The following is a 48,238-nucleotide window of genomic DNA, read 5'->3' as shown; positions in this document are numbered from 1 at the left end:
GTTTCCGACCTCCCCGCCCCTCAACAACGCACCGCCGCCCCCCCCACCCCCCCCCCCCCCCCCCCCCCCCCCCCCCCCCCCCCCCTTCTCCCCCCCCTCCTCCCCCCCCCCCCCCCTCCCCCCCCCCCCCCCCCCCCCCCCCGGGCCCCCGCCGCCCGGCACGGGCAACGGCCCCGCCCCCCAGCCGCCGCCCGGCACCCGCACTCGCACTTCCGCCTTCTGGAGGCACCGATGACCGCAGGCCCCGTCCTGCCCCGCAGCCCGCTCCCCGGCGACCCGCCGCCCGCCGGGCACCCGCGCCGGGACACCGGACTCTCCCGCCGTGACGTCCTGCGCCGCGGCACAGGACTGCTCTCCGGCGCCGCCGCGGGCGCGCTGCTCGCGGGCTGCGGCACCGGCGAGAGCGACGGCGTGGGCGCGGACGGCCGGGTCACCGTCGAGCTGTGGCACGGCCAGACCGACACCGGCCGCGCCGCGATCCAGCAACTGGTGGCCGAGTTCAACCGCACCCACCCGAAGATCAGGGTCGACCCCGGCGGCGGCGTCCTGTCCGACGCCATGCTCCAGAAGGTCACCGCCGCGCTCGCCTCCGGCTCGTACCCCGACATCGCCTACATCTTCGGCTCGGACCTGGCCAGCATCGCCCGCAGCCCCAAGGTCGTGGACCTCACGGCGACGATGGCCCACGGCCCCACCCCCTGGAACGACTTCTGGACCCCGGCCCGCGAGGCCGTCACCGTCAACAAGCGGGTACGCGCCGCGCCCGCGCTCATCGACTCGCTCGCCGTCGTCTGCAACAAGAAGCTCTTCGCCCGCGCCGGAGTGCCGCTGCCCGAGCCCGGCTGGACCTGGGACGAGTTCACGGCCACCGCGAAGAAGCTCACCAGCCACGCCGACGGCACCTTCGGCACCGGCTGGCCGGGCGTCGGCGACGAGGACACCGTCTGGCGGATCTGGCCGATGATCTGGGACCTCGGCGGCGAGGTCATCTCCGCCGACGGCCACGGCATCGGCTTCGAGGACACCGGCGTCCGCGCCCTGGAGACCATCGCCACCCTCGCCTCCGACAAGAGCGTCTACATCGACCCCAAGCCCGGCAGCGAGCAGATGTACCAGGTCTTCCTCTCCGGCCGGATGGGCATGGTCCCCACCGGCCCCTGGCAACTGCCCGACGTCATCCAGGCCAAGATCGACTACCACGTCGTCCCGCTGCCCAGCTACAGCGGGAAAGAGGTCACCATCTCCGGGCCCGACACCTGGACGGTCTTCGACAACGGCTCGGCGCGCGTCGCCGCCGCCCGCACCTTCGTCGAATGGCTGATCCAGCCGCCGCAGGACGTGCGATGGGACATCCAGGCCGGCAGCCTCCCGCTCAGCCGCAGCACCCAGGCGCTGCCCGCGTGGCAGGACCGCAGTTCCCGCACGGAGGGTCTGTCGGTCTTCACCAAGGCCCTGGAGACCGCGCGGGTACGCCCCGCCCACCCCGCCTACCCGCAGATCTCCGAGGCGCTCGGCCAGGCGATCACCGCGGTGCTGCTCGGCCGCAGCACCCCCGCCAAGGCACTGCGCGACTGTGCGCACGAAGCCAACGCCGCACTGCTCATCCCGCGTTGAGGAGACCCATGTCGAGAACCACGCCGCGGCTGCTGCCCCGGCACAGGCCGGGCCCCGCGCAGCGCCGCCCCGCCCCGCTCACCCTGTCCGACCAGGACCGCGACCGCGAGCACGCACAGCAACTGCGCGCCCGGCGCCGCAGGCTGCGCGGCGAGTCCGCGACCGCGTGGACCTTCATCGCGCCCTCGATCGTGGTCATCCTCGGCCTCAGCGTCGTCCCCGTGGTCTGGTCGCTGCTGCTGTCCTTCCGCGCGGACGACCTGGTCACCCCCAGCCGCTGGGTGGGCCTGGCCAACTACCGGGCCCTGTCCAAGGACCCGCACTTCAGCCAGGCGGTGCGCAACACCCTGGAGTACACCGCGCTGTACGTCCCGCTGAGCATGCTGCTGGGCCTGGCGCTCGCCCTCGCGCTCAACCGGCGCATCCGGCTCGTCGGCGTCTACCGCACCCTGATCTTCGTACCGTTCGTCATCTCGGCCACCGCGCAGGGCGTGCTGTTCTCCTTCATCCTCGACCCGCAGTTCGGCGCCGCCAACTCCGTACTGCACTCCATCGGCGTCTCCCCGCAGGGGTTCCTCACCGATCCGTCGCAGGCCCTCCTCGTCCTCGTCGCGATCTCCCTGTGGAGCGGCACCGGCTTCTGCGTCGTGGTCTACCTCGCCGCGCTCCAGGACGTGCCGCAGTCCCTCATCGAGGCCGCCAGACTCGACGGGGCGGGACGCCGCCAACTGCTGCGCCACGTCGTGCTGCCGACGCTCACCCCGGTCAACGTCTTCCTGCTGCTGTGGCAGACCATCAACTCCCTCCAGGTCTTCGACCTCGTCTACGTCACCACCAAGGGCGGACCGCTCGGCTCCACCACCGTGATCGTCTACTTCATCTGGGAGCAGGCGTTCAAGAACTTCACCGCCGGTTACGGGGCAGCCGCCGCCTACGTGCTCGCGCTCGCCCTGCTGGTGATCGCCGTCGGCACGCGGGCCCTGCGCCGCCGCGAGCCCGTACGCCTCGAAGGAGCCCCGCGATGACCGTCACCTCAGCCCTGCCCGACGCGGCGCCGCCCGGCGCCGAGAACGCCGACGCCCCGCGGCCGAGCGCGCCCCGCCCCCGGCGGTCGCGGCTGCCCTTCAGCGGCTGGCACCTGCTGCTCGCCCCGCTCGCCCTGCTCTTCGCGGTCCCGCTGATCTGGCTGCTGGTCAGCTCGGTGATGAGCAACGCCGAGATCAACCGCTTCCCGCCCGCGCTGTGGCCCTCCCACATCGACCTCGGCGGCTACCGCTACGTGCTCGGCAACGCGCTGTTCCCGCGCTGGTTCGCCAACTCGCTGATCGTCTCCGTCGTCGCGGTCGTCTCCAACCTCGTCTTCGGCGCGCTCGGCGGATACGCCTTCGCCCGGATGCGGTTCGCCGGCTCGCGCACCCTGCTGGTGCTGATGCTGGCCACCATGGCGATCCCGTTCCAGCTCACCATGATCCCGACCTTCCTGGTGATGAAGCGGCTCGGCCTGATCGACACCCTCGGCGCGCTCATCGTGCCGTCGCTGGTCACGCCCTTCGCGGTCTTCCTGCTGCGGCAGTTCTTCCTCTCGCTGCCCAGGGAGCTGGAGGAGGCCGCGTGGATCGACGGCTGCTCACGGCTGCGCGTGCTGCTGCTCATCGTGCTGCCGCTGTCGCGGCCCGCGCTGAGCACGGTCGCGGTGCTGACCTTCCTCAGCACCTGGAACGACCTGACCTGGCCGCTGATCGCCATCAACCACGACACGCAGTACACGCTGCAACTCGGCCTGACCACCTTCCAGGGCCTGCACCACACCCGCTGGTCCGCGGTGATGGCGGGCAACGTCCTGACCGTCCTGCCGGTGCTGCTCGCCTTCCTCGCGGCGCAGAAGCAGTTCATCCAGTCGATCACCTCCAGCGGCCTGAAGGGCTGACGGGACACCGCCCCGTCGCCCGAGGACGGACGGACCCGCTCCGTCGCCCGAAGGGCTGACGGGACACCGCCCGGACTTCCGCCGCCGGACTTCCGCCCCACCACCACAGAAAGCCAGCTCATGCCGGACACGTTCGACCTGCTCGTCATCGGGGACGCCAATCCCGACATCGTCCTGGGGCCGCTGGACGCCCCGCTCGCCTTCGGCCAGCGCGAACAGCTCGTCCCCACCGGCCTGCTGACCCTCGGCGGCTCCGCCGCGATCATGGCGTGCGGCGCCGCCCGGCTCGGCCTGAAGGTCGCCATCGCCGGCCGGATCGGCGACGACGACACCGGCCGGTACGTCCGTACCGCCCTGGCCGAGCGCGGCGTCGACACCGCGGCGCTGCGGGTGGACCCGGACCTGCCGACGCCGCTGACCACCGTGCTCACCCGCGGCGACGACCGCGCCATCCTCACCGCGCCCGGCACCCTCACGGCCACCGTCGGCGCCGACGTGCCCCAGGCGCTGCTCGCGCACAGCCGCCATGTGCACGCCGCCTCGTACTTCCTGCTGCCGGGACTCGCGACCGCGCTGCCCGACCTCTTCCGCACCGCCCGCGCGCACGGCGCCACCACCTCGCTCGACACCAACGACGACCCGGCGGGCGACTGGGACCCGGCCGGAATCGCCGCGCTGCTCCCCGTCACCGACATCCTGCTGCCGAACGCCAGGGAGGCGTGCGCCCTGGCGGCCGTCGGGGAGGCCGTGTCCGGTGACCCCGAGGCGCACGGGAAGATCCCGGCGGGGGACCCCGAGCCCGCCGACGTCGAGCGGGCCGCGGCCCTGCTCGCCGCGCGCGGTCCGCTGGTGGTGGTGAAGAACGGCGCGGACGGCGCCCTGGCCCACGACGGCCGCGGCCCGCTGCGCGCCCCCGCCGTCCCCGTACGGCCGCTCGACACCGTCGGCGCGGGCGACAGCTTCGACGCCGGCTTCGTCGCCGCCACCTTGGCGGGCCTGCCCCTGGCAGCCGCCCTCGCCCTGGCCGCCGCCTGCGGCGCCCTGTCCACCCGAGCGCACGGCGGCACCACCGCCCAACCCACCTGGGACGAGGCGCTCGGCGCCTCCCGCGCCGCCACCACCCGCAACGGAAAGAACCCGTCATGAGCACAGCCAGCACCACACCCCGCACGACGACCAGCGGCGCCACCCGTACGACCAAGATCGCCTTCATCGGTGCCGGAAGCGTCGTCTTCACCCAGGGCCTGCTCGCCGACCTCTTCGCCTTCCCCGAGCTCAAGGACGTGCACATCGCGCTGCACGACATCGACGCCGAGCGGCTGGCCACCGCCGACGGGGCCGCACGGCACATCGCGGCCGAGCGCGGCGCGGCGCCGCTGATCACCGCGCACGCCGAGCGCCGCGCGGCCCTGGAAGGCGCCGACTTCGTCATCAACATCATCCAGGTCGGCATGGGCGAGGCGACCCGTACCGACTTCGACGTCCCCGCCCGCCATGGCCTGCGCCAGACCATCGGCGACACCCTCGGCGTCGGCGGCATCTTCCGCGCGCTGCGCACCTTCCCCGTCCTGCGGGAACTCGGCCGGGACATCGCGGAGGTCTGCCCCGACGCCTGGCTGCTCAACTACACCAACCCGATGGCGATGAACGTGCAGTACCTCGCCGAGGCCACCGGACTGACCCGGGTCGTCGGCCTGTGCCACTCGGTGTACTGGACGATGCACGACCTGGCGGAACTGCTGCGCATCCCGCTGGAAGAGGTCACCTACCACGCGGCGGGCGTCAACCACCAGGCGTGGGTGCTGCGCTTCGAGTACCAGGGCGAGGACGTCTACCCGCGGCTCGACGCGCTCATCGCGCAGGACCCGCAACTGCGCCGCAGGGTCCGCGTCGACATGTACCGGCGGCTCGGCTACTACCCGACCGAGACCAGCGAGCACTCCTCCGAGTACGTGCCCTGGTACCTGCACCACGACAGCGAGATCGAGCGGCTGCGGCTGCCCGTCGGCGCGTACCTCGGCATCGTGGACGAGAACGTCGCCGCGTACGAGAAGACCCGCGCCGCGCTCGCCGCCGGACTCCCGCTGCCGGTCGAGGGCACGATGGAGTACGCGCCGCAGGTGATCCACAGCATCACCACCGGCACCCCGCGCACCATCTACGGCAATGTGCCCAACCACGGCCTCATCGACGACCTCCCGGCCGCCGGTACGGTCGAAGTGCCGTGCCTGGTCGACGCGTTGGGCGTCCAGCCCACCCGGATCGGCGCGCTGCCGCCGCAGTGCGCCGCGCTGAACCGCACCTACCTCAGCACCACCGACCTCGTCGTCCGCGCCGCGATCGAGGGCGACCCCCGCCATATCCGGCACGCCGCCATGACCGACCCGGCGACGGCCGCCTCGCTCCCCGTCGAACGGATCTGGGAGCTGTGCGACGACATGGTGCGCGCCCACGGTGACGCGCTCCAGCCGGAGTTGCGGGCCGTCCTGGGTACGTGAGGCGGCGGGCCGCGCGCCGGGCCGGTGGGCTGAGTCGGCCCGGCTCGGCTCGGCTCCACGCGGCTCGGCTCCACTCGGCCCGGCTCGGCCCGGCTCGGCACTCGGTTCGGTTCGACGGGGCTCGGCTCAGTGCGCGAGGGCGCTCATCAGGTGGCGCATGGCCCGGATGAGCGCCGGGCGCAGCGCGATGGTGTCGGCGGGGGTCGCCTCGATGGGGGAGCCGTCGGCGTTCAGCGGGCGGGCGGCCACGCCGTTCCACTGCTTGATGCCGTCCACGCTGAGCGAGAAGACGGCGCCGCCGTGCCGGACGGTGACGGCCTGCCGCGCGGTGCCGTAGATCGTGAACGCCTGGTCGCCGAGGCCGCGCAGCGCCTTGGTGACCTCGGGCGAGTCGGTCATGAACAGGAAGTCGCCGGAACCCGCGGTCGTGGGGTCGGGGACGATCACATGCGAGAGGTCCGCGAATTCGGCGTGGACGTCGGACTTCTTGTGCAGGTCGACGGTGACGGTGACCGTGTACGTCGTCTCCCAGTCGCCGCTCCCGGTCACCGACGTGGTCAGGGTGCAGGCGGCGTGGTCGAGGGCGGGACCCTTGGTGATCACGGGGATGCCCTGGAGGAATTCGGTGCCGAAGGCGTCGGACAGCGGCTGGAGATTGTCGCTGGTGCACGGGTTGTCCGCGAGGTGATAGCCGTGCAGGTCCGGCCGCGGGCCGCCGTAACCGGTGAACTGGAGGACCGCGAGCCAGACCGCCGACGCCGTGACGACGCCGCCGAGCGCCCACAGCACGCGGCCCCGGCGTCCCTCGGGCCGTGGCCGCCAGGGCTTGAGGGTCGGGCCCCTGTCCTCGCCGCCGTGACCGCCGCCCGTGTCGCGGACGCGGTACGGGTCCGCGGGGGAGCGCGGCGGCGGGAGGCGGGTGCGCAGCCGGGAGAGCGCGGAGCGCAGCGACGGCGGCGCGTGACCCGCGCCGCTCAGGATGTCGGGGGCGGGGCGGTCGGGCTCCGGCTCCTCGACCATCTCCGGCTCGGTGATCATGCCGAATCCCCTCGTCGCGGTGTGCCGGACACTGTACGGCGGGGCGGACGCCGCATCGGGACCCCTGCTCCCAGGCTGCCCATGGGCGGCGGCGGGTAACAGGCGGGTTCGCGCCAGGGGGGATCGGGGCCGGACGGGTGCGGTGCCGGGGGAGTGCGGGCCGGGCGTCGGGCCGCGGTCAGCCGTCGGTCTCCGCGCCGCCGTCGTCCCCGTCCTCTGGAAGATCCGCGTCGACCCCGTTCGCGCGGGCGATCCGGAGCGCGTCGTCCAACTCGTCGCAGGCCACGGCCAACGCGTACGCGTCCCCCGCCCGCCCCGCGGCGGCCACCGCCTCCCGAGCCACGCGCACCCGCTCCAGCATCGCCTCGGCGAAACCGTCCACCCGGACCTCCATCCGACGTCATCGGCCGCCCTCCGCCCTGGCCCCGATCGCACGGAGAGCCAGGGGAGATCGCGGATCTCCGGACATGCTAACGACGCCGCCGCAGCCCGGCGCCACCCGAACCCCCGTATGGCGTAGGGCGGTTCGGCCCGCTTCACCTGCTGTCCAAGGTCCGTCCACCGCCCGTCCGCGCTCAGGTCGGACGGTGGACGGACGGCGTGCGAACCGGGGCGACGGCGGACCTCCGGGCACGGCGGAAATCGGTGTCGCGCGCGCCGGTCGGTGGACATGATCGGATCAGCGGACAGCATGACAATCGCACCGACGCGCCGGTGCCCACGGCCGTCAACCGGCGCCGCGCCGGGGCGAATTGACAGAGTTAGGCATGCCTAACCTAGGCTCGTCGCGCCCCTGGTCACCGGTCGTCCCACGACCGTCGGCCCGAACGACTGCGCGCCCGGAAGTGGACCCCCATGCGGCTCTATGTGCTGGCTCTGAACCCGACCGACTCGGTCACCGAGGGATTCCTCCCGGCCGCCCGCCGCCTCGGCCTGGACGTCACGGTCCTCACCGACCAGCCCGCCGCGCACCGGGCCGCGTACGGCGACGATCCTGCGGTCGGCGTCCTGGAGTGCGACGTACGCGACTTCCGCGCCGTCATCACCCGCGTCTCCGCCTATCGGCCGCCGGACGCCGTCTTCACCAACAGCGACCACCTCCAGGTCCAAGCCGCCCTGGCCGCCGACTACTTCGGCCTGCCCGCCAAGAGCTGGCAGGCCGCGCTGCGCACCAAGGACAAGGCCGAGACGCGCCGGGTCCTGGCCGCCTCGGGCGTCGACACGGTGTGGTCGGCGCAGGTGCCCGCGGGCCAGGACCCGGCGGCCTGCCTCGCCGGACTCGACGTGCCGTACCCCTGCGTCGTCAAACCGCGCGAGGGCGTGGCGAGCGAGGACGTCGTACGCGCCGAGGACCCGGCGGACCTGGAGCGCCGCGTCCGGCGGATCCAGGCCGACCGGCCGGGCGCCGCACTGGTCGTGGAGGAGTTCCTGCCCGGCGAACTGCTCACCCTGGAAACCCTCGGCGACGGTACGACCCGCCATGTGCTGGGCGGCTTCCGCACCACGCTGTCCCCGCCGCCGTACTTCATCGAGGAGCGGCTGACCTTCGTCCCCGCGCACCCCGCGCCCGTCGTCGACCAGGTCCTCGCCCAACTCGACGCCCTCGGTGTCGGATTCGGCGCCTGCCACACCGAATTCGTGCTGCACGAAGGGCGCGCGCGCCTGATCGAGGTCAACTACCGCGCCATCGGCGACCAGTGCGACCTGCTGCTGGCCGAACTGCTCGACCTGCCGCTCTTCGAACACATCCTCCGCATCCATCTGGGCGAACCCCTCCCGGCCGACCTGCGCACCGCGACCGGCCGCGCCGCCCGGCTCGACTACCCCTACGCGCGGCAGGCGGGCACCCTCACCGCCGCCCCCGGCCCGGCCGACCTGACGGCCGACGGCGTGCGCCTGACCTACCGGCCGTTGCGGGCGGTCGGCGAACGGCATCCGCTGCACCGCACCAACCGCGACCTGCTGGGCGTCGTCCGGGCCATCGGACCCGACGAGGACGCCGTGGAGCGGGCCGTCACCGGCTTCCTCGCCGAGCACCGCTGGGAGATCACGCCGTGACGGTGACCGGCCGGGCCGCCGGAGACGAAGAACGCGCCCTGCTGCTCGACGTGTTGAGCACGCTGCTGCGCGAGGACGTCGTGCGCCTGCGCACCGGCAGCGCCCTCGTACGCCGCCCCGACGGCGACTGGCTGCGACTGCCGGTCCCCGAGGCCGATGCGGACGTGCTGCCGCTGCCGCCGCCCGTGACCGACCCGGCAGGGGAGGAGTCGGCGCTCCTGCTGCCGGTCACGGCGGACGGCTTCCAGAGCGAGTACGCCGCCCGGCTTCCGCTGCTGCTCCAGGAGCCCGGCGGGCGGGAGTTGACGACCGGCGAGGACGTCCTGGCGGCGCTGCGCGCTCTCGCGGCGCCCGAGGACCGCGCGGGCTTCACCGCCTTCGCGGACGAGTACCGGGACGCGCTGACCGCCCTGCGGCTGCGGACCGCGACCCGCGCCGACACCGTGGCCCGGCTCACCGCACGCCACGGCGGTGACCCCGCCGGGTGGACCGGACTCACCGGCGCCCTCGCGTACGACACCCTGGCCGCCCGGTACGGCCACCCGGTGCACCCGACCTCCGCCGCCCGCAGCGGACTGACGGAAAATCAACTCCTAGCTCACGCGCCCGAATTCGCGCCGCGCTTCGCCCTGCGCTGGCTCGCCCTGCCCAGGGAGGCCGTCACCGTGCAGGGCGCGGACGGCGATCGGGCACCCGACGGCCTCGGCCTCGGCGTTCTGCGGCCGTCCGCCCTCACCCTCGGCCTGCCGCAGGAGCTGGACGGCACCCATGTCGCCGTCCCCGTCCACCCCCTCACGGCGGACGGCCCGCTGCGGGACGCGCTGCGCGCCACCGGCCTCGACGGCAGGTCCGTACTGGCCGACCGGACGTACCTGGACGTGGCGCCCACACTGTCGACCCGCACCGTCGCGGTCCTCGCCGACCCCGGCACCCACCTCAAACTGCCCCTGGCCACCTCGACGTTGGGGCTGCTCAACCGGCGCACGATCAAACCGGGCAGCCTGATCGACGGCGCGGCCGGGCAGCGGCTGCTGGAGGCGGTGACCGCGCGCGAACCGCGCTTCCGCGACAGCGTGCTGCACGCCGACGAGACCCGGTTCGCGCACGCGGGCCACGAACTCCTCGCCGTGCTCGTCCGCCGCCACCCGCCCGGCCTCGACGGCTGCGCCGTCCTGCCCATGGCCGCGCTGCTCGCCGAGGCCCCCGACGGCCGGCCGGTCATCGACCACCTCGCCGACCGCTACTACGGCGGTGACCCGCTCGCCCTGCTCGACGCGGTCCTCACCCTGCTCCTCGACTGGCAGACCACGCTCTTCGGATACGGCATCGCCCTGGAGTCCCACCAGCAGAACATCTCGCTGCTGCTGGACGACCCCGAAGGCCGCACCCGGCTGCGCCTGCTCCTCAAGGACGACGACGGCCTGCGCGTCAACCGCGTGCGGCTGCGCGCGGCCCTCGGCCCCGACGCGCCGGAGCGCGCCGCCTTCGACGACCCGCGCATCCTGGTCGACGACGACGGCCCGGTGGCCGATCTGTTCACCACCATCACCGTCCATCTGTGCGCGGGCGCCTACGCGTTCGCCCTCGCGCGGCTCGGCCGCGCCCCGCTGGAAGACCTGCTCGACCGCGTACGCGACCTGCTCGACCGGGCCGCGCGGCGGCTCGGCACCCGGCCGGGCGAAGCGGGCGAGACCCTGCGCGCGCGTGTGCTCGACGCACCGCGCCTGCCCGTCAAAGCGATGGTGAGCGCGGGCACGCTGCTCACCAAGGACCGCTCAGGAGCCACCGACATCAACAAGCACTACACCACCGGACCCAACTACCTTCTGCGGAGCCGTTGATGACGCTGCCCACCATCACCGGACCCGCCGACTGCGCCCGGCACGCGGGACTGCCCGACGCGGACCGGGCCGTGGCCCACACCCTGCTGAACTGCCTGCTCCGCGAGGTGTCGGGGCCCGAGCACCAGACCGCCGTCATCGACGGCCGCCTGCTGGTACGGCTGTCCCGCACCGGAGTACGGCTGCGGGTCGCGCTGCGCCGCACCTCACTGCTCGGCGCGCACCGCTTCGCGGGACCGGTCACGGAACAGACCGGCCACGACGACTGGACCGAGATCGACTGGCGACGGCTGGCCGAACACACCCACGCCGAGCTGACCTCGCTCACCGGCGTGCCCAACGACGAATTCCTCGACCAGGTGGAGTCCAGCCACCACGGAGTCGCCACCGCGCTGCGCGCCCCGCGCCCCGTCGCGGCCGGGCTCCCGCTCGCCGGATACCTCGCCTCCGAACAGTCGCTCGTCTACGGCCACCGCTTCCACCCGGCCCCCAAGTCCCGTGGCGGCGACCCCGGTTCATGGGCCGCCTACGCACCGGAGACCTCGGCGTCCTTCCCGCTGCGGCTGCTCGCCGTGCGCGAGGATCTGACCGTCCAGGAGTGCGCCGAGCCCGGCGCCGCCGACCCGCTGGACCGGCTCGCGGCCGTGCCCACGGGCTACCGGCTGCTGCCCGCCCACCCCTGGCAGTACGACCTGCTGCGCCGCCACCCCGCGCTGCGCGCCGCCCTGGACCGCCGCGACGTGCTGGACCTGGGCCCCGGCAGGACCCGCTTCGCCGCCACCGCCTCCGTCCGCACCCTCTACGACGGCGACACCTTCCTCAAATTCAGCCTCAATGTGCGGATCACCAACTGCCTGCGCAAGAACGCCAGTTATGAACTGGCCGGGGCCGTCGCCCTGACCCGGATGCTGCGGCCCGCCTTCGCCGACCTCGCCGCCCGCTTCCCCGGCGCCGACGTCCTGCGCGAGCCCGCCTACCGCAGCCTGGCCCTGCCCGGCCGCGACGGCCGCCCCGACCAGTCGCTGCTCGAAGGCTTCGGCGTGATCGTCAGGGAAGGGCTCGACCGGCGGCTCGGGCCCGGCGGCACCGCGCTGCTGGCCGCCGCCGTCGCCGACGAGTACCCGACAGGACCGGGGCACATCTCCCGGCTGGTCGCGGACGGCGGCCCGGCGGCGGCCCTGCGCTGGTGGCGCGCCTACCTGCGGCTGCTCGTACCCCCGGTGCTTGCCGCCTACTTCGACCACGGCGTGGTGCTCGAACCCCACCTCCAGAACGTGCTGGTCTGCGTCGACACCGACGGCGACCCCGTCCAGGTGCTCTTCCGCGACCTGGAGGGCACCAAACTGGTCCCCGAACTGCTCTCGGGCCCCTGCGCCGACGCGCTCGCCGCGCTGCCGCCCGAAGTCGCGGAGCACCTGCGCTACGACGCCGACCGGGGCTGGGACCGGGTGGTCTACTGCCTGCTGGTCAACCACGTCGCCGAGATGCTGGCCGCCCTCGCAGACCTCCACCCGGACACCGAACCCGCCCTGTGGGCCGAGGTCCGCCGCGCCATCCGCGACCACGCGGACGAGCACGGCCATCACTCCCGGCTCGACGCCCTGCTCGCCGGAGCGCCGCTGCCCGCCAAGGCCAATCTCCTCACCCGCTGGGAACGCGCGGCCGACCGGTTCGCGGGATACGTACGCCTGCCGTCGCCCCTCGCCGAGGACGTCCTGCCGGCACCGCTCGCCGAGCACGTCCTGCCGGCACCGGACGGCGGACCCGGACACCCCGTGCGCGGCGCCGACCGCGATCCCGACGACGCGAGGACGCAGTCATGACCGCACCCGCACCCGCACCTGTCGCCGTCCCCGACTCGGTACGGACCACGGCTCTCGCCGTTCCGACCTCCCAACTGCCCGCCTACCTCTACGACCTGGCGGCGCTGCGCGCGCACGCGGCGGCCGTGCGGGCGGCGCTGCCCGAGCGGGCGGAGCTGTACTACGCGGCGAAGGCCAACCCGGAGCCGGAGATCCTGGCGGCGCTCGGCCCGTACGTGACCGGCTACGAGGTCTCGTCCGGCGGCGAGGCCGCCCATGTGGCGGCGGCGGTGCCGGGCCGCCCGCTGGCCTTCGGCGGACCGGGGAAGACCCCCGCCGAGATCACGGCCGCGCTCGACCTCGGCGTGGACCGCTTCCACGTGGAGAGCGCGTACGAACTGCGCGTGCTCGCGCATCTCGTGGCCGCGCGCGGGACCCGCGTCGGCGTGCTGCTGCGCTTCAACCTCGCTGTCGCACCGGGGGAGTTGGCGACGGGTGTGCTGGCTATGGGCGGCGGACCCTCGCCCTTCGGCCTCGATCCGGCGCAGGCCGACGCGGCCGTCCGCGCGCTCACCGACGGCAGCCACCCGCACCTCGAACTGCGCGGTGTGCACGCCCATTTGGCCAGCGGCCTCCCGGCGCCGCGATTGCTCGCCGTCGCCGAGGCCGTGGTCGCCTGGGCGAGTGACCTCACGGCGCGGCACGGCGTCCCGCTCCGGGAGGTCAACGTCGGCGGCGGCATGGCCGTCGACTACACCCGCCCGGCGGACCGCTTCGACTGGGCCGCGTACGGCGAGGGGCTCGCCCGGCTGCTCGACGCCCACCCCGGACCGCTGCTGCGCATCGAACCGGGCCGCGCCCTGACCGCGTACTGCGGCTGGTACGCCACCGACGTGCTGGACGTGAAGCCCAGCCACGGCGAGGAGTTCGCGGTGCTGCGCGGCGGCACCCACCATCTGCGGACCCCGGCGGCCAAGGGCCACGACCAGCCCTGCGTGCTGCTGCCGGTTGACGACTGGCCGCACCCGTGGCCGCGCTCGGCGGCCGACGGCGAACTGGTCACGCTGGCGGGCCAGTTGTGCACACCCAAGGACGTGCTCGCCCGGCGGGTCCCGGCGGCGGGACTCCGCGCGGGCGACCGGGTGCTGTTCGCGCTCGCCGGGGCGTACGCCTGGAACATCTCGCACCACGACTTCCTGATGCACCCCCGGCCGACCGTCCACTACGTCGATTCCACGGATGTCCCGGATTCCACGGCTCTCCCGGAACCCACGGCTCTCCCGGAATCCACGGCCCGTTCCTGAGACCGGCCTCTCCCGGCCCGCTCCTGAGACCGGCCGCTCCCGGCCCGGCCGAGGCGCCGGTCCGGGAGAGGGCGTGTGCGGCGGACGGTTCAGGACGCCTTGCCGGTCACCGTGATCGTGTGGCTGCCCGCCGGGATGCCGCGCAGTGTCACCCGGCCGTCCTTGAGCATGGCCTGGAAGGCGTGCGCCCCCGAGCCGTCCCAGGCGACCCGGCCGTCGACCTTGACGGTGACGCGCGTGCCCGCCGCGGGCAGGTCGACGACACCGGACGTCCCCTTGGGCGCCGTCAGGTCGAGCGTGAACTGCCGGTCACCGCCGCCGCGCTTCCAGCCGACGGTCAACGGACCGTGCAGCGTGGGAAGTTGACCGCGCGCCCAGGTGACGGAGCCCGGGTGCGGTGCGACGCTCCAAGTGGCGAAGCCGGGAGTGACGGGCGTCGCGCCGAGCAGGTCGTTGGTCAGTGCCGGGACCACCCCGGTCGACCAGCCGTGCGCCGCCGAGGTGAAGCCGCCCTCGTACATCGAACCGCCCGGGCCGATGCCCTCCCAGTCGGTGATGCCGGGCCCGTGACCTGCCATCCAGCCGTACAGCCGCTTGATCTCGTCGATGGCGGAGTCGGCCTTGCCCGCCAGGAAACGGGCCTGGATCTCGGGGTACGAGGTGAAGGCGTAGACCCGCTGGGAGCCGTCCGGGACCAGGGTGTTGTCGTCCATGAAGGCGTTGCCGTACGGCTGGGCGGTGGTCCGGGACAGGTGGTCGAGCGCCGAGGCGGCGCGCGTCGGGTCGGCGACCCCGGCGACCACGGCCAGGCCGTTGCCGTCCTGCCCGTGCCGTACCGCGCCGGTCGCCGAGTCGAGATAGGCGCCCGCGGCGCTGTCCCACAGACGGGTGTTGATCGCCGTGCTCACGGTGGCGGCGCGCTTCTGCCAGCGGTCGGCGTCCGCGCCGTGGCCCAGTGACGTCGCCAGCGCCGCAGCGTCCTTGAGCGCCTGGACGTAGAGGGTGTTGTAGTAGGTGACCTCGCCGCTGCGGGGCAGGAAGGCGTAGTCGCCGTAACCGCCGGTGCCGTTCAGGCCCTTGGACAGCAGGCCGTTGGCGTCGGTGACGCTCGGGTACCAACTGTCCAGCGTCTTGACCAGGTTGGCGTAGTAGTCGCGGGCGTAGGCCGTGTCGCCGGTGTACAGCACGTAGTCCCAGCTACTGGTCACCCACCACAGCGGGTAGTCGAACAGCGGGAGCGTGTAGGTGTTGATCGAGGCGGGCGGTATCCAGCCGTCGCCGCGCTGGTGGTCGGCGAGGTCGGCCAGCACGTTCTTGGCGGCGACCGCCGCGTCATGGGTCAGATACGTGGTGCGGCCGGAGACCGCGACATCGCCCACGTACGGGTCGCGGTCGCGCTTGGCGCCGTCGTGCAGCACGAGCTTGCCGTCCAGCGTCGGGCTGTCGGCGTTGCGCGGGTCGACGTCGTCCGACCGGAAGGTGTCGGTGACCAGTTCGTTGGTGTACGAGGCGTCGTACCAGTACTGGTTCAGCTCGGCGTCCGAGGACTCGAACCAGCCGGTGTAGGAGTCCGGCGTGCCGAGGAACGGGGTGAAGTCGAGCGAGACACCGTCGATCCGCACGGTGCCCGACGGCTGCGCGAGCGGCGCGTCGGAGGGGAGCGCGTCCAGGCTGATCCTCATGTAGCGGAAGCCGTGCAGACCGTCGGCGCACACCTTCGTACCGCTCAGGCAGCTCTTGTGGTCGGTCCAGATCCCGCCCTGCCGGGGGACCGCGTACTGATCGGTGCCGGGGCCGCCGGAGACGTCGGAGCGCGTGTAGTCGGAGCGGTCGGTGAGATAGTCGAGCGTCTCGGAGAAGGCCACCCGCACGCCGGGGCTGTTGTCCGAGGCGCCCGCGAAGCTGATCCGGGGGTAGCCGGAGACGACCTTGCCGAAGTCGAGCGTGACGCTGGGCACCGGCTCGGCGGCGACCAGCCCCGGCCACACCTCGTTGATCCTGGTGTACTCGCCCTTGCCCGAGGACTGGTCCTTGGTCACGGTGATCCGCACCCGCGCGGTGGTCACGGACGAGGAGAAGGCGACCGCGCGCCGCACGTCGGAGTTGCCGGTGACGGTGGCGCGGGTGGTCCAGGCCGAGCCGTCCCAGGTCTCGACGGTGAAGTCCTGCGGGACGCCGTCGCTGTTGGACAGCACCGTGATGCCGGGGAGCGTGACCGGGGTGGGGCTGGTGATCTCCAGCCAGGCGGGATACGTGGCCGCGTTCGCGTCGTTCCAGAACGTGTCGGTGTCGCCGTCGACCGCGTTGCCCGGCACGTAGGTACGGGGCTTGCCGTCGTTGCCGTTGTTGCCGTCGTGGTACGAGGAGGCGGCGGCCGTGGTGTCGGCCGGCCACGTCGGCTTGGGCTTGGGGGCGGGCCTGTTGAGGGTGGCGGTGCCCTTGCCGAGGACGCCCTGAGGGTGGGCGACGTCGCCGGTGGTGGCCGTCACGGCGACCGGCCGCACCTCGCGGCTCGACGGTGCCCGTACGTACTTCCGCCAGGAGGCGGAGTGGGGGGAGTTGGCGGAGGCCGGCCCCGACAGGGCCATGGTCGCGGTGAGCGCGCCGACGACGGCGACGGCCTGCGCGATGCGGACCGACCGTCGGGAGAGCGTGCCACGGAGGGGATGCGCAGAGGACAAGAGGGCTCCAGGTGTTCCACGAGCCGCGTCCCGCAGCCCGCACCACTAAGAACGATTCAATTCGGCGCCGCTGAACCTATGGCGCGATTGAGCTGGGGGTCAATACATCCTTCGGCCAAGGATTCGCATTGTCGCGGTGCGGAATTGAAACGTCATTGAAACGGTGCGGCAGGGCCGCCCCCGCGTCCGGCCCGCCGTCGGCCCCGCTCGCCGGTCTCGTCCCGTGTTCCGACATCTTTCTCGAAACTGTCGAAGCCGACACCGCGTCAGTTCGGTGGCCCGATCGGGTGTTGGGTCACGCTTTGGTAACCCGTGACGCGAGCCTTGACCCCCTCTCCGGGCGCACTTTACCGTCACAGCGCGCAGCAAATTTCGGCGATAATGCCGAATCTTTCGAAAGGCTGGACCGATGAAGAAGCGCGCATTGCTCTCCCGCGCCGCGACCGCCAGAGCCCTGGCCGGCGGCGTGGCGCTCGTGCTCGGAATGTCCCTGGCCGCCTGTGGCGGCAGCAGCGGCGGTGACTCGGGCGGCGCCGGCTCGTTCCACGTGCTGGTCTACGGGGACGCGACCAACAAGGTCGAGAAGCAGATCGTCGCGACGTTCAACAAGACGTCCAAGGTCAAGGCGGTCCTCGACACCATCCCCGGCGCGGATTACCAGCAGAAGCTGCAGACGCTCATCAGCACCAAGCAGGCGCCCGACGTCTTCTTCAACTGGGGCGGCGGCAGCATCGCCCCCTTCGTCAAAAAGGGGCTTCTGCTGCCGCTGGACGAGATGATCGCCAAGGACCCGGGGCTCAAGAACAACTTCCTGACGTCGGTGTTCGACAGCGCCAAGGTGGACGGCAAGCCCTACGGCATCCCGATGCGCGGCACCCAGCCCGTCCTGCTCTTCAACAACAAGAAGGTGCTGGCCGACGCGGGCCTGACCGAGCCCAAGACGTGGGACGACCTGCTCAACGCGGTCAAGGTCCTGAAGTCCAAGCACATCACCCCGATCGCGCTCGGCGGCGGCGACCAGTGGCCGACCCTGATGTGGTACGAGTACGTCTACGACCGCGTCGCGGGCCCCGGCCTGTTCGAGAAGGCGCTCGCGGGCGACAAGAGCGCCTGGGCCAGCGCCGACAGCAAGAAGGCGCTGTCGATGCTCAAGGAGCTGGTCGACGCCGGTGCCTTCGGCACCAACTACGACTCGGTGAAGTTCACCGACAACGGCTCCGCGGCCCTGGTCGCCACCGGCAAGGCCGGGTTCGAGCTGATGGGCTCCTGGTACTACTCCACCCAGCAGGACGCCAACGCCGACTTCGCCAAGAACGACCTCGGCTTCAGCACCTTCCCGACCGTGACCGGCGGCGTCGGCGACCCGACCGACGTGGTGGGCAACACCAACAACTTCTACTCGGTGCTGAAGAAGACCAAGTACCCGGACGCGATAGCCGAATTCCTCAAGCTCCAGTACAGCGACGAATTCGTGCAGGCACAGCTCGGCATCGGCAATCTGCCGACGACGAGGAACACCGAGAAGTTCCTCGACACCTCGGCCGATCCCGCCTACTCCAAGTACCAGTACAACCTGGTCAAGGACGCGAAGTCCTTCCAGCTCTCCTGGGACCAGGCGTACCCGCAGTCGGCGAGCACCGCGATGCACACGGCGGTCCAGCAGTTCTTCGACGGCAAGCTCGACGCCGACGGGTTCATCAAGGCCATGCAGGCCCTGCCGTCGTCCTGACCAGGGAACCCTCCACATGATCACCACATCGCCCCCTGCGGCACGGAGCGGCACGGCCCACCGGGCCGGGATGAGCCGCCGCTCCGGCTCCGCGGTGACCCGCCCAGGTCTGGCCTGGGCGGTTCCCGCCACCTTGTTCTTCGTCTGCTTCGCCGTCGTTCCGCTGCTGCTGGTCGCCGTGCTGTCCTTCACGAGCTGGGACGGACTCGGCTCACCCCAGTGGGCGGGCGTGGCCAACTGGAAGGCGCTGATCCACGACCACACCATGATCCAGAGCCTGTGGCTCAGCGCGCTGATCACGGTGCTCGGCGTCGTGATCCAGACACCGCTGAGCCTGCTGCTCGGCGTCTGGGCCGCGGGCCACCAGCGCAACCGCGCGATCCTCTCGGCGGTCTACTTCATCCCGCTGCTGCTGTCGGCCACCGCGATCTCGGTCCTGTGGCGGGCGATGCTCGACCCCAACTTCGGTGTGCCCGCACAGGCCAGATGGCTCTTCGGGGACGGAAATCTGCTCGGCATGCGGTCCGGCGCCATCGGCGTGCTCGTCTTCGTCGGCGCCTGGCAGTACACCCCGTTCCACACCCTGATCTACCAGGGCGCCGCGCGCGCCGTCCCGCCCGTGCTCTACCAGGCGGCGGCCATCGACGGCGCGGGAACCATCCGGCAGTTCTGGCACATCACCCTGCCGCAACTGCGCAACACCATGATCACCTCGATGATCCTGATGGTCGTCGGCGGCCTCACCACCTTCGACACCGTGCTGATCCTCACCCAGGGCGGCCCCGGCACCGACACCACCATCAGCGCCTACTACATGTACCAAAAGGCGTTCAAGAGCTTCGACTTCGGCGGCGGTTCCGCCATCGCCCTGGTCCTCGTCGTGATCGCCACGATCGTCTCGCTGATCGTCGTCAAGGTCTCCGGATACGACAAGATGCGCAGCTCGGCGGAGGGCCTGTGATGACACGCCGAACCAACCGCCGCCGCCCCAACTACCTGGCCGGGCTCGGCTCCCTGGTCTGGCTCTTCCTCGTGGGCCTGCCGCTGTACGTGATGCTCGCCGCGACCCTCCAGAGCCGCAGCGACTACTTCAAGAGCGGCCCGCTGGGCTTCCCCCGCCACTTCACGCTGAAGAACTACACGCAGGACTTCCACAACGGCTTCGGCCAGTACTTCCTCAACACCCTGCTGGTCACCCTCGCCGTCGTCGCCATCGTGCTGCTGCTCGTGCCGCCGCTGGCGTACGCGATCGTCCGCGGCCGAGGGCGCCTCACCACCGGCGTCTTCCGGGTCTTCCTGCTGGGCCTGGCCATCCCCGCGCAGGCCGTGATCGTGCCGATGTTCTACGTCATCACCAAGGCCGGTCTCTACGACAACCTCATCGGCGTCATCCTGCCGACCGCCGCGTTCTCCATGCCGGTGTGCGCGCTGATCCTGTCCGGCGTCATGCGCGACATCACCCCCGACCTCTACGAGGCCATGGCGATGGACGGCGCCGCGCCCTGGCGGGTCTTCTTCCAGCTCGTGCTGCCGCTGTCCAAGGGCGGCCTGTCCACCATCGTGGTCTTCTCCGCGCTCCAGTCCTGGAACGGCTTCCTGTTCCCGCTGGTCCTGACGCAGTCCGACTCGTCCAAGGTCATCACCCTCGGCCTCTACAACTTCCAGACAGAGCACGGCATCGACGTCCCCGGCCTGCTGGCCGCGGTGGTGCTGTCGATGCTGCCCATCTTCATCGTCTACCTGTTCGCCCGGCGCGCCCTGGTCCAGGGCCTCATGGGCGTCGGAGGAAAGTGACCGACACCGTGGTCGAAGAGACAGAACCCGTCACCGAACCCTGGCGCGACCCCGACCTGGCCCCCGAACTGCGGGCCGACGCGCTGATCTCCGCGATGACCTTGCGGGAGAAGGCCGCGCAACTCGTCGGCGTCTGGGTCGGAGCGTCCGACGACGGCGGCGAAGTCGCCCCGTTCCAGCACGAGATGGAAGCGCCGGTCGACCTGGAGGCGCTGCTGCCGCAAGGACTCGGGCAGCTCACCCGGTCGTTCGGGACCGCGCCGGTCGACCCCGCGCTCGGCGCGCTGTCGCTGCTGCGCACCCAGCGCGCCATCGCCGGGGCCAACCGCTTCGGCATCCCCGCGCTCGCCCACGAGGAGTGCCTGGCCGGTTTCGCCGCCTGGGGCGCCACCGCCTACCCCGTACCGCTGGCCTGGGGCGCCACCTTCGACCGCGCGCTGATCCGCCGCATGGCCCGCGCCATCGGCGACGACATGCGCTCGGTCGGCGTGCACCAGGGCCTGGCCCCGGTCCTCGACGTGGTGCGCGACGCCCGCTGGGGCCGCGTCGAGGAGACGATCGGAGAGGACCCGTACCTCGTCGGGACCCTCGGCACCGCCTACGTCCAGGGCCTGGAGTCCGCCGGAGTCGTCGCCACCCTCAAGCACTTCGCGGGCTACTCCGCCTCCACCGCGGGCCGCAATCTCGCCCCGGTCGGTATGGGCGTACGGGAGCGCGCCGACGTGATCCTGCCGCCGTTCGAGATGGCGATCCGGGAGAGCGGGGTGCGCTCGGTCATGCACGCCTACACCGACACCGACGGCGTCCCCTCCGCCGCCGACGAACTTCTGCTGACCGGACTCCTGCGGGACACCTGGGGGTTCACCGGCACCGTGGTCGCCGACTACTTCGGCATCGCCTTCCTCCAGACGCTGCACGGCGTGGCGGGCACCCTCGGCGAAGCGGCGGGCGCCGCCCTCGCGGCCGGCGTGGACGTCGAACTGCCCACCGTGAAGGCGTACGGCGAACCCCTGCTCAAGGCCGTCGCCGACGGGAAGGTGCCCGAAGCCCTCGTCGACCGCGCGGTACGCCGGGTGCTGATCCAGAAGGCACAGCTCGGACTCCTCGACGCCGACTGGGACCCGACTCCCGCCGCCCTCAAGGGCCTTGGCACGGCCTCCGTCGACGGCACAGCCTCCGTCGACGGTACGGCCGACCTCACCGACGCCGGGATCGACACCGAGGCGCTGCGCGGCCGGGTCGACCTCGACCCGCCCGCCAACCGCGCCATCGCCCGGCAGGTCGCCGAGCAGAGCGTCGTCCTGCTGCGCAACGACGGCGACACCCTGCCGCTGGACCGCCCCGCGACCATCGCCGTCATCGGCCCCAACGCCCACACCCCCACCGCCGTGCTGGGCTGCTACGCCTTCCCCGTACACGTCGGCGGACAGCACCCCGACACCCCGCTCGGCATCGAACTGCCCACCCTGCGCGAGGCGTTGGTCGCCGAATTCCCCGGCGCGCGGATCGTCTCGGCGCTCGGCGCGAGCATCGACGGCGCGGACACCGACGGCTTCGCCGAGGCGGTCCGGGTGGCACGCGGCGCGGACGCCGTCGTCCTCGCCCTCGGCGACCGGGCGGGCCTGTTCGGACGCGGCACCAGCGGCGAGGGCTGCGACGCGGAGTCGCTGACGCTGCCCGGCGTGCAGCAGCAGCTCCTCGACACCCTGCTGGACACGCTCGCGGGCACCGGCACCCCGTTGATCGTCACCCTGCTGGCCGGGCGGCCCTACGCGCTCGGCCGCGCCGCCACCGAGGCCGCCGCCGTCGTGCAGTCCTTCTTCCCCGGCGAGGAGGGCACCGCCGCTGTCGCCGGAATCCTCAGCGGCCGGGTCGAGCCCTCCGGCCGACTGCCCGTCAGCGTCCCGCGCCGCCCCGGCGTCCAGCCGTCCACGTATCTGGCGGCGCGGCTCGGCAAGGCCAGCGAGGTCTCCAGCATCGACCCCACCGCGGCCTTCGCCTTCGGTCACGGGCTGACGTACACCCGATTCCAGTGGACGGACCTGGACGTGCCGCGCCTGCACACCGGGACGGACGGGGAGATCGCGCTCGCCTTCACCGTGCGCAACACCGGTCGTCGGGACGGCACCGAGGTCGTCCAGCTCTACCTCCACGACCCGGTCGCCTCGGTCGTGCAGCCCGTGCAGCGACTGGTCGGCTACCACCGGGTCGCCCTCGCGCCCGGCGAGTCGGCCCGCGTCGAGGTCACCGTGCCCGCCGACCTGGCCGCGTTCACCGGCCGCGACGGCCGACGCGTCGTGGAACCGGGGGAGTTGGAGCTGCGGCTCGGCGCCTCCTCCACCGATCTGCGGCTCACCGTCGTCTGCGCCCTGACCGGCCCGGCCCGCACGGTGGACCACACCCGCAGGCTGCACGCCGACTTCACGACGGATCGCGAACGGGACTCCGTGTCCTGAACGCCCCTTCTGTAGCGGTGACTTGACGGACCGACAGCCGTGCCCCGCCCTGCGCGGAGGCGCGGCTGTCGGCGTTGCGGAACCGGCGCCAACGGGGGAGCGGCGGGTCCCTCCCGTAGCGCCCGCGCCTCCAGGTGCCGCCACATCGCCGACACGTTGAACCCCGCTCCCCGGCCCGCGGCTGGACGCCCTGCACGCGCTGAGCGCCGTGCTGGACCTTGGCCACGCCTTCTTCGCCCCCGCCGGGCTGCCGCGGGACCGCCTCGCGGCCCTGCGCGACGCCTTCCTCGCCTCGACGCCCGCCGCCTTGGTGAGCGTGACGCCGAAGTCGTCGGAGCAGAAGACGCCGCCGTAGCCGCCGCGCCAGATCCGGCCGCGCCGGTTCGGATCGGCCACGACGGCGCGGTAGACGTCGTCCTTGCGCAGCCCCTTCCAGTGCCCGCCGCCGTCGGTGGTGGTCCAGCCGCCGACGGAGTCCAGCCGCTGGTAGCCGACTACTGGCAGCTGTGCTGGCAGCGGGCCGCCCCGCTGAACGCCCCGGCCGAGGACCCGCCGGCCGGGGAGGACCGGCTGGTGCTGTCGCTGCTGGTCGGCGGCCCTGAAGGACGAGGCCATCGCCCGTCAGCTCGGCTGGTCCATCCGTACGATGCGCCGCCGGATGAGCGGCCTGGACGGACGTCTCGGGGTCACCAACCGCTTCCAGGCCGGGGTGGTCGCGACCCGGCGCGGCTGGATCCGACCGGCGGTCGCATGCGCCGGGAGCGGAGGCCGGGCTCACGGCCGGGTGCGGGCTCGGGTACGGGGTCGGATGCCGCCTGGATACGAGGCCGGACGCGTGCCCGCGCGGACTCACCCATTCGGCGATCCGAGTGACGGAGCGTCGGGCGGAGCCGCGATACCACGCTGACCTGTGGAATTGCCGCATGTCGAGCGCGACACGCTGCCGGATGCCGCCAGAAGTGACGGGTTGTCAGCAGGCGCGGTGCCCGGCCGCCGGGTTGCCTCGGAAGGGCGAGCACGGATTTCCCCCGTTGCGGTGCACCGGCATCCGCGTCCGGACTCGCTGGAGGATCACTCATGCGTTCGATCAACACGCTTCTGGGCACCGCCGTTCTCGGTGCGAGCATCGCGCTGGCCGCTCCTGCCGCTCACGCCGCCGCGCTGCCGCAGACCACGGCCGAGTGCACCAAGGCGGTGGCCGCCGCCGACAAGGCGCAGGCCGACTACGACGCCGCGCTGGCGGACTACAAGAAGCAGGTCGCGGCGGGCGGCCACCCCGGCACCGCCGAGCAGGACAACCTCTCCGCGCTGGAGAACCAGGTCAACGTCACGGCCTCCGACGCCTCGCGCGTCTGCCCGGACGCCAAGGTCCCGTCCGGCACCGTGCACACCGGCATCGGCAGCACGAGCGAGGGCGGCAACACCACCGAGATCGCGCTCGGCGCCGGTCTGCTCGGTGTCGTCGGCGCGGGCACCCTCGTACTGCGCCGCCGCCGCGCCGGTGGCCAGGTCTGACGAAGGTCCAACGCGAGGTCGCCGACGCGGGGCGCGCAGCCCTGACGCAGCCCTGACGCGGTCCTGGTCACCGGCCGTCACGGCCTCGCCGGCCCGCCGCGGTCGCACCCGTGCCCCGTACCCCGTGGTCGTACCGCGCGGTGCGGGGCCGCGCCCCGGCGCCTTCTCGCCGCGTCATCCGATTGGCCGCTTCCCCCGGCAGGCCGCGTCTTTCGGCAGCCCGAGCCGCCTCACCCGTACGTGACGTCAGACAGGCAGACCCCGTGGACCACAACGCCCCCGCAGGCAGCGGCCTGCTCCGCCGTATCGCGCTGACCGTGCTGACGACGGTCGCGGTGTCCGTTGGGATCACCCTGATCAGCAACGGTGCCCAGTCGCAGACGCCCCCGCCGCAGCCGGGCGCAGCCCAGGCGTTCGCGGCGCAGGACGACACGCCGAGCCCCGCGCCGACGCGGCCCGGCGTCCCGGCGATCACGGTGCTGCCGCCCTCGGTGCCGACCGAGGTCCGGATTCCCTCCATCCGCCTCGACGCCCCGGTGACCGGCCTCGACCTGCGACAGGACGGCCACCTCGACGCGCCGCCGGACGACAACCGGAATCTGGCGGGCTGGTACCGGGGCGGTACGGCGCCCGGAGCCGTCGGCACCGCGATCCTCGCCGGTCACGTCGACACCCGGCAGGGCTCCGCCGTCTTCTACAACCTCGGCGCGCTCAAGAAGGGCGCCGCCGTCGAGGTGGACCGCCAGGACGGCCGTACCGCCCTGTTCACGATCGACGCCATCGAGGTCTACGCGGCCAAGGACTTCCCGAACAACAAGGTCTACGGCCCCGCCTCCCGGCCGGAGCTGCGCCTGATCACCTGCGGCGGCGGATTCGACAAGAAGCGGCAGCAGTACCTGGGCAATGTCGTCGTCTACGCCCACCTGACCGGGGCCCGCCTCTGAGGCCGTGACGTGCCCGGCGTACCTGCTCCGACGTACCTGCGCGACGCACCGACCAACACCGACGCACTGACCAACACCGACGCACCGAACGTTCCGACGTAACGAACGACACCGATCGAGGAGTGGCTGTGGCCAAGGCATATCTGGTGGGAAGCGGAATCGCGTCGCTCTCGGCGGCGGCGTTCCTGATCCGCGAGGGCGGATTCACGGGCTCCGACATCGTGATCCTGGAGGAGCAGGACCGCGAGGGCGGCAGCCTGGACGCGGCGGGCACGCCCGAGAGCGGCTACACCATGCGCGGCGGCCGGATGTTCGAGGTGCACTTCGACTGCACCTATGACCTGCTGTCCTCCGTCCCCTCCCTCGACGACCCCACCAAGTCCGTCACCGAGGACACCTTCGCCTTCCACGAGGACTTCGCCTGGAACGACCACGCCCGGCTGGTGGACGCGGAAGGGAAGGTGATCGACGCGCACTCGATGACCTTCTCCGAGCGCGACCGGCTGGAGTTGGTGGCGTGCGTGGCGACCCCGGAGAAGCTGCTGGACGGCAAGCGCATCGCGGACTGCTTCCACGAGGAGTTCTTCCACACCAACTTCTGGGCGATGTGGTGCACCACCTTCGCCTTCGAGCCCTGGCACAGCGCGATCGAGTTCCGCCGCTATCTGAACCGCTTCGTGCACCTGTTCAAGACCTTCGACAGCATGTCGGGGATCTACCGCACGCGGTTCAACCAGTTCGACTCGATCGTGCGCCCACTGATGAAGTGGCTCGCCGACCAGGGCGTCGTCGTGCAGTTGGGCACCCGCGTCACCGATCTGCGGCTCGCGCCGGGCGACGAGCTCACCGTGGAGGCCATCACCTGGGTGCGCGGCGGCGCGACCGAGGAGACGGCGGTCGGCCCCGACGACCTGGTGATGGTCACCAACGGTTCGATGACCGCGAACTCCACCCTCGGCGACACCGACACCGTGCCCGTCCTGGACACCACGAGCACCGCCGGGTCCTGGGCGCTGTGGGAGACGCTGGCCGCCAAGCGCCGCGGGCTCGGCGACCCGAAGGTGTTCGACTCCTCCGTCAAGGACTCCACCTGGGAGTCGTTCACGGTCACGACCAAGGACCCGCTCTTCTTCGAGCTGATGGAGGAGTTCAGCGGCAGCGAGGCGGGCAAGGGCGGCCTGATCACGTTCAAGGACTCCACGTGGCTGCTGACCATCGTCCTCAACCACCAGCCGCACTTCCGTGAGCAGCCCGAGGACACGTACGTCTGGTGGGGTTACGCGCTCTTCCCCGACCGGGAGGGCGACTTCGTCGGCAAGCCGATGGCGCGGTGCACCGGCCGCGAGATCCTGGACGAGGTCCTTCAGCACCTGCGGTTCGCCGAGCGCCCGCGCATCCTGGACGACTCGATCGTGATCCCGGCGATGATGCCGTACATCACCAGCCAGTTCCTGGTCCGCTCCGCGGGCGACCGCCCCCAGGTGGTCCCCGAGGGTTCCACCAACCTGGCCTTCATCGGGCAGTACGCGGAAGTGCCCGACGACGTCGTCTTCACCGTGGAGTACTCGGTGCGCACCGCGTGGACCGCCGTGGCGGGACTGCTCGGTCTCGAGCGGCAGCCCCCGCCCGTCCACAAGGGCGGCCACGACCCGAAGGTGCTGATCGAGGCGGTGCAGACGCTCCACCGCCGCTGACGCCGCTGACGCCGCTGACGCCGCTGACGCCGGTCAGGCGGGGCCGGGCTCGCGCTGCGCGTCGTCCAGGGCGCGGAGGCGTTCGAGCGCGGGGACGGCGGCGGCCAGCGCCGCCGCCTCGTCGGGGGGCAGCCGGTCGATGAGCCGGGCGAAGACTTCGACACTCGACCGGCGGCGCTCGGCCAGAACCGGCGTGCCGTACCGAGAACGAGCGCTCAGTAGACCGCGGCGACCAGTACGAGAGCGACCCCGGTCACCGACGCGCCTATGCGTACGAGGTGGAAGCGGCCCCAGCGGTCCCGGAGCTCCTGCCAGTCGTCGGGAAGGGTGTCGACCGTCCAGCTCCCGATGCGCGTGACGATCGGGACCTCGACGGCTGCCGTCACCACCAGGGCGACGACGAACAGCGCGAGTGCCGCCAATGTGAGGAAGAACGTGCGGCGGTGCCCGTCGTAGGACAGCACCAGGACGGGAACCGCGGACAGCAGCGCCGCGGGCATGAGCACGGTCATCACCTGGGCCATGTTCCGGCTCAGCCTCCGCACGAGCGGCAGCATGAAGTCCGGCTCGAAGCGCGGCATGGACCGGGTGAGGGCGAGCCAGGGACCCCAGAACATCCCCGAGACCGCGGCCGACAGAAGGATGTTGACCAGTTGCCAGGTCTTCATGGTGATGCGCCTCCCCTTAGTTACCGTCACTGTAAATTTACAGTAGCAGAATAAATTATGCTCCCGCACTATGCTGTGCACATGAGCAGGGGCACGGTGAACTGGACGGTGCTGCGCGCGCCCGCCGCGGGGGAGCCCGAGGGTGAGGGGCTGCGCGAGCGCAAGAAGCGCCTGATGCGGCAGCAGCTCTCCGACGCGGCGACGCGGATGTTCGTGGAGCGCGGCTTCGACGCCGTACGGGTCGCCGAAATCGCCGAGGCGTGCGGGGTGTCGGAGAAGACGGTCTTCAACTACTTCCCGACCAAGGAATCGCTGATCCTGGACCTGCCGCAGGCGACCGCGGCCTCGCTGGAAGTGGCGCTCTCCGACCCCGCGCCCGGCTTCTCACCGGTCGCGGCGGCGCTGCGGGTCCTGGCCGACGAGTTGGCGAGCGTCACCTCCTGGCTCGCCGCCCAGGACGACCGGGCCGGCGCCGCCGCGGACTTCCGTCGCTTCGGCGCGCTCATCCACTCGACCCCCTCGCTGCGCGCCCAGCAACGGGAGATCCGCGACGAACTCGTCGCCGTCACCGCAGGACTGCTCGCCCGCAGGACCGGCGCGGAGCCCGGCGACCCGGAGCCGCAGATCACGGCCACCGCACTGCTCGGGCTGTGGCCCGTGCAGTTCCGCAGCCTCGGCCGCCACCTCGACGGGACCCGGACGCCCGGCCAGGTGCGGGACGCGGTCACCGTCGACGTTCACCGTGCCGCGAACCTCATCGACGCCGGACTGCGGACGTTCGGGGCGCCGGACGCCGGATAACGCCGGGTCGGCCGTACGGGACGGCGCTTCATGCGTGTCCCGCGTGCGATCTCCGTCACTCGCGCGGGCATTGTCCCCACGGCACGGGCCGGTTACCGTGATTGCTGTTTTCCGGCAGGACCGACGCGAGAGAGGGGACGGGCATGCGCGGCGCACACGACAGCGGCGGCACACCCCGCCCCGGCGGGTCCTTCCAGCTCCACGTGGCCAGGCGCCACGTCGACCTGCTGCGCGTGAGCAGCGCCCTGTGTCCGGAAACCCTCCCGGCCCGCTGACCGTCCAGGAGCCCGCAGGTCCGCACGTCCCGTCGGGACGTCGACCCCGCTTCCCGCACGGCGGCGCGTAGCCGTTCGCCGACGCGCGCCCGCACACCCCCGCACACCCCCGCGCGCTCGCCCTCCCCGCCGCCGTTTCCCGACGTCAACCCGCCCGCAGCACGGGGCCGTTGACGCCGTACGCGCGCTGCCGCGACCGCACATCCAGACGGGAAGCACCGATCATGGAGCACCAGGACACCTTCCAGCGCCTACGCGCTGTGCCCGAAGACCCCCCACCACCGGCCGAACCGGGGAAGACCCGCGCGCCGCGCGCCCTCGACCGCCGCCCCACGGACGACGAATTGCTCGCCGCCAGGCTCGTACCACTGCGCAGGCCGGGCCAATGGGTCTCCGCGCTGGTCCTGTTGGTGCTGTTCGCCATGCTGGTGCACACCCTGCTGACCAACAAGCGGTTCCAATGGGGCACCGTCGGCGACTACTTCCTGCGCGGATCGATCCTGCACGGCCTGGAACTCACGCTGTGGCTGACGGGCGCCGTCATGGCCAGCGGCTACCTCCTCGGCATCGGCATCGCCGCGATGCGCCTGTCCCGCAACCCCGTCCTGCGCGCCCTGAGCTTCGGCTACGTCTGGCTGCTGCGCTCGGTGCCGCCGCTGGTGCAACTCCTCTTCTGGTACGAACTCGCCTCGCTGTACCCGCGGATATCGCTCGGCATCCCCTTCGGCCACGAATTCGTCACCGTCAAGACCGCCCACCTGTTCAGCGGCATCCTCGCCGCCTACGTCGGCCTCACCCTCGACGTGGCCGCCTTCTCCTCCGAGATCGTCAGGGGCGGCATCCTGTCCGTCGACCCGGGACAGAGCGAGGCCGCGCAGGCGCTCGGCCTCGGCAACGGCCGGATCTTCCGCAAGATCGTGCTCCCGCAGGCCATGCCCGCGATCATCCCCGCCTCCGGCAACCTGCTGATCGGCATGCTGAAGGCGACCTCCATCGTGAGCGTCATCGCCGTCCAGGACCTGCTGTATTCGGCCCAGTTGATCTACAACCAGAACTTCCTCATCATGCCGCTGCTGCTGGTGGCCACCGTCTGGTACGTCATCCTCACCACGCTGCTGTCGATCGGCCAGTTCTACGTCGAGCGGTACTACGCGCGCGGCAGCGGTCGCGGTGGCGGCGGTGGTCCCAAGCGCGGCTTCTGGGAGGTCACCCGCGCCAACATCCCCGTGTTCGGCCGGACCAGGACCGACCTGGCGGGTCTGTCATGACCGACGACGGACGCCCGCTGGTCAGGATCCGCGGCCTGCGCAAGAGCTTCGGCACGCAACTCGTCCTCGACAGCGTCGACATGGATGTCCACGAGGGCGAGGTGACCGTCCTGCTCGGCCCCTCCGGCTCCGGGAAATCCACGCTGCTGCGCTGCGTCAACCACCTGGAGCGGCCCGACGCGGGCTTCGTCGAGGTCGGCGGCGACATCGTCGGCTACCGGCCGGGCCGCGGCCGACTGCACGAACTGCGCGCCCGCTCGATCACCCGGCAGCGCGCCCATGTCGGCATGGTCTTCCAGCAGTTCAACCTCTTTCCGCACATGACGGTGCTGGAGAACATCACGGAAGCGCCGGTCGCGGTGCGCGGCGTGCCGCGCAAACAGGCGGCGGTCCGGGCGCGCGCCCTGCTGGAACAGGTGGGGCTCGGCGGACGCGAGGACTCCTACCCCCGGCAGATGTCCGGCGGTCAGCAGCAACGCGTCGCCATCGCCCGCGCGCTCGCGATGGAGCCGAGACTGCTGCTCTTCGACGAGCCCACCAGCGCCCTCGACCCCGAACTCGTCGGCGACGTCCTCGCCGTGATGAAGGACCTCGCGGTGAGCGGGATGACGATGATCGTCGTCACCCACGAAATCGGCTTCGCCCGCGAGGTCGCCGACACCGTCGCCTTCCTCGACGGCGGCCGGATCATCGAGTCGGGGCCGCCCGCCGACGTCCTCGCCGACCCCCGCCACCCCCGGGCGCGGTCCTTCCTCGCGGCCGTCCTGTAGCGCCGGTCCCGCATCGCCCCCGCACTCCTCCAATTGACGCTCGCCGTCGCGCGGTTCACGCCAGGCCGCGCACACACCTGCCCGCACTCGTCTCGACCCCGCTGCGAAAGGCACCCCCGTGACCACCGAAAGACGCCCCGCCCGCCGTCTCCCGCGGCCGGCCGCCGCCACGCTCGCCGCCGTCATCGGCCTCGCCCTGCTGACCGCCTGCGGTGACTCGTCCGACGACTCGGGCACGCCGAAGTCCCGGGCAGCCGGCGCCACCTCGTCGTCGTCCGCGTCGGCCGGATCGACCGCCATCCCGACCGAGGACGTCGTCTCGGGCATCGCGGCCGACCCCGCGCTGACGGCGGAGCTGCCCGCCGCGGCGAAGAGCAGCGGCACGCTCACCCTGGGCACCACCCGCGCGCCGGGCGTCACCGGCCTCCCGCACGGCGGCGAGAGCGAGGACGGCACGCCCATCGGCCTCGACGTCGACCTGCGCAACGCCGTCGGCAAGGTGCTCGGCATCACGTGGAAGGTGCAGTACGGCACCTTCCCGACCGTCATCCCCGGTGTGCAGAACGGCCGGTACGACGTCGGCCAGGACAACTTCGGTGTCACCAAGGCCCGCGTGGAGGTCGTGGACTTCGCGACCTACCTCAACGACGGCCAGTCCTTCCTCGGCGCCGAGGACGTGCCCGTCGACTCGGTCACCCAGCTCACCGACCTCTGCGGGCTGACCGTGGCGACCAGCCCCGGCTCCACCTTCCAGCAGATCCTCACCGACGGCGCCTCGAAGTGCTCGGGCGCCGGGAAGAAGCCGTACAAGGTGCAGTACTTCACCGACTCCGCCCCCATCTTCCTGGGGCTGGCGAACGGCAAGGTGGACATCTACTTCGGCCCGACGCTGGCACTGAAGTACGACGCCACGCATGTGCCCCACACGAAGTACCTCGGCCAGATCAGCACCACGCCGGTCGGATTCGTGACGGCGAAGGGCTCACCGATCGGCAAGGCGCTCAGCGACGCCGTGAACAAGCTGATCGCCGACGGCACCTACACGAAGATCTTCGCGAAGTGGGACGTGCCCGGCACGGGCATCACCAAGTCCGAGGTCAACCCGGCGGCCACTTTCTGAGACCCGCCGCCCTCGACCGCGCCCGCCTCCGGCGGCGCCCGGACCCCGTGCCCGAGCGGCACGGGGTCCGGGCCGCGCGGCCCCGCACGACGATCACACCGGCTGACCTCCGCGTGCTACGGTCCCGCGAAGTCCCTTCGCCCCATGAGGATTTCCATGCCGTATCAGCCGCCTGTGTGGCCGGTGTCCGTCAAGGCCGTGGTGCTCGACGCGCGTGGCCGTGTCCTGCTGTCGAGGAACGACCGCGAGGAGTGGGAACTCCCCGGCGGGCACCTGGAGTCGGGCGCCGAGCAGACCGGACGACGGCCCGACGACAGCCCCGAATCCGCCGTCGAACGCCAGGTGCTGGAGAGGACCGGCTGGCTGGTCGAGGCCGACGGCCTCATCGACGACGGGGTGTGGATCCACGAGACCGCGCCCGGCCGTCGCGTCCTGGTCGTCACATACGGCTGTTCGCTGCTGCCGCCCGACCAGCCGCCGCCGACGGCCGAGGAGCACAAGGAGTCCGCGCTCTTCCCGCTCGACAGCATCCCCGAGCTGAACATGCCCAGCTCCTACAAGCGCGCCATCTACGCCTGGACACACGGAAGTTGAGCTGAGGCGCGAGGGAGGGACAGCTACCAGCTCGATTTGCGCACGCCCGGCAGGAACCCCGCGTGCGCCTGCTCGCGCAGCCGGACCCGTGAGATGCCGAAGGCGCGGAAGTAGCCGCGCGGGCGGCCGTCCACCGCGTCCCGGTTGCGAACCCGGGTGGCGCTCGCGTCGCGCGGCTGTCGGCCCAACTCGGCCTGCGCGGAGGCACGTTCGCCGGGCGTGGTGGCGGGGGAGGCGATGATTCGCTTCAACTCGGCCCGGCGTGCCGCGTATCGGGCGACCACCGCCTGACGCTGCTCGTTCTTCGCGATCTTGCTCTTCTTGGCCATCAGACCTTCTCCCCGCGGGCGCGCAGCCGGGCGACGGCCGCCTCGACGCCGATCCGGTCGACGGTCTTGATGCCCTTCGTGCTGAGCGTCAGCCGGACGAAGCGGCCCTCGGAGGCCAGCCAGTAGCGCTTGCGCTGGATATTGGGGTCGAAGCGGCGCGGTGTGCGCCGATGGGAGTGGGAGATGGCGTTGCCGAAACCGGGCTTGCGCCCGGTGAGCCGGCAGTGGGCGGACACGGTGCCTCCAGGGCGGTTGCGGACTCGCGAGGGCCCGCGACGGCCCGGACGACCGCCGCCGATGCCCCGGCGACCGGCCCCACCGTACCTTAATGGAAACGAATGTCATTACGTCGGGCTCCCGGCTCCCGGCTCCCGGACTGCCGCACTGCCCCCTGTCCGGGACGCGGCAGCGCCCCCCTGAAACGCGTCGCGGCCCGGCCTCCGGCGTCACCGGAGACCAGGCCACAGGGGAACGGGAGGCGATCAGGGCTTACGGGCGACCGCTCCGTACATCGCGATCTGCTCGTCCCGCACCGCGGGGTCGACGGAGTCGTCCGGCCGCCAGCGGTGCACCTGCGTGATGCCCGGCTCCACCAGCTCCAGGCCCTCGAAGTACGCCTGCGCCTCGCTGAGATTCCGCAGCCGCATCGGCATGCCGCGCGCGGTGTACTCGGCGTTCACGCGCCCGACCTCCTCCGGCGCGAAGTCGTCCGTGCCGATCGACATCGCGAGGTAGCTGCCGGACGGCAGCGGGTCCAGCAGGCGGTGGACGATGCCGAGCGGGTCGTCCTCGTCCATGATCAGGTGGACGATCGCGATGAACGTCAGGCCCACCGGCTTGCCGAGGTCGATGGTCTCGCGGAACTGCGGCGAGCCGAGGATCGCGGCGGGGTCCCGCATGTCCGCCTCGATGTACTCGGTCCGCCCCTCGGGAGTGCTGGAGGACAGGCCCGCCGAGAGCGTGAGCACGATCGGGTCGTTGTCCACGTACACCACCCGCGACTCGGGGGCGATGGACTGCGCGACCTCGTGCACGTTCGGCCGGGTCGGTATGCCGGTGCCGATGTCGACGAACTGCCGGATGCCCGCCTCCTGCGCCAGGTAGCGCGTGGCGCGGTGCATGAACTTCCGGTTCTCCAGCATGTGCGGCACGATCGACGGCCACACCTCCACCATCGCGTCGCCCGCCTCGCGGTCGGGAGGGTAGTAGTCCTTGCCGCCGAGGATGTAGTCGTACACCCGTGCCGGGTGCGGGTTCTTGGTGTCGATACGGTCGGCCGGCCAGCCGTTCTCGGGCACGCGGTCCTCCGGATTTCCTTGTCGATGTGCGGTGGTGCCGCTGGCGCGGCCTGGCGTCACTGCTGGAGCAGGAAGTCGGCGTCGCCCGCCTTGGTGCCCCGGATGAAACTCTCGATCTCCCGGCGGTTGTAGATCAGTGCGGGGCCGCCCGGATCGGTGGACTGGCGCAGCGCCACCCGGCCGTCGGGCAGCTTCATCGCCTCGACGCACGCTCCGCCGGCATCGTCGCTCCACGGCTTGTGCCAGCCGTGGGGCCCGAGGTCGGCGGCACTCATGCCGTTGCGAATGTGATCCACGTCAGAGCTCCTTGCGTAGGGCACCCAGCAGTGCCTTGGTCTTCTTCTCCTGCGCCGCCTGGGCGGCGAGCCGGTCCATGGCCTCGCGGTACGCGGCGACCTCGTCCTGCTTGTCGAGGTAGGTCGACCCGATCAGGCCGCCGAGATAGACGACATCGGGCAGTTCCGCGGCCTCGAACCGGAAGAGCTGGAAGGCCCCCGCGCGGGTCGCCGGGTGCGGCCCGTTGGTGAAGGGCATCATCTGAAGGCGTACGTTCGGCAGTTCGCCGATCTCCAGCAGATGGTCGATCTGAGCGCGCATCACCTTCGGTCCGCCGACCGGCCAGTGCAGCACCGTTTCGTCCATCACCGCCCACAGCAGCGGGGGTTGGGCACGGGTCAGGATCTGCTGCCGGGTCAGCCGCAGGGCGACCCTGCGGTCGATGTCCTCGGCCGACGCCTGCGGGTCGCCCGCGGTGAGCAGCGCGTGCGCGTACTCCTCGGTCTGGAGCAGGCCGGGGATGAACTGCGCCTCGTACGCGCGGATGTGGACCGCCGCCTGCTCCAGGCTGAGATAGGCGCCGAACCAGTCGGGCATCACGTCGCGGTAGGTGTGCCACCAGCCGTGCTTGTTGGCCTCGCGGGCGAGTTCGAGGAAGGTCTCGATTTCGGCCGTTTCCGTGATGCCGTAGGTGCGCAGCAGCTTCTCGACGTCGGACAGCCGCAGCCGTGCCACCTTGGCCTGTTCCATCCGGCGGATCGTCGAATGGCTCACCCCGATGACCTCGCCGGCCTGCTCGAATGAGACGCCGGCGCGGGATCTGAGCTCCTCCAACTGGCGTCCCAGTATCATCCGCAGCACCGTAGGAGGGCCGCCGCCCCACCCATTGTCGGTGGCCGCCATTGCTACCTCCCCGTGCGAATGTTCAGTGCTCGCCGCAGTGTGCCATGTTGCCCCGCAGTCTCCCGCCGCCCTGGCTCATTCTGCGAATTGCACTTTGTGGCTTGCGAGTTGAGGGTAGCAGCACCATAGTTGGAGTCGACGGCGTAGCCGATCACCATGATGACTACGTTGTCAGGAACCGCCACGCGCCCGGTCGTCCTCAGCCGTCGTCATCGCGGAAGCACCGACACAGGCAGTGACGCCGATGGTCGAGCCCGGCAGTGATGCCGCCGAGCGCGCAACCGCGACCCCACATACGCGGCCCCCACGAGAGGTGACGGCCATGGCAGCATTAACGGGTCTCCGAACCCCACCGATCACGTCATCGCGCCCGAGCGGCGATGTGTACGCCGTCTTCCGTCTCGCCGCCCGCCGGACCTCCGTGAGCGCCGCCCGCCACGAGGCCCGCGCGGAACTCGACCGCTGGGGCCTGCCCGAGGGCGTCCGTGACGACATCGTGCTGGTCGTCTCCGAGCTGGTCACCAACGCGATCGTGCACAGCCTCAGCGACAGCGTGACCTGCCATCTGCGCGGCGGCGGTCCCGAGGTCTACGTCGAGGTCGGCTCCGAGGGGCGCAGCGCGTCGCGGCACGACGCCCGGCCGCCGGACGAGGGGGGCCGCGGGCTGGTCGTCGTGGAGGCCCTGAGTACGACCTGGGGGATCAACGTCCCCTCGCCCGGAGCCGGTTGGACGGCCTGGGCCACCTTCACCGTGCCCGCCGCCCCGGCCGACGACGCGTCGGCCACGTACTCGGAGGACCCCCGATGAAGCGTGTCCCCCCGGCCGGCCGTCGCTCCGCCCTGCCGCCCCGGGGCACCCGCCTCGACTGGCTCGCCCCCCGCGTGGACGGGCCTCCGGCCGCCAGGGAACGGATCCATGTCCCGACCACCGCAGACTTCCCGCCGGGACTGGCCTGCGACGTGGTCGAGACGTCCGCGGAGCACGGCATGCGGATCCTCGGCTGCCTGCCCAGCTCCGGCTGCGTCCTCACCAACGGACGGCAGTGGTCGTGGATCGTGCCGACCGGCTCCGACATCGACGTGGAGTGGCCGTCCTCCACCCGCTACCTGGTCGACGCGGCCGTGCTGGTGCCCGCGTACGAGACGCTGCCCGACGTGTCCGGCGGCCACGACGTCATCCACCCGCCGGACCAGGCCGTGCCGTACACGCACCCGATCCTGCTGTACTTCGCGGCCTGCTGCATCGCCGGGGTGCAGCCCGCCATGACCGTCGAGTAGCGGCCCCGACTGGCGGCCCGGAACGGCACGGGGCCTGCCCGGAGCCGCCGCGCGGGCGGTCCGGGCAGGCCGTGGGTGACAACTCAGCGGACCGTGAAGGGGAGCTGGACGGTCTTGCCGTTCACCAGCACTTCGGCGGCCATGATGCCGACGGTCTTCGGGTCGCGCACGGTGAAGTCGAGCGCGAAGGTACCGTCGAGACCGATGACGCGCAGCACCGAGGAGTCGGAGCTCTGGGCGCCGTTGGCGCGGCGCCCGGACACGACGACCGTGGCGACGGGGGCGAAGTTCCGCCCGCTGACCAGTACGGAGGTGCCGACCGGTCCCGCGGCCGGACTGAGCGAGTAGGCGGGAGCGGGCGGGGCCGTGCTGCCGTTGACGGCGAAGGCGGCGGTCGCGGTGTGCCCGTTGATCAGCCACTCGTGCGCGTAGAGCGCCACCGTGGCCGGGTCGTTGACCGTGAAGGTCTGCGACCAGGTGCCGTCCAGGCCGATGATCTTGGTGGCGTAGCTGTCGGAGGTGCGGGAACCGTCCGCCTTGAGCCCGTCGATCTCCACCGTGGCGACCGGCGCCCAGCCCTGGCCGACGACCGTGACCTTGGTGTGCGCGGGACCGGAGGCGGGGCTGAGCGTGATGAACGTCGTGGCGACGGACAGCGGCGCGAGGACGTGGATCGAGCCCGCGGTGACCTGCACCTGGTAGGAGCCCTTGGCGACGGATTTCGCCACGGTGACCGAGCCGGAGAGCTTTCCGTCGGAGGCGATGCTCAGGCTGCTCGACGAGACGGACGCGGTCGAGCACGCGGTGCCGTCCGCGGCGCAGAGCGCGGCGGTCGGGGTGGTGCCCGCGGGCCAGCCCGATCCGGTGAGCGTCGCCGCGTGGCCGGGAAGGACGGTCGGGGTGGTGGCGCTGAGCGTCACGGCGGTGGTGGTGACGGTGAACGGTACGGTGACGCTGGTCCCGGCCGTGCCGCTCTCGTCGGCGTAGACGGCCACCAGGTCGGCGCTGTCGATGGTGAAGTCGGTGCTGAACGTGCCGTCGGGCAGGCTCTGTACGTAGACCGCGTCGTCGAGGGCGTTCCCGGCGGCGTCGAGTCCCCAAATGTTGATCCACTGGTCCTGGCGGAAGTTGTGACCCACGACGGTGATCACCGTGCCGACCACGCCGTTGTTCTGGGACAGCGTCATCGTTCTCGGACCGGTGGGCGCGAACGCCTTGACCGTCAGTGGCGCGTTCGCGTGGGTCGTGCCGTCGTCGACCTGGATCTGATACGAGCCGTCGGCCACGGTGTTGGCGTCGGCGAGCGTCGCGGTGCCGGTGAGGATGCCCGAACTGTCGATGGCGAGGGTGTTGGACGTGAAGTCGGCCGGGTTGCAGCCCGCGCCGTTGGCGTCGCACAGCGACACCGTCGGAGTGCCGCCGGCCGTCCAGCCGCCGCCCGCGAGGTCGATCGCGGTGTGCGGCCGGACCACTCCGGTGGGCCCGGACAGCGACGCGCCGCTGCCCGCTCCCTGCGCGGTGACCGTGCCGACCGGTCCGCCGCCCGCGGTGATCACGCAGGGCGTCTGGTACGTACCCCCGAGGACCACGGTGCTGGTGAGGGTACGGGTCGGCGTGAAGGTGATGGCCCCCGAGGCGTTGGCGGGCAGGTAGATGTCACCCTCGTACGGGGGAACGACGACGGGCTGCCCCGAGGGGTAGTTCATGTTCACCGTGGGGCCGGTGACCGTCACGGTACCGGTGGCGCCGCCGGACATCGCCAGGTCCATGGAGGGCGTGGTGGGCACATTGGACAGCGAGGTGCCGGGGATGGCCGGGCTGGCGCCGAGGGTGACGGTGACGTGCACCTTGCCGCCGGGGGTGACGACGGCCGGGGTCAGGGTCACCGTCATCGACTGCGGCCCGGTGGCGTCGCCCTGACCCGCCGGGAGCGTGCAGTGCACGGTCGGGTTGATGGTCGCGGCCCGGGCCGTCGTCGCGGAGGTCAGACCCGCGCCGACGAGGGCGAGCACCGCGACGGCGCCCGTGGCGATTCTTGCCCGCCAGCCCCGTCCGGGCCTGCGGTGGAAGGGTGGGAACATCTGCTGCGCCGCCTTTCGGGCATGGCAGACCCCTCCCTGAGCCTGGGCACGGGAGGGGTCCGGGAAGAGGGAGAAGGCCCGCGGGGTGGGGTCCCGGGGAATGAGTCCGCGGGGGGTGGGCCCCGGGGGAGAAGGAGCGGGGGTCGGGTCCGGGCCGTTCCTCCCCCGGGAGATGGGCCCGGGAAATGGGCCCGGGGGAGGAACGGATCAGGAGGAGGGACGTCGGAGTCGGTTGGTGCGGAACGGGGACGTGGCGCTCAGGTGAGGGTGAGTGTGAGGATCGCGCTGTAGTCGCCGGGCGCCGTCACCGCGGGGAGCCGCAGGTCCATGTCGGCGTTGACCTTCACGGTTCCGCCGACGACCTTCTCGCCGCCGGCCGCGGTGAGTTGGCACAGCGTCGCCGCGGTGCTGCCCAGCGGGCCCGGCGTGCCCGGTGCGGGCGTGCCGACGCTCTGCGAGCTTCGGACGCAGTCGGGTGTCCAACGGACGGCCGAGGCGGGGATGGTGTTCTGACCCGAGGTCAGGTCGGTGAGCGTGCCGGTCAGGGACCAGCCGAGGTCGACGCCGCGGGAGTCCACGACGGTGACGGTGTTGAGCGCGCTGGTGGCGGTCTGGGACCGTCCGGTCAGGGGGATGGTGCCGAAGTCGACGGTGTCCCCGGACTGGGTCATCTGGAGATTGCCCGCGGTGACGGTGGCGCTGATCTTCTGGGTGGCCGTCGCGCCGCCGCTGTCGCCCACGGTGAACTTCACGTTTACGTCGGAGCCGTCCGCACCGCTCTCGTCGGTGTGGATCGCGGTGGTGGCGGGGTCGTTGACGGTGAACTCGGCGGTGAAGGTGCCGTCGGGTGTGCTGACCGGGTACACGGCGTCGTCGGCGGTCTGGTTGCCGTCGGCGTCCACCCCCCAGACGTTGATGTACTCGTCCTGGTGGAAGTTGCGGCCGCTGACGGTCACCACGGTACCGAGCGGGCCGTGGTCGGGCGAGAGCGTGACGCTGCGGGCGCCCGTGGGCACGAACGCCTTGACGGTGAGGTCGGCGGTGGCGTGCTTGGCGCCGTCGCTGACCTGGACCTGGTAGGAGCCGTCGGCGATCACGGACGACGCGGCCAGCGTCGCGCTCCCCGAGAGGGCGCCGGACGAGTCGATCGCGAGGGTGTCGGAGGTGAAGCGGGACGGGTCGCAGCCCAGTCCCTGCGCGTCGCACAGCGAGACCACGGGGGTGCCCCCCGCGGTGAATCCGCTGCCGCTCAGCGCGACCGAGGTGCTGGGACGTACGGCCGAGGCCGGGGCGGTGAGCGTGGTGGCCCCACCGCCGCCGCCCTGCACGGTGACCGTGCCGATGCCGCCGCTGCCCGAGACGATGTCACAGGGCGTCTGGAAGGTGCTGCCGAGCACCACCGTCTGCGTGTTCATCTTCAACGGCGTGAACGTCACCGGTCCCGACGCGTCCGAGGGGACGAAGAAGTCCCCTCCGTAGGGCGGGATGACGATCGGCGCGGGCGCCGCCGGGATGTCCACGGGAACGGTCGGGCCCGTCACCGAGACCGTCCCGGTCGCCCCGCCCGACATGGTGAAGTAGATGCTCGGCGTGGTCGGTACGGCGGACAGCGCGAGCGGGCTGGTCGCGGGCGAGGGTCCGAGGGTGACCTCGGCGTGCACCTTGCCGCCCGGCGCGACCGTGGCCGGGGTGAGGGTCACCGAGACGGACTGCGGCCCGGTGTTCTCACCCTGTCCGGCGGGCAGCACGCAGTGCACGGTCGGGGTGACCGTGTCCGCGTGCGCCGCGGGGGCGGCCAGCGTGCAGGCCGCGGCCAGGGCCAGAGCCGGCACCGCCGCCCGCGCGAGGCGCCGTAGAGAGAACTGCCCTGCATGATGCAACGCGTGCCTCCTGACTCCGGGACGCATACGTGTATATGACGGTGCGTCAGGTGCTGGTTCCAGGGCATTGCGACAGTGCGGGACGCAGAAGTCAATGCGAACCCGCCGGTAACCTCGCGGTGTGGGGCCGCCGTTCGCACCGGGCGACGCCGGCCGCGGGTCAAGCCGCGGGTCACGTCGTCCCGTGGCGCTTGACTCTTCAAGGTCATGGGGCTTCACTCCCGACCAGCGCGCCGGGCCGGACAGCGGGTAGTCACTCGACAACGGGATGTCAAGGGTGCCTGTGCGAGGTCGTCCCCCGGCGCACCCTCACCCTGCTTGATTGGAGTGCTTTGCCATGTCCAGATCCAAGCGCATGGGGACGATCGCCGTCCTCAGCGGCGGCGCACTGTTCGCCGGTCTGACCCTCGCCCCGCACGCGGTCGCCGTCACCCCGGCCACCGCCACCGCCAGCTACAACTGCGGCACCTGGGGCAGCGGGACGGCCACGCTGACCGCCACCGACTCCGGCGGCGTCAAGAAACTGAAACTGAGCTCCTCCACGATCACGGTCCCGGCCGGCACCACGGTGCCGCCGAACAGCATCACCACGACCATCAAGGTCAAGAAGAACGGCTCGACCGAGGTCGACTTCTCCGGCACCGTGAACCCCGCGATGACCGGCGCCGTCACCCTCGGCCCGCTCCCGCAGTCCACCGGCACGCTCGCCGCCGGTGACAAGACCGACTCCTGGGTGCTGTCCGGCACGCCGAGCGCCACCAACTGGTCGGTCAAGATCGTCACCACGTCGCCCTCGGTGACCACCGTCTACTGCATCGCCACCAGCGCCCAGTCCACCGCGTTCACCTGGTAGCGGTTCACCTCGTCGTACGGGATTCGCCCGGCGCGACTCGGTACGCGGCACGCACGGCGGGACCCCGCCCCCCAAGGGAGCGGGGTCCTCGCGGCGGCCTGACCCGCTAGTGGCCGGTCTCCTCGGGGGCGCGCTTGGGCATCAGCGCGACCGCGGGCAGGCACAGCAGGCTGAGCCCCAGGACGACGGCGAGGCTGATCTTCATGGCGTGGCCGAGGCCGCCGCCCGCGGTCTGGAAGAAGACCGAGGTCACCGCGGCCGAACCGATACCGGCGGCGAGCTGCTGGATCGCCGAGAGCGAGCCGCTGGCGCTGCCCACCTCGTCGGGGCTGATGTCGCCGAGCGCGATGTCGAAGATCGTGCCGTAGCAGGCGCCCATGCCGAGCCCGGTGACGAAGATCGGCGCGGCCAGCGTCCACAGGCCCACGCCGGTGCCCGAGTGGGCGACCAGCGCGAGCAGCCAGCCGCCGCCCGCCAGCAGGATCGCGATGCCGACGAAGATCAGCGTGCGGCCGAGCTTCTTGATCAGCGCCATGCACGCGCCCGCGGCCACGATGATGCCGAGCGTCATCGGCAGCAGGGCGAGTGAAGCGGTGCGCGGCGAGGCGTGCAGGCCCTCCTGGATGAACAGGGACAGTACGTAGATCAGCCCGCTGGTGGTCGCGAAGACCACGAGCCCGACGACCAGTCCCGAGCTGAAGCCGCGGTTGCGCAGCAACGACGCCTTCAGCAGCGGGTCGGCCGCCGTGCTCTGGCGGCGGGCGAATGCCGCGAAGGCCGCCACACCCACGACGAGGGAGAGGACGGGAGTGGCCGTCCAGCCGTTGGTCGAGCCCTCGACCAGGCCGAAGAGCAGGCCGAACATGGTGACGGCGAGCAGACCCGAGCCGATCCCGTCCACGACGACCGCACGGTCTCCGTCGTCGTGCGGGAGCAGCCGGACCGCCAGGACCAGGCCGACCGCGCCGAGGACGAGGTTGATCAGGAAGATCGGCCGCCAGGACAGGCCGAAGAGGTCGGCGTCGATGATGAATCCGGCCAGGATCGGACCGCCGACCGAGGCCAGGCCGAGCAGCGGCCCGAAGAACGCGAACGCCTTGCCGAGCATGTCGCGCGAGAAGGTCTTGGTCATGATCGCCATGCCCTGCGGGATCATCAGGGCGCCGAAGGCCCCCTGCACCACACGGGCGGCGATCAGCAGTCCGGGATCGGGGGAGAGCCCGGCCACGGCGGAGGCGACGGTGAAGCCGCCCATGCCGATCAGGAACATCCGGCGCTGGCCGAATTTGTCGCCGAGCCGCCCGCCGATGACGAGCAGGACGCCCATGGCCAGCATGTAGGAGGAGCCCAGCCACTTGATCAGGCCCTGGCCGCCGTGCAGCTCGGCGCTGATGGTGGGCGCGGCGATGTTGGTGACGGTCGAGTCGATCATGTCCAGGGCGTCGGCGAGCAGCACCAGCCCCAGGATCGCCCACATCAGCCGGGCCGATGTGCTGGTGCCCGCGGGACGGGGCGCGGTCGAAGTCGTGGTCGCGGTGGTCATGGCGGGACCTCCTTCCGGGGTGACGTCGGGTGACGTCCGCTGTGACATTGCGTGATCGAACCGGTCTGTCCGGCCACACCCACCACCGTACACGAACATGTTCGTCGCGAACGCGTTCAGAGCGAACATGTTCGTTCCAGGCGGTGTGATCGCGCCATGGCCGGGCGAACGTGTTCGTTATGCTGAGGCGATGACGCCTGGGAAAGCCGCCCCCATCAGCCGCCGCGACCGGCCCGCCAAACCCGCGCTCTCCCGCGAGGGGATCGTCGGCACGGCGCTGGAGATCATGCGCGCCGAAGGGCTCGACCGCGTCACGATGCGCCGCCTCGCCCAGGAGCTGGACACCGGCCCGGCCTCGCTCTACGTCTACGTGAGCAACACCGCCGAGCTGCGCGCGTACATGCTCGACGACCTGCTCGCCGGACTCGACCTCGGCCCGGTGACCGCGCCAGGGGACTGGCGCGAGCGGCTGTTCACGCTCCTGTGGTCGTACGGCAGGGCCCTGATGGAGTACCCGGGGCTCGCCCAGTCCGCGCTGGTGACCAGGCCCGCGGGCCCCGGTTACCTACGGCTGGTCGACGGCCTGCTCGCGCTGCTGGCCGAAGGCGTCCCCGCGGAGCGGACCGCGTGGGCGGTGGACCTGCTGCTGCACTTCGCGACCTCCACCGCCACCGAACAGGGCACCCGCAGCGTGGCCGACGGCGCGGAGCAGGAGGAGAGCGACCTCGCGAACGCGATCCTCTCCGCCACGCCCGACACCTACCCCCATATCGCCGCCCTCGGCATGGACCTGCTGAGCGGCACCGGCACCGGCCGTCTGAGCTGGGGATTCGACGTCCTGCTCAACGGCATCATCCACACGCCCCGGCCGTCGGCGTAGCAGGTGTTCTCACCCGCCCGGTCACGGCTCCGGCAGCCGGTGGTCGCCGACCGCGTCGTACGTCTCCTTGAGCGCCTTGCGGGCGCTGTCCAGATGGTGCTGGGCGACGCCGATGAACAGGCAGTCGATCACGGTGAGCTGGGCGATACGGCTGGCGGTCGCGCCCGAGCGGAAGGTGGTCTCGGGGGCCACGGTCGTCAGGAGGTGATCGCTGACCGCGTGGATCGGCGAGCGCGGGAAGCTGGTCAGGGCGACGGTCGTCGCGCCGTGCTCGCGCGCCACCCGCAGCGCCTCGACGGTGTCGGCGGTCGCCCCGGTGTGGGAGAGGCCGATGGCCACGTCACCGGGGCCGAGCACCGCCGCCGAGGTGAGCATGATGTGGGTGTCGCTCCACGCGAAGCTCACCCGCCCGATCCGGTGCAGCTTCTGCTGGAGGTCGGCGGCGACCAGGGCGTTGGCGCCGACGCCGTAGATGTCGACGCGGCCCGCCGCCGCGACCGCCGCCACGACGCGGCGCAGCGTGTCGACGTCGAGCTGCCGCGCGGTCTCCTCGACGGCGCGCGCGTCGGCGAAGGCGACCTTGCCGACGACTTCCGACAGGTCGTCGGTCGGCGTGATGTCGCTGCCGAGGTGCCGGTCGTCGCGGGTCTCGGCGCGCGCGGCGTCCGCGGCCAGCGCGATCCGCAACTCCGGGTAGCCGCGCAGGCCCACGGAACGGCAGAAGCGGATGACCGTGGTCTCGCTCGTCGTCGCCGCCTCGGCCAGTTCGGTGATGCTGCTGCGCGCGGCGAGCGCCGGATTGGCCAGCACGGCCGCCGCCACGCGCCGCTCGGCCGGAGCGAGGTCCGGCAGCAGCGACCGGACGCGCGCCAAGGGACTCGCCTCGGGGGATTCGTTGTCGGAACCGGCTGACACGGGGGAAACGTATCCACCGTGATCGTTGGGGTCAACGTGGCCTCGGGCGAGCCCCGGCGCGGGTGAGCGCTCCGCGGCAGACGGACGGATCAGTGCACGGTCCGCCAGGCGCCGGCCGGGGTGAGTCCCGCGGCCCGCAGCAGGTCGTGGTGGCCCGAGGTGACCGACAGCCCCGCGAGGTCGACGCCGCGGCCCTCGTAGACCGGGTCGGTGGCGTACGTCCAGCGGATCAGCGCACCGGCCGCGCCCCGCGGAAGCTCGGCGCGCACCCGCCACCAGGCGCGGACGTCCTGCCCCGACAGCGAGGTCGGGGCGCCGGACGGCGCGCCCTTGCCGGTCACCCGCAGCGGCAGCGGCTGCCAGGTCGTGCCGCCGTCCGTGGAGGATTCGACGGTGAGCGGGTCGGTGGACTCGGTGCTGACGAACGCCGAGAAGTCGATGTCGACCGGTGCCTTCGCGGTGATCGGTCCCGTGGTGAGGGTGCTGGTGGTGCCGCCGCCCTGCCCCGAGTACCACAGCGGGCCGCCGCCGGGGGCCCGGACCGCGATCGCCTGCGCGAGCGCGGTGGCGATGGCCCGGCGCGGCGGATTGGTCGAGGGCGTGTTCCGCGTCGGGTGCACCCGGTTGCTGAGCAGGACGGCGAACGAACGCGACTGCGGGTCGATCACCAGCGAGGTGCCGGTGAAACCGGTGTGCCCGAGGGTGCGCGGACCCGACAGGCCGCCCATGTACCAGATCTGGTCCAGCTCGAAGCCCAGGCCGTGCGAGTCACCGGGGAACGCCTGGTTGAAGTTCTGCTCCATCAGCGTGACGCTGTTCCGGCTGAGGATCCGACGGCCCTTGTACGTACCGCCGTTGAGGATCGTCTGCGCCAGGACGGCCAGATCGTCCACGGTGGAGAAGACGCCCGCGTGGCCCGCGACGCCGCCCATGGCCCACGCGTTCTCGTCGTGCACCTGGCCGCGCACCATGCCGCGCGCCGGGCTGGTCTCGTACTCGGTCGCCGCGATCCTCGGCAGCTTCGCGGCCGACGGGTTGTAGCCGGTGTCGGTCAGCCGCAGCGGTCCCGTGATGCCGTCGCGCACCAGCGTGTCGAGCGGCTTGCCCGTCACCTTCTGCAACACCAGTTGCAGGCTCAGCATGTTCAGATCCGAGTACAGATACGTCGTCCCCGGCGCGTTGATCGGCTTCGCGTCGAGAATCGCCTTCTCGCGGGACGGCAGATCCGGGTAGCCCTGCCACAGGGAGGGGACCGGATCGGCGTCGAACCCCGAGGTGTGGGTGAGCAGTTGCTCGATGGTGACGGCGCCCTTGCCGTTGGTGGCGAACTCCGGCAGGTAGTGCGCCACCGGTGTGTCGAGGTCGATCCGGCCCGCTTCGAGCTGCTGCATGGCCACGATCGAGGTGAACAGCTTCGACAGCGATGCCAGGTCGTAGATGGTGTCGGTACGCGCCGGGACCCGCTGGTCGGCCGGCAACTCGTGGGTGGCGTCGGCGTATTCGACCGCGTAACCGCCCGCGTCGCGCCCCACCACCACGCCGTCGTGGGCCATCAGCGTGGTCGCGCCGGGGAAGAGGTGATTCGCACCCGAGGCGGGGTCCTCCCAGCCCGCCATCTGCCGCTCGAAGGCGTCGATCGGCGCCGCGTCCAGCCCGGCCGACCGCGGGGTGCCCCGGTGCAGGACGGTGTCCGCCGGGGCGAATCCGGAGTACGGCCGGTCGAATTGGCCGCTCCCGCCGTGCTGCGGGGCCGGGGTCGCGTCGGCGCTCCCGGCGAGTACGAGGGAGAGGGAGGCGAGCAGCGCCGCGGCTGCCGTCAGTGCAGGGGTCCGCATGGAAACCTCGTCTGTAGAGGCCGGCTGGATCGGGAGCAGTGGTCGGGAGCGGCAGGGAAGGGACGCCGGGGGAGTGGAAGGATTCCTACCGCATGGCAGCTGGCGTCGGTAAGTTACTCACGCCGCACGCGCGGGTCAACCATTCGACCGGTCAAGGCTGTCGGGCGCGACGAACCCCGCGCCGCCGTCCGGTACCCTCCCACGCATGCCATCAGCACTGGACAGCCAGGAGATCGGCAATATCGCGCAAGAGTTCGACAACGACCTGGTGCTGCTGCGCCGCGACATCCACCGCCACCCCGAGCCCGCGGGCGCCGAGGAACGTACGGCGGCGCTGGTCGCCGAACGGCTGCGGGCCGCGGGCCTCACGGTGACCACCGGCGTCGGCGGCCACGGCGTGGTCGCGGTGCTCGACGGCGCGGGACCGGGACCCACCCTCGCCTACCGCGCCGACATGGACGCGGTGGACGACGACGAGCTGGACGAGCTGTTCGAGAGCGACTTCGCCTCCCTCGTCCCCGGCACCGCGCACCTGTGCGGCCACGATCTGCACACGGCCGTCGGGGTCGGCGTCGCCCAGGTACTCGCCCGGCTGCGCGAGCGCTGGCACGGCCGGATCGTCTTCCTCTTCCAGCCTGCCGAGGAGACGCTGGCCGGAGCGCGGGCCATGATCGAGGACGGCGCCCTGGAACACACACCCCCGCGCGAGGTCTACGCGCTGCACTGCGGGCCGTTCCCGGTCGGCACCTTCGCGGTCATGCCCGGTCACGGACTGCCGGGACAGGACCATTTCCAGGTCGAGTTGACCGGCCCGGACGCCGCGTCCGACGCGCGCCGGATTCTCGACCTGGTGGACGGCCTGTCCACCGTCCGCCTCCCGCGCAACCCCGAGGAGTACGACCGCCTGCTGGCCGACCTCCGCGACCCCGACGGGCCGCTGGCGCGATTCGTCGTCACCTGGCCCGAGTTGACCGCGCTCGACGACGGCAGCCCGCTCGTCCGCGTCTCGCTGCGCGCCTGGCCCGACAGCCGCTACGCCGAGATCCGCGACACCGTACGCGCCGCGGTGGAACCGCTGCCGGGCGCCACGGCCGTCTTCGCGGACGAGCCGTTCCCCGCGATGGTCTGCTCGCCGGAACTGAGCGAGGCCGCGGCGCGGTATTTGCGCGGCGCGCTCGGTCCGGACGCGGTGGAGGTGCTGCACGCCTCCTTCCCCTTCAACGGCGAGGACTTCGCGCTCTTCCTGAACGGTGTGCCGGGCGCGATGTTCTACCTCGGCGTCGCCAATCCGGAGGCCGGGATGAACGGCGCCCCGCACGCACCGGACTTCGCGGCCGACGAGCGGGCGCTGGGGTTCGGCGTCCGCGGCATGGCCGGTTTCCTGCTCAGCCGCCTCGCGGCCGACGTGGCCTGACGGCCCGCCCCCACCCTCGGCGGGAGCGGGCCTCCTCATCGGCCCGACGCCGACGGCGTCCTGCCGGTGGCAGTCGCCGCGGGGCCGACACCGGTCCCGGTGACGGCCGCGACGCTCACGGTGCACGACGTGCCCGGGGTGAGGGCGCCGACGACCACGGCTTCCGCCTGCTGCGCGTCGTCGTGCGCTGAGCCTGACCTGATGCGACGTCAGTGCCCGCCGCGGCACTGCCGGGTTGGGGGGGGGGGGGGGGGGGGCGAACAGCACGCACCCAGTCCTCTTCCCCCCCCCCAAAGTCTTTCCTTTCCTCTCTCAGGCAGGGGAAGAGCCCAGATCACCTCACCAGACGTGCCGTTTGTGGA

General features: G+C 71.9%; 41 protein-coding genes and 1 pseudogene. 28 read left to right on the top strand and 14 right to left on the bottom strand.

Annotation, left to right across the window (positions count from 1 at the left end; translation table 11 throughout):
- Window positions 1–231 precede the first annotated feature (231 nt).
- The 5 genes from ACZ4EF_RS33050 to melA all read left to right on the top strand — a co-directional run bounded on the left by ACZ4EF_RS33050 (window position 232) and on the right by melA (window position 6,039).
- Window positions 232–1,614 (top strand): ABC transporter substrate-binding protein, encoded by a 1,383-nt coding sequence (locus tag ACZ4EF_RS33050; RefSeq protein WP_401310835.1) that lies wholly within the window; start codon window positions 232–234, stop codon window positions 1,612–1,614.
- 8 nt (window positions 1,615–1,622) lie between these two features.
- Window positions 1,623–2,639 (top strand): carbohydrate ABC transporter permease, encoded by a 1,017-nt coding sequence (locus tag ACZ4EF_RS33045; protein WP_355345765.1) that lies wholly within the window; start codon window positions 1,623–1,625, stop codon window positions 2,637–2,639.
- Window positions 2,636–3,541, top strand: a complete 906-nt coding sequence (locus tag ACZ4EF_RS33040) for a carbohydrate ABC transporter permease (RefSeq protein ID WP_391117716.1) — start codon at window positions 2,636–2,638, stop codon at window positions 3,539–3,541. The genes ACZ4EF_RS33045 and ACZ4EF_RS33040 overlap by 4 nt, the downstream gene beginning before the upstream one ends.
- Before the next feature lie 120 nt (window positions 3,542–3,661).
- Window positions 3,662–4,687 carry a carbohydrate kinase family protein gene (locus ACZ4EF_RS33035; RefSeq protein ID WP_467507812.1) on the top strand — a complete coding sequence of 342 codons (1,026 nt, stop codon included), beginning with the start codon at window positions 3,662–3,664 and terminating at the stop codon, window positions 4,685–4,687.
- Window positions 4,684–6,039: an alpha-glucosidase/alpha-galactosidase gene (gene melA / locus ACZ4EF_RS33030; RefSeq protein ID WP_355345756.1), complete on the top strand. Its 1,356-nt coding sequence runs from the start codon at window positions 4,684–4,686 to the stop codon at window positions 6,037–6,039. The genes ACZ4EF_RS33035 and melA overlap by 4 nt, the downstream gene beginning before the upstream one ends.
- 126 nt (window positions 6,040–6,165) lie before the next feature.
- On the opposite strand, the gene ACZ4EF_RS33025 is transcribed toward melA, so the two are convergent.
- Complete coding sequence (locus ACZ4EF_RS33025) at window positions 6,166–7,077, bottom strand: hypothetical protein (protein WP_391162115.1); 912 nt, start codon at window positions 7,075–7,077, stop codon at window positions 6,166–6,168.
- 178 nt (window positions 7,078–7,255) lie between these two features.
- On the bottom strand, window positions 7,256–7,459 hold the full coding sequence (locus ACZ4EF_RS33020) for a hypothetical protein (RefSeq protein ID WP_467507810.1): 204 nt from the start codon (window positions 7,457–7,459) through the stop codon (window positions 7,256–7,258).
- 473 nt (window positions 7,460–7,932) lie between these two features.
- On the opposite strand from ACZ4EF_RS33020, the gene ACZ4EF_RS33015 reads away from it, so the two are divergent.
- Genes ACZ4EF_RS33015 through ACZ4EF_RS33000 form a run of 4 tightly spaced genes read left to right on the top strand, consistent with a single transcriptional unit; the run spans window position 7,933 to window position 14,082 of the window.
- The gene (locus tag ACZ4EF_RS33015) at window positions 7,933–9,135 is read left to right on the top strand and encodes an ATP-grasp domain-containing protein (protein WP_467507808.1); all 1,203 of its coding nucleotides are present in this window, start codon (window positions 7,933–7,935) and stop codon (window positions 9,133–9,135) included.
- A 2-nt stretch (window positions 9,136–9,137) separates the two neighbouring features.
- Entirely contained in the window at window positions 9,138–10,976 is a 1,839-nt protein-coding gene (locus ACZ4EF_RS33010) for an IucA/IucC family protein (RefSeq protein WP_467507822.1), read from the top strand.
- Window positions 10,976–12,799: an IucA/IucC family protein gene (locus ACZ4EF_RS33005; protein WP_467507806.1), complete on the top strand. Its 1,824-nt coding sequence runs from the start codon at window positions 10,976–10,978 to the stop codon at window positions 12,797–12,799. Before ACZ4EF_RS33010 ends, ACZ4EF_RS33005 begins: the two co-directional genes overlap by 1 nt.
- Window positions 12,796–14,082, top strand: a complete 1,287-nt coding sequence (locus ACZ4EF_RS33000) for a type III PLP-dependent enzyme (RefSeq protein ID WP_467507805.1) — start codon at window positions 12,796–12,798, stop codon at window positions 14,080–14,082. Before ACZ4EF_RS33005 ends, ACZ4EF_RS33000 begins: the two co-directional genes overlap by 4 nt.
- A gap of 89 nt (window positions 14,083–14,171) precedes the next feature.
- Here ACZ4EF_RS33000 and ACZ4EF_RS32995 read toward each other — a convergent pair whose 3' ends face one another.
- Window positions 14,172–16,763: an alpha-L-rhamnosidase-related protein gene (locus ACZ4EF_RS32995; RefSeq protein ID WP_467507803.1), complete on the bottom strand. Its 2,592-nt coding sequence runs from the start codon at window positions 16,761–16,763 to the stop codon at window positions 14,172–14,174.
- A gap of 409 nt (window positions 16,764–17,172) precedes the next feature.
- Between ACZ4EF_RS32995 and ACZ4EF_RS32990 the strand changes: the two genes are divergently transcribed.
- The 8 genes and pseudogenes from ACZ4EF_RS32990 to ACZ4EF_RS32955 all read left to right on the top strand — a co-directional run.
- Window positions 17,173–18,492, top strand: a complete 1,320-nt coding sequence (locus ACZ4EF_RS32990) for an ABC transporter substrate-binding protein (RefSeq protein ID WP_355345733.1) — start codon at window positions 17,173–17,175, stop codon at window positions 18,490–18,492.
- A gap of 19 nt (window positions 18,493–18,511) precedes the next feature.
- The gene (locus ACZ4EF_RS32985) at window positions 18,512–19,453 is read left to right on the top strand and encodes a carbohydrate ABC transporter permease (protein ID WP_391162227.1); all 942 of its coding nucleotides are present in this window, start codon (window positions 18,512–18,514) and stop codon (window positions 19,451–19,453) included.
- The gene (locus tag ACZ4EF_RS32980; RefSeq protein ID WP_467507801.1) at window positions 19,453–20,286 is read left to right on the top strand and encodes a carbohydrate ABC transporter permease; all 834 of its coding nucleotides are present in this window, start codon (window positions 19,453–19,455) and stop codon (window positions 20,284–20,286) included. Before ACZ4EF_RS32985 ends, ACZ4EF_RS32980 begins: the two co-directional genes overlap by 1 nt.
- Window positions 20,283–22,742 (top strand): beta-xylosidase/alpha-l-arabinosidase, encoded by a 2,460-nt coding sequence (locus ACZ4EF_RS32975; RefSeq protein WP_467507799.1) that lies wholly within the window; start codon window positions 20,283–20,285, stop codon window positions 22,740–22,742. Before ACZ4EF_RS32980 ends, ACZ4EF_RS32975 begins: the two co-directional genes overlap by 4 nt.
- A 208-nt stretch (window positions 22,743–22,950) precedes the next feature.
- Window positions 22,951–23,097: a hypothetical protein gene (locus ACZ4EF_RS32970; protein WP_401722454.1), complete on the top strand. Its 147-nt coding sequence runs from the start codon at window positions 22,951–22,953 to the stop codon at window positions 23,095–23,097.
- Window positions 23,098–23,819: 722 nt separating this feature from the next.
- A complete protein-coding gene (locus tag ACZ4EF_RS32965) occupies window positions 23,820–24,257 on the top strand; it encodes a hypothetical protein (RefSeq protein WP_467507797.1) in 438 nt (145 codons plus the stop codon).
- Between the two features lie 263 nt (window positions 24,258–24,520).
- The gene (locus ACZ4EF_RS32960; RefSeq protein ID WP_355345724.1) at window positions 24,521–25,201 is read left to right on the top strand and encodes a class F sortase; all 681 of its coding nucleotides are present in this window, start codon (window positions 24,521–24,523) and stop codon (window positions 25,199–25,201) included.
- Window positions 25,202–25,311: 110 nt separating this feature from the next.
- Window positions 25,312–26,895, top strand: a pseudogene (locus tag ACZ4EF_RS32955) (oleate hydratase); the annotation flags it as partial.
- A 215-nt stretch (window positions 26,896–27,110) separates the two neighbouring features.
- On the opposite strand, the gene ACZ4EF_RS32950 reads toward ACZ4EF_RS32955, so the two are convergent.
- A complete protein-coding gene (locus tag ACZ4EF_RS32950; protein ID WP_391162103.1) occupies window positions 27,111–27,563 on the bottom strand; it encodes an anthrone oxygenase family protein in 453 nt (150 codons plus the stop codon).
- An 81-nt stretch (window positions 27,564–27,644) separates the two neighbouring features.
- Here ACZ4EF_RS32950 and ACZ4EF_RS32945 point away from each other — a divergent pair, with 81 nt between their 5' ends.
- The 6 genes from ACZ4EF_RS32945 to ACZ4EF_RS32920 all read left to right on the top strand — a co-directional run bounded on the left by ACZ4EF_RS32945 (window position 27,645) and on the right by ACZ4EF_RS32920 (window position 32,391).
- Window positions 27,645–28,364, top strand: a complete 720-nt coding sequence (locus ACZ4EF_RS32945) for a TetR/AcrR family transcriptional regulator (protein ID WP_355345715.1) — start codon at window positions 27,645–27,647, stop codon at window positions 28,362–28,364.
- A 143-nt stretch (window positions 28,365–28,507) separates the two neighbouring features.
- The gene (locus ACZ4EF_RS32940) at window positions 28,508–28,639 is read left to right on the top strand and encodes a putative leader peptide (RefSeq protein ID WP_355345712.1); all 132 of its coding nucleotides are present in this window, start codon (window positions 28,508–28,510) and stop codon (window positions 28,637–28,639) included.
- A 224-nt stretch (window positions 28,640–28,863) separates the two neighbouring features.
- On the top strand, window positions 28,864–29,907 hold the full coding sequence (locus ACZ4EF_RS32935; RefSeq protein WP_355345709.1) for an amino acid ABC transporter permease: 1,044 nt from the start codon (window positions 28,864–28,866) through the stop codon (window positions 29,905–29,907).
- A gap of 17 nt (window positions 29,908–29,924) precedes the next feature.
- Window positions 29,925–30,677 (top strand): amino acid ABC transporter ATP-binding protein, encoded by a 753-nt coding sequence (locus tag ACZ4EF_RS32930; RefSeq protein ID WP_355345777.1) that lies wholly within the window; start codon window positions 29,925–29,927, stop codon window positions 30,675–30,677.
- Between the two features lie 118 nt (window positions 30,678–30,795).
- Window positions 30,796–31,797, top strand: a complete 1,002-nt coding sequence (locus ACZ4EF_RS32925; protein WP_467507794.1) for an ABC transporter substrate-binding protein — start codon at window positions 30,796–30,798, stop codon at window positions 31,795–31,797.
- Window positions 31,798–31,941: 144 nt separating this feature from the next.
- Window positions 31,942–32,391: an NUDIX domain-containing protein gene (locus tag ACZ4EF_RS32920; RefSeq protein ID WP_467507792.1), complete on the top strand. Its 450-nt coding sequence runs from the start codon at window positions 31,942–31,944 to the stop codon at window positions 32,389–32,391.
- A gap of 23 nt (window positions 32,392–32,414) precedes the next feature.
- Here the strand turns inward: ACZ4EF_RS32920 and rpsN are convergent, their stop codons facing one another.
- From rpsN to ACZ4EF_RS32895, 5 genes are all read right to left on the bottom strand, one after another.
- Entirely contained in the window at window positions 32,415–32,720 is a 306-nt protein-coding gene (gene rpsN / locus ACZ4EF_RS32915; RefSeq protein WP_391045451.1) for a 30S ribosomal protein S14, read from the bottom strand.
- Window positions 32,720–32,956: a 50S ribosomal protein L28 gene (gene rpmB / locus ACZ4EF_RS32910; protein ID WP_467507790.1), complete on the bottom strand. Its 237-nt coding sequence runs from the start codon at window positions 32,954–32,956 to the stop codon at window positions 32,720–32,722. Before rpmB ends, rpsN begins: the two co-directional genes overlap by 1 nt.
- 246 nt (window positions 32,957–33,202) lie before the next feature.
- Window positions 33,203–34,018, bottom strand: coding sequence for an SAM-dependent methyltransferase (locus tag ACZ4EF_RS32905; RefSeq protein ID WP_391045445.1), 816 nt, complete (start codon window positions 34,016–34,018; stop codon window positions 33,203–33,205).
- A 56-nt stretch (window positions 34,019–34,074) separates the two neighbouring features.
- Window positions 34,075–34,314, bottom strand: coding sequence for a DUF397 domain-containing protein (locus ACZ4EF_RS32900; RefSeq protein ID WP_317452483.1), 240 nt, complete (start codon window positions 34,312–34,314; stop codon window positions 34,075–34,077).
- Between the two features lies 1 nt (window position 34,315).
- Window positions 34,316–35,197 (bottom strand): helix-turn-helix domain-containing protein, encoded by an 882-nt coding sequence (locus ACZ4EF_RS32895; RefSeq protein WP_402712028.1) that lies wholly within the window; start codon window positions 35,195–35,197, stop codon window positions 34,316–34,318.
- A 244-nt stretch (window positions 35,198–35,441) separates the two neighbouring features.
- Here ACZ4EF_RS32895 and ACZ4EF_RS32890 point away from each other — a divergent pair, with 244 nt between their 5' ends.
- Together ACZ4EF_RS32890 and ACZ4EF_RS32885 are read left to right on the top strand one after the other, a co-directional pair.
- Window positions 35,442–36,005 carry an ATP-binding protein gene (locus ACZ4EF_RS32890; protein ID WP_401722425.1) on the top strand — a complete coding sequence of 188 codons (564 nt, stop codon included), beginning with the start codon at window positions 35,442–35,444 and terminating at the stop codon, window positions 36,003–36,005.
- Window positions 36,002–36,475: a hypothetical protein gene (locus ACZ4EF_RS32885; protein WP_355345684.1), complete on the top strand. Its 474-nt coding sequence runs from the start codon at window positions 36,002–36,004 to the stop codon at window positions 36,473–36,475. The genes ACZ4EF_RS32890 and ACZ4EF_RS32885 overlap by 4 nt, the downstream gene beginning before the upstream one ends.
- Window positions 36,476–36,558: 83 nt before the next feature.
- Here the strand turns inward: ACZ4EF_RS32885 and ACZ4EF_RS32880 are convergent, their stop codons facing one another.
- The gene (locus ACZ4EF_RS32880) at window positions 36,559–38,556 is read right to left on the bottom strand and encodes a hypothetical protein (protein ID WP_467507786.1); all 1,998 of its coding nucleotides are present in this window, start codon (window positions 38,554–38,556) and stop codon (window positions 36,559–36,561) included.
- Between the two features lie 257 nt (window positions 38,557–38,813).
- On the bottom strand, window positions 38,814–40,436 hold the full coding sequence (locus tag ACZ4EF_RS32875; RefSeq protein ID WP_467507784.1) for a hypothetical protein: 1,623 nt from the start codon (window positions 40,434–40,436) through the stop codon (window positions 38,814–38,816).
- A gap of 337 nt (window positions 40,437–40,773) precedes the next feature.
- Here ACZ4EF_RS32875 and ACZ4EF_RS32870 point away from each other — a divergent pair, with 337 nt between their 5' ends.
- Window positions 40,774–41,289, top strand: coding sequence for a hypothetical protein (locus ACZ4EF_RS32870; RefSeq protein WP_355345675.1), 516 nt, complete (start codon window positions 40,774–40,776; stop codon window positions 41,287–41,289).
- Between the two features lie 106 nt (window positions 41,290–41,395).
- On the opposite strand, the gene ACZ4EF_RS32865 is transcribed toward ACZ4EF_RS32870, so the two are convergent.
- Entirely contained in the window at window positions 41,396–42,832 is a 1,437-nt protein-coding gene (locus ACZ4EF_RS32865) for an MFS transporter (RefSeq protein ID WP_467507783.1), read from the bottom strand.
- Between the two features lie 190 nt (window positions 42,833–43,022).
- Between ACZ4EF_RS32865 and ACZ4EF_RS32860 the strand changes: the two genes are divergently transcribed.
- Window positions 43,023–43,712, top strand: coding sequence for a TetR/AcrR family transcriptional regulator (locus ACZ4EF_RS32860; RefSeq protein WP_467507781.1), 690 nt, complete (start codon window positions 43,023–43,025; stop codon window positions 43,710–43,712).
- 21 nt (window positions 43,713–43,733) lie between these two features.
- On the opposite strand, the gene ACZ4EF_RS32855 is transcribed toward ACZ4EF_RS32860, so the two are convergent.
- The gene (locus ACZ4EF_RS32855) at window positions 43,734–44,627 is read right to left on the bottom strand and encodes a MurR/RpiR family transcriptional regulator (RefSeq protein ID WP_467507779.1); all 894 of its coding nucleotides are present in this window, start codon (window positions 44,625–44,627) and stop codon (window positions 43,734–43,736) included.
- Window positions 44,628–44,716: 89 nt separating this feature from the next.
- On the bottom strand, window positions 44,717–46,462 hold the full coding sequence (locus tag ACZ4EF_RS32850) for a serine hydrolase domain-containing protein (RefSeq protein ID WP_467507777.1): 1,746 nt from the start codon (window positions 46,460–46,462) through the stop codon (window positions 44,717–44,719).
- 205 nt (window positions 46,463–46,667) lie between these two features.
- Here ACZ4EF_RS32850 and ACZ4EF_RS32845 point away from each other — a divergent pair, with 205 nt between their 5' ends.
- Window positions 46,668–47,876, top strand: coding sequence for a M20 metallopeptidase family protein (locus ACZ4EF_RS32845; protein WP_391162083.1), 1,209 nt, complete (start codon window positions 46,668–46,670; stop codon window positions 47,874–47,876).
- The last annotated feature ends 362 nt before the right edge of the window (window positions 47,877–48,238 follow it).

This window comes from Streptomyces sp. NPDC025721 (assembly GCF_055558595.1).
This window is presented reverse-complemented; position numbering and strand designations above follow the sequence as displayed.

Bases quoted from the DNA above. Each gene is read 5' to 3' on its own strand.
- ACZ4EF_RS32895 (WP_402712028.1), bottom strand. From the start codon at position 35,197: ATGGCGGCCACCGACAATGGGTGGGGCGGCGGCCCTCCTACGGTGCTG.
- ACZ4EF_RS32880 (WP_467507786.1), bottom strand. From the start codon at position 38,556: ATGTTCCCACCCTTCCACCGCAGGCCCGGACGGGGCTGGCGGGCAAGA.
- ACZ4EF_RS33035 (WP_467507812.1), top strand. From the start codon at position 3,662: ATGCCGGACACGTTCGACCTGCTCGTCATCGGGGACGCCAATCCCGAC.
- ACZ4EF_RS32950 (WP_391162103.1), bottom strand. From the start codon at position 27,563: ATGAAGACCTGGCAACTGGTCAACATCCTTCTGTCGGCCGCGGTCTCG.
- ACZ4EF_RS32990 (WP_355345733.1), top strand. From the start codon at position 17,173: ATGAAGAAGCGCGCATTGCTCTCCCGCGCCGCGACCGCCAGAGCCCTG.
- ACZ4EF_RS32940 (WP_355345712.1), top strand. From the start codon at position 28,508: ATGCGCGGCGCACACGACAGCGGCGGCACACCCCGCCCCGGCGGGTCC.
- ACZ4EF_RS32965 (WP_467507797.1), top strand. From the start codon at position 23,820: ATGCGTTCGATCAACACGCTTCTGGGCACCGCCGTTCTCGGTGCGAGC.
- ACZ4EF_RS32850 (WP_467507777.1), bottom strand. From the start codon at position 46,462: ATGCGGACCCCTGCACTGACGGCAGCCGCGGCGCTGCTCGCCTCCCTC.
- ACZ4EF_RS33050 (WP_401310835.1), top strand. From the start codon at position 232: ATGACCGCAGGCCCCGTCCTGCCCCGCAGCCCGCTCCCCGGCGACCCG.
- ACZ4EF_RS32870 (WP_355345675.1), top strand. From the start codon at position 40,774: ATGTCCAGATCCAAGCGCATGGGGACGATCGCCGTCCTCAGCGGCGGC.
- ACZ4EF_RS33040 (WP_391117716.1), top strand. From the start codon at position 2,636: ATGACCGTCACCTCAGCCCTGCCCGACGCGGCGCCGCCCGGCGCCGAG.
- ACZ4EF_RS32935 (WP_355345709.1), top strand. From the start codon at position 28,864: ATGGAGCACCAGGACACCTTCCAGCGCCTACGCGCTGTGCCCGAAGAC.
- melA (WP_355345756.1), top strand. From the start codon at position 4,684: ATGAGCACAGCCAGCACCACACCCCGCACGACGACCAGCGGCGCCACC.
- ACZ4EF_RS33015 (WP_467507808.1), top strand. From the start codon at position 7,933: ATGCGGCTCTATGTGCTGGCTCTGAACCCGACCGACTCGGTCACCGAG.
- ACZ4EF_RS32865 (WP_467507783.1), bottom strand. From the start codon at position 42,832: ATGACCACCGCGACCACGACTTCGACCGCGCCCCGTCCCGCGGGCACC.
- rpsN (WP_391045451.1), bottom strand. From the start codon at position 32,720: ATGGCCAAGAAGAGCAAGATCGCGAAGAACGAGCAGCGTCAGGCGGTG.
- ACZ4EF_RS32980 (WP_467507801.1), top strand. From the start codon at position 19,453: ATGACACGCCGAACCAACCGCCGCCGCCCCAACTACCTGGCCGGGCTC.
- ACZ4EF_RS32885 (WP_355345684.1), top strand. From the start codon at position 36,002: ATGAAGCGTGTCCCCCCGGCCGGCCGTCGCTCCGCCCTGCCGCCCCGG.
- ACZ4EF_RS32945 (WP_355345715.1), top strand. From the start codon at position 27,645: ATGAGCAGGGGCACGGTGAACTGGACGGTGCTGCGCGCGCCCGCCGCG.
- ACZ4EF_RS33045 (WP_355345765.1), top strand. From the start codon at position 1,623: ATGTCGAGAACCACGCCGCGGCTGCTGCCCCGGCACAGGCCGGGCCCC.
- ACZ4EF_RS33005 (WP_467507806.1), top strand. From the start codon at position 10,976: ATGACGCTGCCCACCATCACCGGACCCGCCGACTGCGCCCGGCACGCG.
- ACZ4EF_RS33025 (WP_391162115.1), bottom strand. From the start codon at position 7,077: ATGATCACCGAGCCGGAGATGGTCGAGGAGCCGGAGCCCGACCGCCCC.
- ACZ4EF_RS32860 (WP_467507781.1), top strand. From the start codon at position 43,023: ATGACGCCTGGGAAAGCCGCCCCCATCAGCCGCCGCGACCGGCCCGCC.
- ACZ4EF_RS32890 (WP_401722425.1), top strand. From the start codon at position 35,442: ATGGTCGAGCCCGGCAGTGATGCCGCCGAGCGCGCAACCGCGACCCCA.
- ACZ4EF_RS32920 (WP_467507792.1), top strand. From the start codon at position 31,942: ATGAGGATTTCCATGCCGTATCAGCCGCCTGTGTGGCCGGTGTCCGTC.
- ACZ4EF_RS33000 (WP_467507805.1), top strand. From the start codon at position 12,796: ATGACCGCACCCGCACCCGCACCTGTCGCCGTCCCCGACTCGGTACGG.
- ACZ4EF_RS32845 (WP_391162083.1), top strand. From the start codon at position 46,668: ATGCCATCAGCACTGGACAGCCAGGAGATCGGCAATATCGCGCAAGAG.